Source organism: Cyclobacterium xiamenense, from assembly GCF_009467825.1.
Classification (GTDB): domain Bacteria; phylum Bacteroidota; class Bacteroidia; order Cytophagales; family Cyclobacteriaceae; genus Cyclobacterium; species Cyclobacterium xiamenense.
The window spans coordinates 57,672-115,342 of the sequence record NZ_WIOK01000015.1 but is presented as its reverse complement, the minus strand read 5'-3'; the positions used below and the strand labels follow the sequence as shown (position 1 = coordinate 115,342).

The following is a 57,671-nucleotide window of genomic DNA, read 5'->3' as shown; positions in this document are numbered from 1 at the left end:
GATCAACGAAAAAACGGAATTGACAGTTTTGGGTGTTGGTGCGATCGATCAATTCGCACTCAATTTTGACGTACCGGATGGAGAGACGACCGAAGACCGGGAAAATCGCTTGTTTTTGTTGGACAACCTGCCCATTTCCACGCAGTGGAATTATGCAACGGGGATAAAGCTAAAGCGGTTTCGGGAGAATGGCTTCTGGACGTTTATCTTAAGCCGTAACATGCTCAACAACCGGTCCTATAAGTACGCGCAAAACGATGCATCACAGGAAGAAAACCTGTTGTTTGACTACCTTTCACAGGAGAGTGAAAATAAATTCCGCGCAGAAAACAGCGTTTTCAAAGATGGTTTCACTCTTCAGTACGGTGTCAATTACGAGTTTAGCCGCTACCTGATCGAAAATTTCGACCGGCAAGTATTGGTACAGGATGGACAGGTATTGGATATTTCTTCCGTTTCCCTGTTTAACAGTTATGGGGCATTTGTGATGGGAAGTAAAAAATACCTGGACGAGCGCTTGCTGGTAAATTTGGGAGTTCGGATGGATGGCAGCGATTTTGGGGCGACTGCCAGTAACCCTTTAAACCAGTTAAGTCCGCGGGTTTCAACCAGCTATCAACTGAAAGATAACCTCTTTTGGAATGCCAATGCCGGGATTTACTACCAAAAGCCGCCCTACACGGTTTTGGGTTTTCAGAACAACGAGGGGGCCTATGTCAATCAGGAAAACGATGTCCGCTTTATCCGTTCCACACACCTGATTACTGGTCTGGAGTGGCAACTGCCGGAGAAAAACCGGCGTTTTTCGGCGGAGGTATTTTATAAAAACTATGCGAACTATCCGAGTTCGATTCGAAACGGAATCGCCTTGGCTAATCTGGGGGCAGATTTTGGGGTAATCGGGAACGAACCGGTGACTTCCGACGCAAGGGGGAGGGCGTATGGGCTCGAATTACTCGCCCAGCAACGCTTGTTTAAGGGGTTTTATGGAATAGCTGCACTTACGCTGGTTCGCAGCGAATTTACCAATCCCAATACCGAGTTTCTTCCCTCTTCCTGGGACAATCGGTTCATTGTAAGTTTAACAGCCGGCAAGCGGCTCCAGAAGGACTGGGAGTTGGGTGCCCGCTGGCGCTTTTTGGGAGGGACCCCGTATACACCTTACGACTTTCAGGCTTCCTCACTTCGATCCAATTGGGATTTATTTAATCAGGGTGTTTTTGATTTTTCCCGAATCAACGGCGAACGCCTCAATAGCTTTCACCAACTGGACCTTCGGGTAGATAAAAAGTACTTTTACGATAAGTGGAACCTAAACTGGTATTTTGACGTGCAAAATGCCTACAATTTTCAGGCAGAGCAGCAGGCAAACCTGGTTCCCCAGCGAGGTGATCAGGGGCAATTGTTGGTGGATCCGGAGGATCCTTCCCGTTACCTGCTCCGGGAGGTTCCCAATCCGGCTGGAACGGTGCTTCCAACAATTGGTCTCATTATAGAATTTTGATGCATTATGTAGTATCTTCGGGCCTACATGGGACGAAGAATTACGTTTTTTTTGGCGGTACAATTTCTTCTGTTTGGCCACCTCCGGGCGCAGGATCTGGAGTCGGTTATTAAGCAGGGGGAAGGGGGATCGTTCGTAGAAAAGCTTTTTGGCCTGGCAGATCGCACGGTGGATCTGTTCAGTACGGATCAATGGACGTTCATTCCCGCACTCACCTATTCTCCAGAGACCAGTTTGGGAATTGGAGCCCGGGCGGTAAGGATTTTTAGGACCGGTAGCGATTCATTGTCGGTTGCAAACAGACCTTCTTCCTTACCACTCACATTTTTGTATACCCTTAATCATCAGGTGATCCTAACGGGAGAATTGGAGCTTTGGATGAATCAAAACAAGTCTTTTTTCAATGGGCGGATGGAATTTTCCGATTATCCGTTTCAGTTTTCAGGAATTGGGAATGCGGTTTTTGAGGCAGAATCCTATGCCAGCAGGTATTTTTACGTACATGTCTACTACGAAAAGGAAGTTGCCCGGGGCATTTACCTGGGACCTAGGTATGAGTTTCGTACGGATGACCTATATCAGAAGGTCCCAGGAGGACTGCTGGATGCAGGCACGATCCCGGGCAGCAATGGGCAGCGCTTGTCCGGTTTGGGACTGGCAGTGACTCTGGATCGCCGGGATGCTATTTTCCAACCTGCCCGAGGAGGGTACCATCAATTGTCCTGGATGAAGTTTCATTCCGTTTTGGGGAGTAATTTTGATTTCACACAATGGGTTTTTGATTTCCGGAAATATTGGCCGATGAGAAACGATCAGGTGTTTGTGGGGCAGGCAATGGTAAGCCTGACTCAGGGGGAAGTTCCGTTTCAGCATTTGTCCATGATGGGTGGGAGTGATTTGATGCGGGGCTATTTTGAGGGCAGGTATCGGGACCGGCATGCCATGGTCTACCAGGCTGAGTGGCGGTTTCCAGTATACCGTAACTTACGAATGGTTGCCTTTGGAAGTGCGGGTCAAATTGGTAGGAACGCCGGCGATTTTGGTTTGAATCGGAACATGCGGCTGGGAGCGGGTATCGGGTTCAGGTATCGGCTAAACGAGGAAGGTCTCCAGTTGAGAATTGACCTGGCCTACGGTGATCGACCGGCCTTTTATTTTGGTCTGAACGAAGTAATCTAACCTTTTGATGGTGTAAACATACAGTGAAAATGGAAATAAAGGCATTGAACAACTTACTGGGCAATATTGATATTTACCTGCTGGATCAGTTGTTAAAGGGGCGTTTTGAAAAGGATATGTTGCTATTGGACGCGGGTTGCGGAGAGGGTAGAAATAGCCATTATTTTATCCGTGGGGGATATCAGATTTTGGGAGTAGACAGTAATCCTACTGCCATTCAGATGGCTCGAATTACCGCCAAAACGCTGGATCCTACGTTTGACGCCCAGCGATTTATCGTGGCGCCTGTGGAGGATCTTCCCTTTCACCGGGGTGCTTTTGATGCCCTTATCAGCAGTGCGGTGATGCATTTTGCCAGAGATAGGGTTCATTTTGACGCAATGTTTGGTGAACAAATGCGGGTGCTGAAGAAAGGAGGTCTTTTCTGGCTGAGGATGTGTTCGGACGCAGGAGGCTGTTTTCCGCTTTCGGGCGATCCAGCAGATCGGCAACAAGCGCTTCCCGACGGTACCGAACGGTTTGTGCTCACGGAGCAGCTCTTATCCGAAGTCATGAAGTGCTACCGGCTTAGCTTATTGGAGCCGGCTAAGTCGGTGGTGGTCCATGGACAGCGTGCCATGGGTGCCTACTTGTTTAAAAAGGAAGGGGAATAGACTGAAAAAGGGAAGTAGATGCCGGTGATACCATTTGATTTACAATATGTGTTGGAGTTGGTAGGAACGTATTTCTTTGCCATATCGGGAGCGCTGACGGTACAAAACCGGGACCACGATCTATTCGGGGCCGGGTTTACCGGTTTTATCACAGCCATCGGTGGGGGTAGTTTGCGGGATATCCTGCTCGGTGCTTATCCGTTGGTCTGGATAGGTAACGTGGATTTCCTCTATGCTATTTTTGCCGGCTTGATCACTACCTTTTTGTTTTTCCCCCTGGTGGCGAGACTCAGAAAAACCTTGTTTTTGTTTGATACACTTGGCATCGCCTTTTTTACGATTCTGGGTGTAGAAAAAACACTGGCGCTAGGTTTCAGACCTGAGGTAGCAGCGATTATGGGTATGTTCAGCGCGGTAATGGGGGGTGTGATCCGAGACACCCTCACCAACGAGATACCGATTTTGTTCAGAAAGGAGATCTATGCGTCTGCCTGCCTCAGCGGAGCCGTGGTCTATTTGATCCTGAATCATTATGGTGCGGAACGAAACAGCAACCTTCTTTTGTCCATCGCATTGATCATTCTGATTCGTTTGGTGGCTGTCCGGTTCAAGCTGAGTTTGCCCACCTTAAAATAAAAAATGCTGCGACAAACGGAGGCAGGGATGGTAGGAAGCCACCGGATCGGCGTAGTATACATAACATTTACCACATAATTAACTATTTATTATCCGAGTCCATGCAAGTTCAAATATTTCAAAACAAGGAAGCCTTACACCGGGCAGTAGCCGAGCGAATTATCGCCGAGGTCAAGCAAAACCCCCAAAGCGTTTTGGGATTGTCTACCGGAAGTTCCCCAATTGACACTTACGCTAATCTGGTTCGGGATCATCAGACGCAGGGCACCGATTACAGTCGGGTCCGTACGTTTAACCTGGACGAATACGTGGGGCTGCCAGGGAGCCATCCCCAGAGTTACCGTTACTTTATGAATGAGCATTTGTTTCATCACCTGAATATTCCCATGGAGAACACGTATGTGCCCTCCGGAATCGGTGATTTGGAAAAGGAATGTGAAGCATATGAAAACGAAATCAAAAGGCAGGGAGGAATTGACCTGCAGTTGCTCGGTATCGGGACTAACGGCCACATCGGATTCAACGAACCCGGAACACCGCTTGATTCCCGAACGCACGTGACCCGGCTTTTACAGGAAACGATAACAGCGAATGCCCGTTTTTTTTCAACTGTGGAGGAAGTTCCTACCGAGGCGGTCACCATGGGTATTCAGACCATAATGGAAGCCAGGCAGATTGTATTATTGGCCTATGGGAGTAAGAAAGCCGCGACGATCCGGGATGCGGTACGCCGGCCGGTAACGGAGAATGTTCCGGCCTCGGTCCTTCAGCATCATCCAGACGTTGCCCTGTACCTGGACGAGGAAGCGGCGGCACTGCTATAGGTCATCTGGGGGAAGGTTTCCGTGCTGTCTGGGAGCGTTGGTTTTTGTCCAGAATCAGGTTTCGCAGGTACACTTTGAAGACCGTACCTTTCCCCAGTTCGCTTTCAATTTCGATCTTTCCGTCGTTTGCGCGAATTTGTTCCCGTACCAGGTAGAGTCCGAGTCCTTTGCCTTCGACGTGGTTGTGAAAGCGCTGATAGAGGCCAAAGATCCGATCGCCATAGCGTTTCAGGTCCAGGCCGATCCCGTTGTCTTCGAAGCGCAGGATGCAATAGTTTTTTTCGGTATAGGTACGGATCCATACTTCTGGCAGCCTGTCGGGATGCCTGTATTTTACAGCATTGGTCATGAAGTTCATAAGGAAATTTTCCAGGTGCGCATACACGTAGTTCATTTCCTCCAATTCCGAAAAATCCCGGTGGATCTGTATGCCCGATTCCCGGAGTTGGTTAAACAAGCTTTTTTCCACGTTGTTTAGGAGTAGCTTGAAATCGATCAATTCTACTTTAGGGATTTTTTGTTTCTTTATGGAAACCACTTCTATCAAATCCTGCAGGGTGGCGTCGAGCAGGTTGGTAGAGATCTTCAGGTTCTCCATGATTTCCTTGTTTTCGGGGTCTTTCGGATCTTCTTCGTTAAAGAGGTCGATCAACAGGGAAATGTTGACAATAGGCGCCCGCAGATTGTGTGATACGATGTAGGCGAAGCGCAATAGCTCTTCGTTATGGGACTTTAAATCTTTGATTAGTTTTTCTCGTTCAGTTTCCAGCTTTTTTGCATTTGTCGTGTTTTGTTTGACGAGCAAAATCCGATCGATGCTGCCTGAATCATTCATGAGTGGCACTCCATGGTTTAAAAATCGCTGCTGATTTGCTTCGATTTCATACGATACCCGATGCCCTGTCAGAATTTTCGTTAGGTTGCTGCGCGTCTTTTCCAGGTTTTCCCCGGTATACTGATCCAGATGGGAGGTTCCGATAAGGGTTTTGGGGTCTTTCCCGGCAAGCCGGTATTCCTCTCCATCCGTAAAAATGTAGCGAAAGGACTTGTCCAACACGTCTACGGTACCCCCGGGAAAATTTTCCGCAATGCTACGGTACAGTTGCTCCGAGGCGATTAGCCTTTTTTCCGATAGGGTTCTATCGGTGATGTCGTCGACAAAGACCACGTAGGAGACCCGGTTTTTTTTACCGTATCGGACGCGGGTAAAGGATATTTTTAGTTCTTTGTAATCATCCGGACCGATGGGAAGTAGGAAATAGGCGGTACTTCGCTTCGATCGTGAAAATCGGGTAATGACCTCCCGTAAGCGGTGAGTACTGCCCTGCTGCACCAATACCGTTTCCAGTAATTGCTCCTTTTTTTCCAGGTTGAAAATGGGGAGGGTTTTGTTATTAATCAGCGTGATCTCCAAGTGATGGTTGACGGCAAAAATGGCGTAAGCGGTTCCATTCAGTATGGCATCGTGCATGAAATTTGTTTCCTGAAGAATGGTTTCAAAACGAAATCGATGCAATTCTTTTCCAATCCAATCGCCGAGAATCCGTAGCAGTTCCTGGTAGAAGGCAGGGTTTTGTAAAGGGGTTCGGTGAAGAAAGCACAAGCTGCCAATAATGGCTTTTTCATTGTCCTGCAAATCCAATCGGATCAACGAGCAAATGCCCTTGTTTTTTAAAAGTGGACTATCCTGTAGCTCCGGATATTCCGGGTAAGTAAGCCATAGAAAATTTTGCTGGTCCTGCGGTTTTGGTAATTGATTATTCAGAAATGCCTTCCATATTTTGGAGGAGGAGCTGACCAATTTGTGGGAATGGGTGATGGAAATGGGGTCTAACAAGCGACTGACCGGGTCGCAGTTGGCAATGATGCAGTAGGTACACCCAAGCTTTCTGTCTAATAAGAGGGCTATTTCATCAAAAAGCGGCTTTCCGCTAAACATGCTGGAAATCTCTGAAACGTTTTGAAGGGTTTGCTGGATGAATTCTTTCTCAGAAAGACTTTGAATGATTCCTTCTTGCGCAAGCAGGTTCTGCTTCGCCCGTTCTATTTCCGATGCGTTGCGGAGTATACCGACCAGTACTGTTTTTTTGGAAGGAATATCGTAAAAAACCCTCAAATCGTTCTTTAGGTGCAGGTAGTCTCCTGTTTTGTTTTTTACCCGGTAAGCGATGGTGTAAGAGTCCAACTCGTAGGACGGGGTGAAAAATAGCTCGTAAACCTGGTTATAGTCGTCTGGATGAACCAATTCCAGCCAGTCCCATACAGAGAAGCGCTTGAACCTTTCCTCTTCAAAGCCCAAAAGTTCGGTAATCGCCCCGTTCCAGATCATTTCTTTGTCCTCCCTCAAGTACTCGAAATACAGGATGTCCAGAAAACTGTGGGATAGGTAATTGGGTTTGTCTTCAAGCAGGTTGGGAAAGTCCGGCCGTCGGGGCTGCTTTTTTAATGCCAAAAGCCGGTAGCCGTTTTCCAGCGTACCACTGTGCAGTTTCAGGACGTCTAAATCCAGAACCTGACCCTCCAACTCTCCCTTGCAAAGTTGCTTCAACGTGGGCGGGTCCGAAAACCTGTATTTTTCGTACAAATGCGTGCAAAAATCTTCCAGGTTTTCTGGGAAAAAGCCAGAGGGGTTTGACCTATCGGTTCTAATTCGCTTTGATGCCGGAAGCACGATCCAGGAAGACTGGATTTGAGCCGGGCGATAGGGAATGATAATGGCGTTAATTAGGTAGCTGTTGGCTGCCTGAGCCACGGTAAATCCCTCAATTTTCACCCAAACAAAGGTATTATCAGGCAAAAAGAGGGGTATTTCCAGGACTTCTGATCTGCCCAGGCAATCAAAAAGCGTCTCCAATACCGGCCGTTGAACGGTTGGAAAAACCCGACTAAAAAAGTCCGGCCGGTACACGTTTGAGCCTTCATTAAAAAGCTGAAAAAAGCTATTGGATACAAACAGGACTTCAAAATCCCTTTCACCTGATCTTTTAAAAGTTACAAACAGGTTGTTGAAAATCTTTTCGGGCATCTAATTTATGCATTGAGTTACCAACGTGTCATGATAAAGATTCCCTAAATTTAAGATAAATTATAAAAAATACCCAATAAATTTATATTAGTCAAAATTTTCTATTTGAAATTCATATAAACATCTATATGTTGAAAAAGGGGTTACAATTGTTCTTCGAGAAGAAAGGTAATCTTATGTAAGGTACTGGCCGTTTCGTCTTCCGGGTCCCTGCGAAGGAGCTCCAAAGAAATCACCTTACCTTCCACTGAACGAAGCAAATCTGTGATATCGGATAATTCCCAGAAGGCTGCTGGAATTTTATTGATCGTAATGATTTCGTCGAAGGCCTCTACCCCCTGCCGGTGTGCGGGAGAATTCTCTCGTACCTGACTGATGTAGAAACGTTTGTTTTCCGCCGAATATACCCGTACCATCAGTCCGCTCATGTCGTATTTGAATTCGTTGCTGAATTTGGCTCCTTTTTTAAACAGGATCCGTTCCCGGGGATAGTCAAAAATGATTTTCATCCGGTTTAGCACATCCGATCCCAGGCTTCCATTTCTGCCTGTTCCGATAATCACTTCTGAAAATTCATTTTCTTCCGGATAGGATGTAATGACATTTCTAAACTTAAGTCCGTGAATGCCCAGGCGTTTTACCCGGCCTACGTACCCAAACAAATCGCCGCCCAATGAGCGGCCCAGGTCGCTTTCCAGGGTGGTTTCAGGCAGCACGATGTCCTCGCTGGTTTCCATGTTTAAAAGCAGCCCGTGATTGGCACCGGTATCTATCAGTAACTTGGATTGCAGGTCCGGTCCGTTTGTCTGACGTATGGTAGAGGCGATATAGGGTTTATTGCCGTCGATTTCAATGTCCATTTTTCTAAATCCAAAAGGTCGCCATTTGAGGGCCGTTCGTTTGTAAAAACCGACCGAAGCATTGTCGTAGTCTATTTTTATCGGATTGTTTTTAAAAAACTCATGGCCAATTACCCCATACACCGGTATTCCAATTACTTTCTCCAATTCCAAAAAATCTTCATCCAGAACCAGAATTGCCTGGAATATTCCCTCCACAGGCCCCAAATCAAAATGGTTGTTTGGGGAAACAGAGGCACTTAATACCGTCTTCCCATCTGCCCCGACCAGGTTTAGTTTGCGGGTGTACTGCATGTCCATTTGGTCGGCCAGGGTTTTGCTGAAAAAAATATTGGATTTGACGCCGGTGTCGAAAAGAAAATTCACTTCGGGTCCTCCATTGATGGAAACAGGCATGATAATCAGGCTATTGGAATCGATGAAGGGTAGGTCTACTTTTCGCTTTTCTTTTTTCATGTAAAAGCCGGGTACCTGGCTTTGCAAAGAAAGGGCAAAGAAAAAGACCAAAAAAAACAAGAATAGCTGTTTGATGCCAGGGTGCATAGATGCGTAGTTCGTATTTATTGGTTTAATATAGAAAATTAATTTAAGTACTTTGACATTAACCCCTATTCTTTGGGTATGTTTGGTTTTTACTATCTCTTATTTAGAAAGATTGAAAATAACTATGGTATTGCAGCATTGAAAAGTTTCAGGGTTTGATAAATCTAAAAAAAAACCCATCTTTATTCCTTAGAATACTAAAAATATGGCCGATAAGTCAATTATTGAAAAAGCAAAAAAAATATTCGAAAATTACCTCATCCGGCAAGGAAGCCGAAAAACACCGGAGCGGTTTTCCGTTATTGACGAACTATATGCCCTGCCTCAGGATGAACATATTGATGTAGAGGGTTTATTTTTAAAAATGAGAAATAGCGGATACTCCATCAGCCGGGCCACCATCTACAATACATTGGATTTATTGGTCGAATGTGGCCTTGCCGTAAAACACCAGTTTAAAGACAAAGTAGCCCTGTACGAACAAGCACTTACCTACAAGCACCACGATCATTATGTCTGCAACCAATGCCGGAAAATAAAGGAGTTTTCCGACCAGCGGATCAACCTGATTAAGGAGGCCATGGGAAAAGAGTTTTCTTCCCATATTACCAGTCATTCCCTGGTACTCTACGGCGACTGTCTGATTCCGGAATGTGAAAACCTACAGGTTATCTGATCCAAACGACCCTACTCCTTTTTTTTACGCGCGAAATAACGTTTATAAATGGGTTTTCGGAGCGCAAACTGAAGGTAAAGGACCGGGTACAAAAGAAGACCAAGCAGCGCATTGGGTGCGGTATAGTCGATCTCATCGACGATCAAGGAATGCTTCTCTCCCTGATTCACCACCCGGTGTTTGTGCCGCCACCTACGCAGAAAGAATGGCAATTTTCTTCCTGCGTCGATAAAGAAAAACTCCCTTTCGTCCGTTTGGTCGGCTACGATTTCACTGGTCCAGGTTTGCTTGAAAAAAATAAATTTCAATTCCAGACTTACCAGGTCTCCCTTGGACGAGCCATCAAATCGCAGCAACTTCACTGGAGGAAAAGGCGGATTCAATGACCTGAATAGATCTTCGGTAAACCCTGCTTTTACCTCCAGGTAAGGCCGCGCTACCTGCGTACTTAAGTTAATCCTCATCCTATGCGACGTGTATTCGGCTACTGCATTTTCTTTAGGTATTGTAATAGCTCACTGTCTGAGGAGATGACCAAGTTGGTTTTTTCGTCTAGAGACTTTTCCAAGGCCTCCAGGGAACGGAGAAATTTATACAGATCAATGGATTGCCGGCTTTTGTTATACGCGGAGGCATAGATTTCGGTGGCTTCTGCATCTGCCCTACCCCGGATTTCCTCGGCTTCCCGGGTAGCTTCCGACTGGATTTGAGCCAGGTCCCGCTCCTTGTCACCCTGAATCTTCCGGGCCTCTCCCTGTCCTTCGGACCGAAATTGATCGGCGATACGGTTTCGTTCACTTATCATCCGATCGTAAACCCGATCCCGAACCTCGTCCACATAATTCATTCGCTTGAACCTGAAATCGAGGATCCGCACTCCAAGATCGGACGTTCGTTCATTTGCTTTTTGCAAGACAATTTCCTCGATCGCTTCCCTTCCTACTTTGATGTCTTCCAGCACTTCCAATTCCTCCATGAAATCCTCTGTCACCTCCGGGTCACGGTTGGTAGACCGCACGATGTCCAATAGGTCATTGCTGGCAATGGCATTTCTAGTCTCGCCGTCCAGGATATCATCCAATCTGGATTGGGCAGAACGTTCGTCCCTCAAACGAATAAAAAACTGCAAGGGGTCCGTGATTTGCCAGCGGGCATAGGTATCCACGAAGATGAATTTCTTGTCTTTGGTAGGAACCTGGTTTTTGTCTCCATCCCATTCCAGATAGCGCTTGTCAAAAAATTGCACTTTCTGGATGAAAGGGATGACAAAGTTGACCCCTGGACTGGTTCGAGGTTCGCCTACGGGCTTACCAAATTGGGTGACGATGGCCTGCTGGGTCTCGTCCAGAATAAACACACTCTGACCTACGACTATAAGTCCGACTACCACCAGTATGATGTATACTACGTTACTTTTTTTCATGGCTTGCTAATTAGGAATTTTTCCTTCCTGCTTGATCGTTCAGGGAGCGGGGTTTTGAATGGCCTTATTTAAATTCAAAAGCGGCAGCACGTTGCTTCCGCTTTCATCCGTGATAACGGTGTTGCCGATTTTGGGAAGTACTTTTTCCAATGTTTCCAGGTACAGACGTTGCCGGGTCACTTCGGGCGCCTTGACGTAGGCCTCAAAGACGGAATTAAATCGGTTGGCCTCTCCTTTTGCTCCGTTGACCCGGTTTAGGGCATAGGCCTCTGCCAGTTGTATGGTTTCATCCGCAATACCTCTGGCTCGGGGTATCACCCGATTGTAATCGGCTTCTGCCTGGTTAATCAGCGTTTCACGCTCTTGTTGGGCTTCGTTGACAGCATTGAAACTGGGTTTTACCGGTTCGGGAGGATTAACATCCTGCAACACCACCTGATCGATTCGAATCCCATTTTCGTATTCGTCACACATTTCCTGCAGCAATACTTCCACACTGGTGGCTATTTCCTGTCGTCCTACCGTCAATACCTCATTGACCGTTCGGTCTCCCACGATTTTTCTCATGGCAGCCTCCGACATGTCGTTGAGGGTTTTTTCCGCATTTCTTACGCGAAACAGGTAATTGTAGGAATTGACGATCCGGTACTGGACCACCCATTCTACATCGGTGAGGTTTAAATCCCCGGTAAGCATCATGCTTTCGTCGCCGTATCCGGATTTAACGTAATCCGAACGGACCCCCGCGGCACTGGTTCGAAAACCAAACTCTTGCTTGAGCTGCCGCTGCACCGGTATTTTATACATGGTCTCAACAAATGGAATGATAAAATTCAGGCCGGGCAAGACGGTACGGTTGTACTCTCCCAATTGAATCACTACCCCTTCTTCTTCTGGACCCACGGTCTTAACGGCCGAAAATACCACAATGATCACTGCTATCGCCAGAATGATTTTGGATAGGTATTTCTTTATCCAATCCGGATTGACGTTGATTTCAAATTGATTGTCTGACATAAATACGTGTTTTTTGCAATTTACGATTATTTGATCGATTTCACCCTCCGGGAGGAGATCATTTCTAACCGGAATGATTTCATCTTTCCTAAAACATCCAGAGAAATAAAACAAAAAGAATTAACCACACTGCGTCCATGAATTTCCAATACACGGCGAATAAATCCAGCTTCATGTGTTCATAGGGGTTTGTTAAAAGTATCAGGGATTTTACCGGGTCTTTACCGGATTTTTCCACCTGTATTACCAATACAAGTGCATAAATCAGTGCCCCGCCCAGGTGAAACAGGTGAATGCCGCTCAGTACGTAAAGAAAACTACCCGAAGGAATGCCCCGAAAGTCAATTCCCATGGTGGAGAGCTCTTTCCATCCCAGAAACTGAAAACCGGAAAACAATAGCCCCAGAAGAAAGGTAAAAAGCAGAAAATTTTTCGTTTTGTCCAGTTCGTGTAGCCGAAAGCTGGGCAGTATTTTGCCAGAGGTGTAGCTACTTACCACAATCAACAGGCTACTCATGATGAAGGATTTGGGAAAGGTAGAGCGCTCAAACACACCGGATTCCGGTTGAGACAATACAAAAGCGGTCGTGAGGAAGAAAAATAGCAATCCACTCCCAAACATACCCAAATACATCAACGTGCGGTAAGGGTGCATGTTCTCAATTTTCCGAAACCAATGGGTCTTTTTCTCTTTTTGCATAGGCCGTATTCGAATAACAAAACAAATTTACAGTTTGTTGGCAAAAGGGCGTAAATAGGCGAAGGGATTTGGGTTTTTACGAATATGCCCGGTTGGAATCCGGAGCAGAGGCACCTTATTACCGGGGAAATTGATAAATTGCGCCAATTATTATCCGATCATTAAACCAAAAAATACTTGGATAGATCTTCATTTTTGTCGCTTTACGAAGAGGATCCCTTCGTCCGGAACCTGGCCTTGACTCTGGGAAAAGGCGATCAGTCCCGCATGCAGGTGCGAGGCCTGTCCGGCAGTATGGACATGGTTTTGCTTCAGGCGATTACCAAACTGGCAGGCGGATTTCACGTCATTTTGGCTCACGATCGAGAGGAAGCAGCATACCTGGCCGGGGATTGGCAGGCGCTGACCGGCACACAGCCTTACCTGTTTCCCGCCAGTTACAAAAAGCCCTACCACCACGAGGACATTGAAAATGCCAACGTGCTCATGCGCGCCGAAATTCTGAATCAGCTATCCCAATCGCCCACGGATGGAAAGGTGCTGGTCACTTCTCCGGAGGCCATCTACGAAAAAGTAGTCAACAAGAAAAGCCTTAAGGAAAGTACATTTACCGTTCGGAAAGGCGAAATGGTGGATTTGGCCTTCGTGGAAGAGCTGTTTACCACCTATGGTTTTGAAAAATCCGATTTCGTTTACGAAGCAGGGCAATTTGCAGTTAGGGGTGGGATCATTGATGTGTTTTCGTATGCCAACGACCTGCCTTACCGACTCGAGTTGTTTGGACAAGAAATTGACAGCATTCGGGTATTTGACCCCGAAACTCAGTTGTCCACCGTTCCGATAGACCAAATCAATATCATTCCCAACATCCAAACCACCATGCAGGATGCAATCAGGCAACCGATCGTGGATTTTTTTCCGCCGGACACCTGCTTTTGGATCAAGGATTATGCCCACTGCATGGGCGTCTTGGAAAGCCTGTACGAGAAGGCCGATACCTACTTTCGGGAGGGAGGAACGGCCGCTAAGTCCTTATTGATGGCGCCCGACACGCTCTTTTTATCTGGAAAGGCCTTTGAAGAAGCCATCTCTCCGTTTAGACAAATCGCCTTTGGACACGTGTTTACCTGGAAGGATGTGCCGGAGTTCCGGTTTCAGGGGCAGCCGCAGCCGTCCTTCAACAAGCACTTTGATCTGTTGGTCCATGATTTAAATGAAAACGCCGCCAGGGGAATACGGAATATCATTTGTTCGGAAAGTGACAAGCAGATAGGCCGCTTGTTGAATATTTTCTCGGAGTTGGACCCAAGTTTGGACGTACAGACCCTGCCGATTAGCCTTAGGGAGGGCTTTATCGATACCTCGCTAAAACTGGCGTGTTACACGGACCACCAAATTTTTGAGCGGTTTCACCGGTACAAAACCAACCGTACCAGCAGCAAGTCAAAAGCCCTTACCCTCAAGGAAATCAAGAATTTGCATCCAGGAGATTTTATCGTACACGTGGATTACGGTATCGGCAGGTTTGCCGGGTTGGAAAAGGTAGAGGTCAATGGGAAGTTGCAGGAGGCGATCCGATTGGTTTTTCGGGACGATGACCTGCTGTACGTCAATATCCATTCCCTGCATAAAATTTCCAAATACAGCAGCCAGGAAGGGACGCTTCCCACCATGTCGAAACTCGGTTCTCAGGAATGGGAAAACAAGAAAAGTAAGGTAAAGAAAAAGGTCAAAGACATTGCCAAGGACCTCATTCGCCTGTATTCAAAAAGAAAGGCGGCCCCAGGACACCGTTTCTCTGAGGATAGCGTTCTCCAGGTAGAACTCGAAAGCTCGTTTATCTATGAAGATACGCCCGACCAGGCTGTGGCTACTGCGGATGTCAAAGAGGATATGGAAAAGCCCTATCCTATGGACCGCCTGGTTTGTGGGGATGTGGGCTTTGGGAAAACCGAGGTAGCGGTTCGTGCGGTATTTAAAGCGGTAAATGACCGCAAGCAGGTGGCGGTGCTGGTTCCTACCACCATTCTTGCCATGCAGCACTACCAGACGTTTAAGGAAAGACTAGCCGATTTTCCGGTGGAAGTCGCGTACATCAACCGGTTTCGTACGGCAAAGGAAATAAAGGAAATCATTAGAAAAACGGAAAATGGGGAAATTGATGTACTGATCGGGACCCATCGAATTGTAAATAAAGACATCAAATTTAAAGACTTGGGCTTATTGGTCATTGACGAAGAACAAAAATTTGGGGTCAAGGTAAAGGACCAACTCAAGCAACTTCGTGTAAACGTTGACGTGCTTACGTTGACCGCTACTCCCATCCCGCGTACACTGCATTTTTCGCTGATGGGTGCCCGTGACCTGTCGGTAATTGCTACGCCTCCACCAAATCGGCAGCCGGTGACCACCGAAATCTATACCTTTCGGGAAGATATCATCCGGGATGCGATTGCCAACGAGTTGAGTCGTGGGGGGCAGGTGTTTTTCGTCCATAATCGGGTGGGAGAAATCGACGCCATTGCCAATCTAATCCTCCGGCTGGTGCCGGATGCACGGGTGATTGGTGCTCACGGTCAGATGGATGGGAAAAAACTCGAAAAGGTCATGGTGGACTTTATTGAAGGTGTCTACGACGTACTGGTATCCACCAATATCATCGAATCGGGCCTGGATATTCCCAATGCCAACACCATCATTATTAACCGGGCCCACATGTTTGGCATGAGCGATCTGCATCAAATGCGGGGAAGGGTCGGTCGAAGCAATAAGAAGGCCTATTGCTACCTCTTGACGCCGCCCACTTCAACCCTAAGTGCAGAATCGAGAAAACGGCTGCAGGCACTGGAAGAGTTTTCCGATTTGGGAGATGGTTTTAAAGTAGCCATGCGGGACCTGGACATTCGTGGGGCAGGTAACCTCCTGGGAGCCGAACAAAGCGGGTTTATTTCTGATTTGGGTTTTGAAATGTACCACAAGATCCTGGACGAAGCAGTACAAGAGTTGAAACAAACCGAATTTGCAGCGCTGTTTGAAACCGATCTGAAGGAAAAAACAGCCGTGCTCGTTCAGGATTGTGTGATCGAAACGGATCTTGAGCTCTTGATTCCCGATAGCTATGTCAGCAATATTTCGGAAAGATTGAGTCTGTATTCCAAATTGGACGCGATCAAGGAGGATACCGAGCTTGCTGCCTTTAAAAACGAAATCCGGGATCGGTTTGGACCCGTTCCGGATAGGGTAGAATCCTTGTTTGAAACGGTGGAACTGCGGTGGATGGCCGAGCGCCTGGGCTTTGAGAAACTGGCTTTGAAAAACGAACAAATGAAATGCTACTTCGTTTCATCAAAGAACGACGATTACTTTAGCTCTGACGTTTTTCGAAACATCATCGCCTTCATTCAGTCCCACGGACGGTTTTGCAAAATAAAAGAGACAAAAGATCGTTTATTATTGGTAATCAAGGGTGTCGACACCATCGGTAAGGCCAAAAAATGGCTCCACGACTTGCTACGTAAGGTATAATTTGATGGCTCTACCCACTGGTCAAGAGTGGGTTAGGATGCGTCCCGGTTGCGTACCGGTAAAAAAAATCAAAAAAATGGAAAAAATTTCATGCGAACATTACTAACAATGGTATGAAATTTTTTGTAGTATTTCACAAAATCGGCCAGTTCCTTGCTTTTCGACTCGTCAGCAGGGAAAAAAGATTATTGGTATAATATATTATTGATCCTATATTAGCGTTTTAATAGGGCAAAACCAAAACGTTGTCACATGAAACTGGGTAACAGAGAATTTAATTTTAGTTTTTTTGCCGGGCTGGCAGTACTGGGTTTTTTATTTGCTTCCTGTGGGAATCAATCTAGCCGCCGAACAGCTAGCGATCCGGGGGGTATCAGTGCTTCCACCGGAGCCAGGTATAGTTTCGACGAAGAAGATTCCGTGTCTTTTCAGGTGTTTCGATTGCCGCGAGAGGTGGTAGGACCCAGGCTGGTGTTTATCCAGGGGGGAAGGGCCGTTTTGGGTTCGCAGGAACAAGACATCATGGGCTTTCGGGACAACGTAGAGCGGACCGTAACCATCGCATCGTTTTACATGGACGAAACGGAGGTCACCAATGTAGATTACAAAGAGTTTTTGTTTAACATGGCCAAAAGAGACGGTGTTAGCGCTGACTCCATTCAAAAGTTGGAGCCAAACGAGAAAGTCTGGGATGGGACCATGTCCTATAACGATGTTTATGCCACGTACTATTTTAGGTATCCCGGATTTAACTTTTACCCGGTAGCAGGCGTCAGTTGGGTACAGGCCAATGCGTACAGCAAGTGGCGCACGGCTTATGTCAATGAATTGGAACGCGAGAAAAACGAATTGGATTCTGCGCTAACACAGGACCAGTTGATTGAAAGGGGTTCTGTATTTCCCGATTACCGCCTTCCAAACGAGGCAGAATGGGAGTTTGCCGCCAAAGCCATGATCGGAACACAGTACATGGACGAGAACCAGGAAAATGGAAGGATTTATCCCTGGGATGGCAGAGGTCCACGAAACCCCTATAATATTAAGAGAAAGTCCCGACAGGGAGACTTTCTGGCTAACTTCAAGCGAGGTCGGGGTGATTACGCGGGTATCCCCGGAAGTGTATCGAATGACGGTGAGATTATTCCCACCAACGTGTACGACTTTCCGGCCAATGATTTCGGTTTGTATAACATGGCTGGTAATATGAACGAGTGGGTTCAGGACGTATACCGACCCTTGTCTTTCCAGGACTTTGACGATTTGAATCCCCTGCGAAAGGACGGGGTATACGATGAGGAAAATACATACAATACCACACTTATAGACGATAACTACCGGGTATACAAAGGGGGTTCTTGGAGAGACGTAGCTTATTGGCTTGCTCCGGGTACCAGGCGGTTTATGCATCAGGATTCGGCTTCTAACCACATTGGGTTCCGATGTGCCATGATTGCCGTGGGAGGAAAAGACCGGTAAGTAGTGTGGTCCGGCAGCGATTTGAAAAAAGGGGAAACAGCCCCTTTTTTTTATGCCTTCTTTTTTTTCTTTTGCATTCATAAAAAAGCCGTTGGGATGTCCTGCTGGCAATAAATGTACTTTTTCTGTTTAATACTGATTTAAATGGTATTTTTGTAGGTATAATTTATTTAACCTTAGGCATTTGTATGAAGCGGGCTTTATTTTTAGTTTTCGTGCTGCTGTTGTTGGTTCAGGAGGGGTTTGGCCAAAGTTGGAGGCGCGTAGGGCATTGGGGAAACGACTATACGGCCATCCAATGGGTCAACGAAAATGTGGGATATATTGCTGGAGAAAATATTTTTCTTAAGTCCATTGACGGAGGACTTAGCTGGGTAGAACTCAAATCCCCCACTTCCGGAACATTGCTCGACCTGGCATTTTTTGACGAGCAAAAAGGGCTGGCACTCGGAGAAGACGGAACGATTTACCGAACTCAGAATGCAGGAGTCGATTGGAGCAGCTATTCCCATGGTTCGGGCCAGGTGTATCATGGTCTTCATTTTATAAGCGAGCAGCTGGTACTAGCCGTAGGAACCGGTGGGTCAATCATCCGTTCGGAAAACGGTGGATTGAGTTGGGCAGATGTTCCCATGAGTAGCCATGCGGATATACATGGACTTACCTTCGCAAACGATACCCTCGGATTTGCAGTGACTGCCGACTCCGAAATTCTAAAAACCGTCAACTCAGGAGTGAATTGGGTAACCATACCTTCTGGCTTTCAGGCGCCTTTAAATGGTGTTTATTTTACCAGCGACTCGGTAGGATATGCCGTGGGTAATTTAGGAACCATCATCAAAACCCAGGATGGCGGTAACCACTGGCAGTTTATCAATAGTGGGATTGATACCGACCTTCGGGAGGTGACCTTTAACCCGGCCTTTCCTCAAATTGGTGTGATCAACGGAGATAATGGAACCATCCTAAGAACCGATAACGGTGGACTGACCTTTCTTGCAAGCAACTCCCGCACCCAACAAAACTTAATGAAATTGGCGTTCCGACCGGATACCAATAACGTGTTAGGGGTAGGTTCCAGTGGTACCCTGATTACCTCCAACAATTCTGGAATAACCTGGGCTGTGCGGCTCACAGGAAGGTCCACAGATTTTACAGCCGTACAGTTTATCACCGACATAAGGGGATTTCTGACCGGCGAGCAGGGACTGATTTTGCTTACCGGCAATGGGGGTAATTCCTTCGTGGACCGTTCGCGACCCATTTCGCTCCCGTTTAATGCCTTGTATTTTGTCAGTGCGGTCGCAGGCTTTGTAGCCGGAAACAATGGTAACATTATTAGCACGACCAATTCGGGAGGCAACTGGACTACGCTGAATCCCGGCACTAACCGAAACGTGAACGGGTTGCATTTTTTTGATTTTAACCGCGGCTTTGCTGTCGGAGAGCGCGGGCTGATAGCCAAAACAGAAAACCGCGGCATCAACTGGGAGATCATTCCATCGGGCGCAGGAGATGTTTCGTTTAGCGATATCGTGTTTTTTGACGAAAATATGGGGCTGATTGTCGGAGACCAAGGGCAGCTTCTTCGTTCGGACAACGGGGGAGCAAACTGGAGCCGTGTCGTGCCGGGCACCACCGCCGACTTTCGTGCCCTGACTTTGCTCGACGATACAAGGGCCATCCTGGTTGGCGATGGAGGGACTGTTTTCAAGACCGTAGATCGGGGTATTTCCTGGCAGCGCTTGCAAACAGGCTTCGATGTGGCATTTAGTGACGTAGAATTTCTGGATGAGTCGGTAGGATTTATCACCGGTGAAGAGGGAATCATTTTGCGTACGTTTGATGCGGGAGAGACCTGGGAAAAACTTCCGACGAACACCTATCAGGATTTTACCGGGCTGAGCTTCGGCGATTTGAACGTGGGTTATGCAGTTGGAGAAAATGGGATCTTTTACCAATATACCTGTCAGGTTCCGCAGGACATTGCCACGATTTTTGGCGAAGATGATATCTGCCTTAGTCAGCAAATCTACACCATCCAGGATCTGGAAGAGGAAGGCACCCGTTACGAATGGCGAGTAGATGGAGGTACGATACTGGAGGGGCAGGGAACGACCCGGGTAGTGGTGCGTTGGGATAGGCCCGGCAGAAATGCCGTAATGGTCCGTGGTCAGAATAAGTGCGGAAACGGAAATACCCGGGCACTGGAGGTGGTCGTTTCGGATCAGCCCCGGCAGACAACCTCCATACAGGGCGAAGGGGTGGTTTGCGTAAATACCCTGGAAGAATATTTTGTAGACTCCATTCCAGGGACACAGTATTTCTGGTCAGCCACCGGAGGGGTGGTGCGAGCCGGACAGGGTACTGCGCACATTACCCTCGAATGGACAAACCTGGACGAACAGTCGGTTTCTGTTTCCACAACGAACCCTTGTGGACAAGGACCCAGTACGGAAAAGTTGATTCGGGTGATTACCATTCCGGACCAGCCGGCGGCCATTGAGGGTCCTAATCGGGTGGGTTTTCAGGAGGCAGATTACGAAGTGCCAGCGGAACAGGACATCAACTACCAATGGTCCGTGGGTAGTGGTGGAGAAATCATCAGCGGGCAGGGAAGCCCGCTTGTACGAATCCGATGGGAAGGAGAAGGAGACCACGAACTGGAAGTCACGCCCATGAACGCCTGTAATCAGGGTCCAAGTCAGGTCTTGTCTGTCAACGTGAATCTGATTACCTCACTGCCGGAACGGGAAGATGACGCGCGGTTACGCGTATATCCGAGTCCCTCGTTTGGCGATCTGTACGTGCATCTGGAGGGGCTACCCTCCCTCAGTAGTCTGGAAGTTATCAATGCCATGGGCCAAAAAATCAGGGAAATTCCGACCCGGGAAGGCCAGTCGGTGTACCCCATTACCGGACTTCCCAAAGGCATGCACCTGCTAGTCTTCCGCACGCGAACGGCTACCTATCAGCGAAAAATTGTCGTTTTCTAGGCCTCGATGCCCCCATCTTTCATTTTCTCGGCATTTTCGGCAAAGCGCAGGGCACTGATAAATTCCTCAATATTTCCCTCCATCACTTCCGGTAGGTTGTAAACCGTCTTGTTGATGCGGTGATCGGTCACCCGGCTTTGGGGGTAATTGTAGGTGCGGATTTTATCGGAACGGTCTCCACTCCCGACCATCGATTTTCGTTGCGCACCCACCGTTTCGTTGTGCTTCGCCAATTCAATTTCGTAAATCCGTGACCGCAATACCTTCAGGGCTTTCTCGAAGTTTTTGATTTGGGACTTCTGGTCCTGGCAGGTTACTACCAGCCCGGTGGGTTCGTGGGTGAGGCGCACGGCAGAATAGGTGGTGTTCACCGACTGGCCACCGGGCCCGGAAGAGCAATAGGTATCCTTCCGAACGTCGTTCATGTCGATCTGAACGTCCACTTCCTCCATTTCAGGGAGTACGGCCACGGTGGCTGCCGAGGTATGTACCCTGCCCTGGGTTTCGGTAGCCGGTACCCGTTGCACCCGGTGCACGCCGGATTCATACTTCAGCATGCCGTAGACATCCGCCCCGGAGACCGAGCTGATGATTTCCTTGTAGCCTCCCGAGGTACCAAAGGTCAGGTCGAGAATCGTTAGGTTCCAGTTTTGTTTTTCGCAGAATTTTTGGTACATGCGGAAAAGGTCTCCGGCAAAAAGTGCCGCTTCATCTCCACCAGTACCGCTTCGTATTTCCAGAATGCAGTCTTTTGAGTCGTTGGGGTCTTTCGGAATCAGCATTTTTTTCAGCTCTTCCTCCAGTTCTTCTTTCGTATCTTTTAGCTCCTCCCACTCCAGTTTCGCCATTTCTCTGAATTCCGGGTCTTTTTCCTTTTCCAAAAGCGCCTTGGTACTGCGGATGTTCTCCAGCGTGAGGCGGTAGGTTTCGTACACGGCTACCACTTTCTCCAGGTCTTTGTATTCTTTGGAAAGTTTCGTGTACTTCCCCATATCCGACATGGCATCTGGCTGAATGATCAGTTGGGATACTTCTTCAAATCGTTCTTTTATGGCTTCCAGTTTATCCAGCATGGTTCCTTTTGGTTTGGAGGTCAAAATTAAACAATATTGTTGACGAATCCCCTCCCGGCAGCCCAGAAAGCTGTGACCCTGCTTCGGCGGTCATGGATTCGTGATTTTTATCAGCAAGTGAACAATTTTGCCGGTAACTGTGTATCTTTAACTAACGGACATCAATGATTGGTCTTATGAAAAATTTAAAAACACTTCTTTCTTTTGGCGTAATTTCATTGTCGCTTCTTTCCTGCAGCGAAAACAAAACGATCGACCGGGATGTCGTGGAACAGGTGAATCAGGCAAATGAAGTAAAAAAAGTTTCTGAATCGGATATCATCGCGTACGCCATGCAGTGGGGAGACGAAATTAGCCAGGATGCCCAGAGCGAACTGATTGGTTCCCTCCAAAAAGCCATCGGAGAAAAAGGCGTACCGGAAGCGATCGATTTTTGCCAGGTGGAGGCTTTGCCCATCACCAAAAAAGTATCCGATAAGTACAAGGTGGAAATACGAAGGGTTTCCTTAAAAAACCGAAATCCGGAGAATAAACCCACCGAATTGGAAAAAACCCTGCTAGATGCGTACCAGTACAATGTGGAAAACAATGTCGACAGCCGTTCCAATATTCAGAAGGTAGAAGATGGCCAGGTACTGTTGTATACCAAAGCCATTACCATCCCGGGAGGCCTTTGCCTGAATTGCCATGGAGAACCCGGCAAAGAAATCAACGAGGCAACGCTGGAAAAAATTACCAGCCTGTACCCAGAGGATAAAGCAGTCGATTTTAAGGTGGGTGACCTGCGCGGCATGTGGAGCATTTCCATCCCCAAAAGTGAGGTAGTAAAAAAGATGTAAGCCATCCAAACGGACTATTTCCTTCTTTTTTACCGGTTCCTGCGTATATTCGCACCGAAAACCTGTTCCCACGTTGGCACAGGTGTTCATCGTGTTTACATAAAATCCTCCCATGAAGAAATTATACCTGCTAGCCGGGCTGCTACTGCTACTGTTACATACCAGCCTGTTTGCACAAGTCAAAAGTCCCGCTGAATTTTTGGGGTACGCACTCGGCGAGCGATTTACGCCGCACCACAAAGTCATCGACTACTACCGCCATGTGGCCAGCGAAAGTCCGACCGTACACCTGCTGGACTACGGACAGACCAATGAATTACGTCCCTTGCTGGTAGCTTTCGTTTCCTCCGAAGAAAATATAAACCGTCTGGAAACCATCCGCACGGATAACCTCAAACGAGCAGGTGTGCTGGAAGGATCTCCGAAGCTTTCCGTTCCGGTACATTGGATGAGTTACAATGTACATGGCAACGAGGCCGTCTCCTCCGAAGCCAGCATGATGACGCTTTTCTCCCTGGTAGATCCCAATACGTCCCAATACAGCGACTGGCTCCATGAGGTGTTGGTCGTATTGGACCCCTGTGTAAACCCCGACGGGCAGGAGCGGTACGTCAATTGGTACCAGCAAAAAATGAATCAGGTGCTGCAACCGGATTTGCAATCCATCGAACACCGGGAACCCTGGCCCGGGGGGCGCCCCAACCATTACCTCTTTGACCTAAACAGAGATTGGGCCTGGCAGACCCAGGTGGAATCGCAGCAACGGTTGGCCTTGTATAACGACTGGCTGCCTCAGGTGCACTTGGATTTTCATGAACAGGGAATCAATTCTCCCTATTATTTTGCCCCGGCAGCAGAGCCCCTTCACGTACAATTGACCGACTTTCAGCACGAATACCAGGAACGCTTCGGGCGGAATACGGCGCGCTATTTCGACGCAAACGACTGGTTTTATTTTACCAAGGAACGTTTTGACTTACTTTACCCTAGTTACGGCGATACCTACCCCATGTACAACGGGGCGATTGGGATGACCATCGAGCAGGGAGGCTCCGGAAGAGCCGGAATCGGAGGACTTACCGCAACCGGTGATACCGTTACACTTTCGGATCGGATTATTCATCACCATACCACTGGTATTTCAGCTATTGAGACCACATATGACCTAAAGGACCAAGTTTTGCAAGCCTTTACCGAATACTATTCGGAGAGTAGCACCAATCCGTTGGGTCCCTACAGAAGCTTTGTAATCAAGGGCAGTAATCCAGCGGCCAAGACGCAAGCTTTTTTGGCCTTATTGGATAAAAATCGCATCCGCTACGGTCTTAGTGGCAAATCCGCTAACCTAACCGGTTTTTCCTATCAAAACGGTCAGACCGAGCGCCTAAGATTGGAAGAAAACGACATCGTTATCAATGCCTACCAGCCCAAGTCCGTATTGACCCAGGTGCTATTTGAACCCGAACCGGTATTGAATGACAGCATCACCTACGATATCACCTCCTGGGCCCTTCCCTATGCCTATGGGCTAGATGCTTATGCGCTGGAAGGTCGCCTGGATGCGGAACAACCCTACGTAATACCCGACTTCGTACCGAATCAACCCGATGTGGAAACGCTGGCCTATGTGGCTCCATGGCAGGCTACCGTTCACGTGAAGTTTCTCGCTAGCCTGCTGCAGGAAGGAATTCGCGTTCGCTACAACGAGTACCCCTTTGAGGTGGGTGGCAACAGCTACCCCACCGGTTCGCTGATCATCACCCGGGGAGGAAATGAATACATTTCCAATTTCCACCAAAAAGTTACCGATTTGGCCAATTCTTTCCGGATCTCGTTGGGGCAATCGAAAACGGGATTTGTAGACAGTGGAAAGGATTTTGGCTCTTCCTATGTGCGCGTTATCCAGAAGCCCTCCATAGCACTGGTCGGTGGTGAAGGGGTGTCTTCGTTGAATTTTGGTGAAATCTGGCACTTTCTGGACAGCGAATTAGAGTATCCCGTGGTAGTCCTGGAACGGGATCAATTATCCAGGGCTGATCTGAGCAAATACGATGTACTGGTACTGCCTTCCGGAAACTATCCAGAGGAGCTTTACGAAACCTTGATCAACTGGGCCGCTGCTGGCGGTAGGCTGGTGGCTCTGGACCAGGCGCTAACGCTTTTTGCAGACAAAGAGGGGAGCATGCTTCAGACCTATGCAGACGAAGGAGAAAAAGCCCGACGGGACAGTGCCGCAGCGGCGTTGCAGGAGGCAGAAAAGACGGCGCCCTATTTGGAACGCGAGCGACTTGCTATTTCCGGCAATGCGGCAGGAGCCATTTTCGAGGTAGAGCTGGATGCTACCCATCCGCTGGGATATGGGAAAATGGGGAAATTTTACACGTTAAAGAACAGTTCTGACCGCTACGCGCTAATGGATCAGGGGATCAATGCCGGCTATATTGCCAGCACCGATAGCCACCGTACCGGGTTTATCGGGTATAAAATCAAACCCGGGATGGCCCGTTCGCTGGTATTCGGTGTGGCACCCAAAGGAGCGGGACAGTTGATTTACCTGGCCGACAATCCCGTCTTTCGAAGTTTCTGGGAAGACGGGAAGTTGATTCTGGCAAATGCACTTTTTCTTTCCGGTAATTAAAAAATTGCTCCTTGACCCATTTTGGGAACGTTTTTTCCCTGGTTTTTGCGTATATTTCTAAGAAACTTACCCAGCAGGTATGAGCGAGTTAGTTCCCAATCAGGCGGACACCTTCCGTTGTCCCTGGTGCCTTGGATTTGAAAAGTACATCCGGTATCACGACGAGGAATGGGGGGTCCCGGTCTATACCGACCGCAAACATTTTGAGTTTCTGGTGCTGGAAAGTGCGCAGGCTGGCCTGAGTTGGGCGACCATTTTAAAGAAACGAGAAGGCTACGCCCGCGTTTTTCACGACTTTGATTACCAGAAAGTAGCTGGATTTAGTCAGAAGGACATTGAAAGCTGCATGGTCAATCCAGCCATTGTAAGAAATCGTCTTAAAATAGAAGCTGCCGTAACGAACGCCCGTAAGCTAATTGAGCTGCAGTTGAATTACGGAACCTTCACCGATTATATCTGGGGCTTTGTGGACGGGAAACCTATTCAAAATGAATGGAAGGACCTTTCCATGGTTCCGGCAGCGACCCAACTTTCCAACCAAATAGCCCGTGATTTGAAACAAAAAGGATTCAAATTTCTGGGTAGCACGATCGTTTATTCGCATTTGCAGGCTACCGGAATCGTAAACGACCACCTCGTGCAATGTTTTCGGCACCAGGAAGTCAAAAGATTGACCCGTTGATATACCATGAACGACATGATTTTACGCCATTCTCTAATTAGTTGCCTGCTGGTAGCGGCCGTTTTGCTGCCAGGCTGGGTACAAGGGCAGGATTTTTTCCCCGAAAAGGGACATTGGGAGGAAAGGAACCCCGAAGCGCTTGGCGTGCAGGGCGCACGGCTTCAGGAAGCCATAGCCCTCGCCATCCGAGAGGAAAGTGATGCAGATCCCAATTTAAAAATAGCCCACTACCTCAGTGGGTTTGGCAGGGAGCCTTTTGGATATCCTATCGGCCCCATGAAGTTCAGGGGCCCTGCTACCGGCTTGATTATTTACAAGGGATACGTAATTGGCAAGTGGGGAGAACCCGAGCGGGTAGACCTGACATTTAGTGTGGCTAAGAGTTTTTTGTCCACCGTGGTAGGGTTAGCGGTGGATCAAGGGTTGATCGCCAATGAAAAAGATTTGGTCCATCCGTACATGGCGCCCATTATCCCCTACAATCCGGATTTGGCCCACCGAGACAAAGCAGCGCATCTAAATGAAGAAGACGTTATTGACCTGTTTTCTGGTATCCACAACCGAAAGATCACCTGGGAGCACCTGCTTCGGCAAACGTCGGACTGGGAAGGTACTTTATGGGGAAAGCCCGATTGGGCCGACCGACCCCGGGGTGCTAGTGAAACCTGGCTGGGCCGGGAACGGAACGAGCCGGGAACGGTATTTACGTACAACGATACCCGGGTGAATGTGCTTGCCCTGGCAGCGATGAACGTGTGGCGAAAGCCGCTTCCCGTCGTGCTGAGGGAACGCGTGATGGATAAAATCGGTGCGAGTCCCACCTGGCGATGGACGGGGTACGAGAATTCCTTTGTTGTACTCGACGGGCAAATCATGCAATCCGTGAGTGGAGGATCGCATTGGGGTGGTGGAATGATGATCAATGCCTATGACCTGGCCCGATTTGGCTACCTAACCCTTCGAAAGGGGCAGTGGAAGGGCGAACAGCTCATTTCTTCCGATTGGATGGCTAAATCCCGTGTGCCGGGTACCGCCCAGGATAATTACGGCTTTATGAATTATTTTTTAAATACGGGCCGTCGGGAAATACCCGCAGCACCCGAATCGGCCTTCTTTCACCTGGGCGCGGGTACCAATATGGTGTACGTAGACGAGGACCACGACTTGGTGATCGTCAGCCGTTGGATAAAGAATGCGTCAAAAGCTGAGCTGGTTGCACTGGTTCTGGAAAGTTTGCCGAAATAGCCTCATACACTCCAGTTTTCAGCAGAAACAAGTGGCATGGGGTAATCCGTTCCGAGCTTTAATCGGTTTTTTTTCAGGATTTCGGAAGAAAGATGGAAGGGCACATGCCGGTCAAAGCCGCTCAGTTTAGCCAATTCCGGGATCCAGCGGCCAATGTAATCCCCTCGAGGGTCGTATTTTTTGGCTTGCAATAAAATATTGAAATACCGATCCGATCTTGGGTCGTTTCCTACACCGGCAATGTACATCCAATTGCCCCAGTTGCTGCATGGATCGTAGTCGATGAGTTGCTGCTCAAAATAGGCTGCTCCCCAGCGCCAATCGATTTCCAAGTCATTCACCAGAAAACTGGCAACCAATTGCCTGCCCCGATTGGACATAAAGCCGGTTTCGTTCAATTCCCGCATGTTGGCATCGATAAATGGGATCCCCGTCTCACCTGCGGTCCAGCTGAAAAATAGGTCCCGATCCTCCTTCCAATACCCCGCGTTGTTGCGAATCCCAGCTAGCTGGAAAATTCTGGATCCGTGTTTTTTAGCAATGAACCGGAAAAAATCCCTCCAGATCAGTTCGAAAATCAGCCAGTAGGTAGATTGGTTCTTGGTCCGTTCGGTTTCATAGCGTTTGATTTCCCAGTAAACTTGCCGGGGAGAAACCGCACCCAGGGCTAGCCAGGGAGACAACTTGCTGGAATAATCCGGCCCAAGCAAGCCGTTGCGGGTGTTTTTATAGTCAGCCAGTGCATCCGTTTCCCAGAGGTAGTGGTGTATTCGTTCCCTGGCAGCGGTAGCGCCTCCCCGGAAAATCATGTCTCCTGCAGATTCCAGAACAGCTGGGGCATAACCCAACCCTTCTAAATCGGGAAACCCTTCGCTTGAATTTTCCGGAAAGGGAGCGAAATGAACCGGATCGGAAATGGTTTCCAGCGGGCGAACCTGTACCAATTTTTCGCATTCTTTTCGAAAGCGGGTGAATACTTCCGGGAGTTGCGTCACTGGAAATGGTAGGTCGTCAACGTGAAAAAGGGTAGATTGCCAAAAGCTTTCGGTGGCAATTCCCAACTGCCAGGCAGCTTTTTCCAGGGCTTGTTCCACACCGACCTCCTCGGGAGTGACCTCCTGGGAAAAACAAATCACCCCGGCTCCCAGGGTTTTGGCGAGGCCGGGAATTTCCTTTTCCGGATGGCCTTGGATAAGTAGTAGTTTTCCTCCTTTCGCAGCGATTTGTTGCTGCAAGTCCCGGAGGGTTTCCAGAAGGAAACGGGCCCGGTGAGGCCCGGTTTTCTTTAGTCCAAAATCACCCGGCCCAAACTGTCGGGCATCCAGGCAGTAAACCGGAAACATGCTTTCTGCAAGTTCCGTTGCTTTTTTCAATGTGAGGTTGTCTTCCCACCTCAAGTCGTTTCTCAGCCAGACAAGTGCTCGTTCATACTTCATACACCAGATAAACGCCTTGTTTAGGGAAAGTGTTTTTTACAAAAACCCGGTTTTGGCGGATATTTTGGTTGGGTTGGTCACCCGGAAACCAGGATTTCTTTTGGTCGTTTGTCCACTGCTTTAGCCGTGGGCAAAAAAGGACCCGTCCACCATATTGGCTTTAGCCAAATCTTTTATCCGGTAAAGCGTTTATTTCATAATCTCTTCCCAATTTTGGCGAAAGCCCAGGATCTATGGAATCATATTCTACGGAATGGGCTAAAGCCGCATTCCTGTTGAAAGATGTTTGCCATTGATTTTTCAGGCGATTATTCCATCCAAAATTTACTCCTCACCAAGAATTGTTGGCTTGCTTTGGGCTTTGGATTGCTTAATCCGGTAGTTGAGCGTCAGGTTAATTTGTCGCTTTCGCGGCAGGATATCCCCAACCGTCAGAAAGCCCGGGCCTTCAAATATATACCGATTTCTACGGGAATTAAAGACATCCATCACATTTAGAATGAGCGTTCCGCGGCCATTCAGGATGTCCTTACTGGCAGAAATGTCCAGGTAAGTAATGGCCTTTTGTACACCTTGAGCCACCCTTCTGCGCCCTTCGTAATTCCCTCGTAGTTGCAGATCCAGACCATTGTTCAGGGTAAAGCGGGAGGTCAGGCGGGTAAACCAGGAATACGTGTCTGCGGTGTACGTGTCAAGGATATTGCTACCATCTACCCGCGCATAAAAAAAGTTGAAATTTGCATCCAGTTTCCACCAATCCACAGGGTAATAGTCGGTGGTGAATTCAAAACCCATGGATTGCTCCCCTATCAGGTTTTCCGGGAAGGTGGTGGAATTCCCATCCTCGTCCACGCGTCGGATGCGTTCGATTTTGTCTTTCGTATTTCTGTAATAAACCGTTGAAAACAGCGAGCCATGGTCCATGTATTTGATATGCCCGAATTCAAATGCATCGGTGTATTCTGGATTCAGGTCGGGGTTTCCTGCAAAGAAATTCCGGGCATCGGAAAAGGTCATGAAGGGGCTTAGGTCGTTGTACACGGGCCTTCGAATCCTGCGGCTATAGCTCAGTTGCATAGCATCGTCGGGGCTGATGTTGTAGGTAAAATGGGCGGAAGGAAAGAGGTTGACGTAGTCCCGGGGATTGACTTCGTTGCTGCGGACCAGGGTGGTCTTTACATCGGTGTATTCCAGCCGAAGGCCTCCCTGATACGAGAGTTTGTTGCTTTTGTTGCCCAAAATGGCGTAGGCCGCGTGGATGTTTTCATCATACAGGAAAATATCATCCAGTCCAGGCAATGGCTCCATCGCTCCTGATTCGGTACGCTCGCTGACGATAAAATCGTTTTCCATGTTCCGGATGCTGCTACGTATTCCGGTTTCGAAGCTGCCTTCACCTCCGATGGGTTGGGTATAGTCCAGCTGCAGCAACCACTGCCGGTCAAATTCGTCGTTGATGGAGGTCTGCAGCAGCGATCCTCCCGGAATAGCCGTTCCATCCGGAAAAAAGGCATCCTGTGTGTACACCTGGTCCGAGTTTTCCCAATAATCCAGGTACGTAACCGCTACACTTAGTACATGACCGTTTTCGTCAAAACTTCGCTTGTATGTCAGGTTAAACTCAGAATTGGGTTCTTTTTCGTCTTCGTCCTGCGTTCGCAGGGTATAGCTATCGAGGGGTCCCCCTTCCCGGGTATAATCGTCGTACCGGATATTGGTCAGGCGCCGGGCATCGCTTCTCCTCCAAAGATAGGACCCGGTGAGAACGCTTTTTTCACTGAAAAAATAATCCAGGCCTGCCCGTATGTTATTGTTCAATCCGTTGACGGTACCGCGGGTGGTCTGGTAGGAATAAAAACTGGTGTCTGCATTGCTTACTTCTTGTCGGATGGTTCCTTCCCGGGGCACCCGTCGGTAGGCTACTCCGTAGTTGACAAACCAGTTGATGTTCTTACGCCGGTAGTTCAGGTTGGCAGCCATGCCAAAATTGTGCGGATTTCCCGTAATTCCTTCCAGCGAGGCGTTGAAGCCCTGGTTATTTTCTTTTTTGAGGACGATGTTGATGACGCCGGCCATTCCCTCGGCTTCGTAGCGCGCGGAGGGATTGGTGATGACTTCTACGGTCTCAATCATGCTAGCGGGGAGTTGTTGCAGGCCACTGCTGCCTTTGAAACTAACCAAACCAGAAGGTTTGCCGTCTACCAGAATGCGGACATTGCTGGATCCGCGCAGACTTACGCCCCCTTCGGGATCCACGGTGATGGAAGGCAGGTTCATCAGAATGTCGGAGGCCGTTCCTCCGGCATTGGCCAGGTCCTTGCCCACGTTAAAGATTCGTTTGTCCAGGGAAAGCTCCATCATCGTTTTTTCCCCCTGTACCACCACCTCATCCAGATTTTCGGTATCCGCTTCCATTTCGATGCTGCCCAAATCCACGTTTCGGTTGTCCCGGTTGATGCGCAGTTCGCTTAATTCAAAAGCCCGGTAACCCATGAATTCCACCAATACCGCGAACGCTCCCTGGGGAAGGTTTAGGGAAAAGGTACCGTCTTCGGACGTTATTCCTCCGTTTACCAGTTTTTTTTCAGCACTTGTTGCATCAAATACGCTCACAGTGGCGAAACCCAGGGGGCTCTTCCCCTGACTGTCCAGGACTTTTCCCCGAATTTCTCCGAAATTAGTGGATTGGGCAAAAAGCGAGGTACTGATTAGAAAAAATAAGATTATTCCGGGCAGGTAGATTTTTTTCATAGGTATGAATTATTTTTCTGGGTATCCGCAAAGATAGAAATACAATAGGTAGGAAAGTTGAATTTTTACAGGAAAGCCGAAAGAAGCGCACCGGAAGGGTGCATTTTTTGATTAAATAGGGAGCATTGGAAAGCAAGGTTACGATTTTTTAAAGACGATTACGTGAGCTATATTTTTTTCAGACGGGGATAATGGTCAGTTTACCGTTGAAAATCTTTCCTTCTGAAAAGAGCTGGGATTGCCGGGTCCAAGGCATTAGATGAGGCGGGTGCAGTTTCTTCATCGAATTATCAAAAGCTACCCTACAGCAAATTGGGAAAAAAGTTAGGTAAACTGCAGAGATTCTACCGGCCAACAAGTTGCAGCCCCCAATTGAAATAACACACGATTATTTCTTTGATCAACCTGTATTCGTCAGTTCCGATGTCCTGTCCCGAAATTAGTCAAAAGGAGTTGGCCCAATTTCAATACAGTGAACGGTATGTTCCAAACGATGCTTGTATCTACCGATTCCAATCGGTCACATTCGTTTTTTTATTTTGGTAGAATAGAGTAGATTAGTCGGGTCAATTAGAAAAAAGATCATCGGCAATCGCCTGACTATACCCTTTATGAATAACCGATTTTACGGATACCTGCTGTTTGCAGCCACTGCCATTTCCTGGTCCTGTTCCCCGGGAGATCAAAAACTTGAGGAGCTGATTCCCATGGACGAAGCAGCTCTGGCGAACGGAGAGGACCTGTTTGGTACCCACTGCAGCAGCTGCCATGGTTTCGAACAGGACGGGATCGGTCCCCAGCTCGGAGGCATTACCCGAGAGCAGCCTCTGGAATGGCTGCGCCGCTTTATCAAAAACCCCACTGAAGTGATCGATAGTGGAGACGAGCGAGCTGGGGCCGTCTTTGCGCGCTATAAAAGCTACATGCCGGGTTTTGCCTACCTGGAGGAAAAGCAAATCGACGCCATCATAGCGTACATGCACCAATACCCGGCACCTCAGGTAGCCGAAGGTGCCCGCGGTGATTCCATTCTAAACCCCATACCCGAACCCATTCCCCTTTCCGACCTGGTCGTGGAGCTTGAGTGGATCAGTACAATTCCGGCCTCTGCCGAAAACAAACCCCTCACCCGCATCGCTAAAATGGATTACCATCCCGTGACGGGCGACTTGTATATCATGGACCTAAGGGGTAAAATGTACCGCATGCAAGGGGAGGAAACACAACTGTATCTGGACATGCAGCAGGAGATGCCCGCCTTTATTAACCAACCGGGCCTGGCTACTGGCTTTGGTAGTTTTGCCTTTCATCCGGACTTTGGCAACAACGGTCTGCTGTATACCTCGCACACCGAAAAACCGGGGACCGCAGCCGCAGATTTTGCCTACGGGGATAGTATCAAATCCACCCTGCAATGGGTGGTGACCGAATGGCAAACCGGGCAACCGCTGGAAGTTCCCCTGCAAGCCAACAGCCGCGAACTCTTCCGTATCGACATGGTCACGGGTATCCATGGTATGCAGGAATTGACCTTCAATCCTCTGGTCCAAAAAGGAGACCCGGATTATGGTTTGTTGTACATAGGCATTGGAGACGGCGGAAGTGTAGGTGCCGGCCATCCCTGGGTTCCCCATGGAGCAAGTCAGGCCTGGGGTTCTATCTTTCGCATCGACCCCTCCGGAAGTAACAGCGCCAATGGTAACTATGGAATCCCCCCAAACAATCCTTTCGTGGGTCGGGAAGGAGCCCTGCCGGAAATTTATGCGCATGGCTTTCGAAATGCCCACCGGATTACCTGGACTGCAGACGGTAAAATGTTGGCCACTAATATTGGACAGGGGCAAATCGAATCCCTGTATATCGTGCATGCCGGGGACGACTACGGGTGGCCAGTCCGGGAAGGCACCTTTGTGATCGACTCCGAAGTGGCGATCAATCAGGTGTTTCCGCTTCCCGAAAACGATGCGGAATTCGGCTATACCTATCCGGTGGCCATGTACGATCACGACGAGGGAAACGCCATCTCCGGAGGGTACGAATACCAAGGGTCTCAAATCCCCGCGCTGCAAGGCAAATACCTGTTTGGCGACATCGTTCGTGGCCGCTTGTTTTTTGTGGAAACCGATGATTTGGTCCGGGGCCGGCAAGCCCCGATATACGAATGGCAGGTAAGCTACGAGGGGACCTCCAAACCCCTGTCCGAACTGTCGGGCAGCAACCGCGTGGATTTGCGGCTGGCGAGAGACCGGCAGGGGGAAATGTACCTCTTCACCAAAGCCGATGGGAAGGTATACCGAATAGCAGGTACCAAACAACCGAACCCATGATCGACATTCAACGAAGAAAACTTGTAAAAAAGCTGGGCCTCTTGGCAGCCACCGCAGTATGGCATCCGGTATTCGGCGGGGATGACGCGCATAGGGCCGACCGTTCCATCGGCGCCTGTGATTGGTCCATCGGCAAGACCGCGGATCCCAGCGCCTTTTCCCGGGCGAAGGAAATCGGCCTTGACGGCGTGCAGGTCAGTCTGGGTACCGCCCAAAACGACATGCACCTGCGCCAGCCGCCTATGCAGCAGGCCTATTTACAGGCTTCCAGCGAGCAGGGGGTGCGCATTGCCAGCCTCGCCATCGGGGAACTAAACCGGGTGCCCTACAAATCGGCCCCCGAAACCGAGGCGTGGGTTCGCGACAGCATCGACGTGGCCAGTGCCCTGTCCTGTACCAATGTATTGCTGGCTTTCTTTGGCAAGGGCGACTTGCGGGACGATCCGGAGGGGAAAGCGGAAGTAGTGCGCCGGCTTCGAAAGGTGGCTCCCAAAGCAGAAGAAATGGGGGTCAACCTGGCCATCGAATCCTGGCTTTCGGCGGAAGAACACCTGGAGCTCATCGAAGCCATCGGTTCTCCTAACGTCAAAGTGTATTACGACGTGGCGAATGCTACCGAAATGGGCTACGATATTTTTCGGGAAATGGAACTGCTGGGAACCGAACATATATGCGAAATCCATTTCAAGGAAAACGGAAACCTGCTGGGGCAGGGCAAAGTCGATTTTGCCCGAGTGAAAGGCACCTTGGATAAAATAGGGTATACGAACTGGATAATTATGGAGGGTGCGCTTCCCAATGGAGCGGAGATCGTGCCGGCTTACCAGCAAAACTTGAAATTCGTTCGAAAACTCATTCGCAGTTAGCCCATGAAAACCTACCGCCTACTATCCCTGTCTCTTTTTTTCGCCCTGCTCTCCTGCGGGACTGGCAACCGGAATCAGGAGGCGCCACTTTTGTATGTACCGGAGGAACTGGAAGTGAGTCTGTGGGCCAGTAGCCCGCTCTTTCACAATCCCACCAACATGGATGTTGACGCAAAAGGAAGGGTATGGCTTACCGAGGCTGTCAATTACCGCGATTTTCGCAATGCCGACGGTCACCTGGTGCGGGAAGCGGGCGACCGGGTTGTCATCCTGGAAGACCGGGATGGAGATGGAAAGGCAGACACTTCGCAGGTATTTGTACAAGACGAAGATTTACGCAGTCCGCTAGGCATCGCTGTGGTGGGCAATCAGGTGGTGGTATCTTGTTCGCCGCATGTAATCGTATACACCGATACCGATGGGGACGACCTGCCGGACAGCAAAGAGGTGTTTTTAACGGGTTTTGGGGGAAAGGACCACGACCACGGCTTGCATGCCGGGCAATTGGGACCGGATGGCAAATGGTATTTTATTGCCGGCAATGCCGGACCACACCGGGTGGAAGACAAAGAAGGCTGGACCTTGCGCTCCGGAAGCGTGTACAACGAATACACCCCCTACAGTACAGAGAATGTGCCGGCCCAGGTAAGTGACGACGGGAAGGTTTATACCGGTGGGTTGATCATTCGAATTAATCCCGACGGTACCGGAATGGAAGTGATGGCCCATAATTTCCGCAATGCCTACGAAGTATTTGTGGACTCCTACGGCAACATGTGGCAAAGCGATAACGACGATCAGACCGCCTCCTGCCGCACCACCTGGCTGATGGAGGGGGGGAATGCCGGTTTTTTCAGCGAAAAGGGAGACCGTACCTGGCAAGCCGACCGCCGGCCCGGTCAGACCATCGCCGAAGCACACTGGCACCAACACGACCCAGGAGTCTTGCCCTCGGGAAATGTGTATGGGGCAGGCTCTCCAACCGGAATGCTGCGCATCGAAGGAGATGAATTGGGAGAAGCATACCGGGGTTTGTTGCTCGCTGCCGATGCGGGAAGAAACATTATTTTTGGCTACCATCCCAGGCCGGAGGGCTCCGGCTATTCCCTGGCCAATAGGCAGAACTTCATTGCTTCTGTTGACACAGACAATGAGGGATATATTTGGCATCAGGTGGAGGCGGATACCAGCAAGTGGTTTCGTCCCAGCGATGCCAGTCTGGGAACGGATGGGTCCCTTTTTGTGGCCGACTGGTACGACCCCATTGTCGGAGGGCATCAGATGCGCGACAAGGGAGGGGAGGGAAAGATTTACCGCATAACCAAAAAAGGCCGGAACTATGCCAGCCCTTCGATTGATTTTGGCACCATTTCCGGTCAGGTGGCGGCCCTTTGCAATCCAGCGGTGCATGTACGGGCCCGTGCTGCTCAGCTTTTACGGGAGCAAGGCGCTGCGGTAATTCCCCAGCTGGAGCCCCTGCTGGATCATGTCAATCCCTTTTACCAGGCCCGGGCAATTTGGCTACTTGCGGAAATGGGTGCGCCTGGCCTGGAAAAAGTGCGGCCTTTGCTTCGGGACAAGAATCCGGAATTGGCTTTGACAAGCCTTCGGGCCATGGCGGCGGTTGCTCCCGAGGCCTTGCTGGGAGAAGCGTCGACGCTTATCTCCGAAGCCCATCCCCTGGTGAGGCGGGAATGGGCGTTACTTTTGCGGAAACTGGATTACGAGAAAACAGCCCCGCTGTATAGCCAGTTGATTGAGGGATTTGACGGAACCGATCCTTGGTACCGCTATGCCCTGGGGATTGCCCTTAGCGATCAGGCAAATGAGGTGTTTGAGCGGGAATGGAAGAATACCGACCCGCTGGCATGGAGCGCGGCTCAGGCCTCGCTGATTTGGGAGCTGCATCCCGAAGCCGCCATTCCGGCGTTGATACACCGGGTACACAGCGAATCGCTAAGCCCGGAGGAACGCCTTCAGGCGCTGGAGACGCTGGCCTTTATTCCACATAACGAAGCGGTAGAAACCTTTTTGAGGCTAGCGAAAGGAGAGGGGATCCTTGCCGAACAAGCAGATTGGTGGTTGCAGTTTAGGAAATACAACGAATGGCAGGACTTTTTGGTGGATTGGGAACCACCTTTGGATAACTTACCTGCCCCTCAGCCCGAGCTCCTCGTTGCACTAGACCAGCTAAGTGATAGCCTGGGGACTATGGCAGCGCAGCAGGATGCCCTGAACAGGCTGGTAGAAAGCCCGGAGGGGCGATTGCACCTGGCATTTTTAGCCGTCAAAGGCAGTTTAGCGGATTCCCTGAAGACGCAATTACCCGAGGAATGGTCCACGGAAGGCCGTCTGGCTGTAAGGAGCCTATTGACCAGGCTGTTTGGAACCGAACAGCATTTGGACGAGGCAGGTATCAACCAGCTAGCGGGCGATGTGACAAATGGAAAGGTCCTGGCTGCCAGAAACTGTCTGGCCTGTCACCGAATTGGTGATTCCGGGAATGAAATAGGTCCTTATCTAAGCGGCATTCGCCAAAAAATGGATGCACCCACCCTGGTGAACGCCATCGTACAGCCCGATGCAGCCATTGGGTTTGGTTCCGAATCCTGGTTGATTCGCCTGAAAAATGGCGCTGCGCTGTACGGGCTGCTGCAGTCCAACGGTCCGGTGGTCACGGTACTTGACAGCCAGGGGCAGCGTTTCGTAATCCCCGCCTCCGAGGTAGCCGAAAAGCGGCAGGTGCCGGTGAGTCTGATGCCCAAACCGGCAGAAATGGGACTGATGGCGCAGGACATTGCCGATATCCGTGCCTACCTGATGCAGGGAGATCTGTAAAAACCTTGTACACTATGGGTTTTTGCTTAATTTTGCGCCCATGGCAAAATCAGCACAACCTCAGGAAAGCAATCTGCTCAAAGATATCATCGCCCATGCCAAAGAGTATGGGTTTGTGTACCCATCTTCCGAAATTTACGATGGACTTCAGGCGGTATACGATTACGGCCCCTATGGCGTAGAATTGAAAAACAATCTCAAACGCCTGTGGTGGGAGTCCATGACCCGCCTGCACGATAATATTGTAGGGTTGGATGCGGCTATTTTTATGCATCCCACCACCTGGAAAGCCTCCGGTCACGTGGATAGCTTTAACGATCCCATGGTGGACAACAAGGACAGCAAAAAGCGGTACCGTGCGGATGTGTTGATCGAAGAAAAAGCGGCCCAGTACGAGCAGGCTGGAGAAGTAGAGCGAGCCAGAGAATTGCTTGCTGCCATGGGGAAATTGCTGGATGCGGCCGATTTTTCCGCGTTGCGTGAGCTGATGATCAACGAGGGCATTACCTGTCCGATGAGTGGTACGGCCAACTGGACCGAAATTCGTCAGTTTAACCTGATGTTTTCTACCCAGGTGGGGTCTGTTGCCGAGGATGCATCCACGATTTACCTTAGGCCGGAGACGGCTCAGGGCATTTTTGTCAATTTCCTAAACGTGCAGAAGACTGCCCGCATGAAAGTGCCTTTTGGGATCGCACAGATTGGAAAGGCTTTCCGAAACGAAATTGTAGCCCGGCAGTTTATATTCCGCATGCGGGAGTTTGAGCAAATGGAAATGCAGTATTTTGTACGGCCCGGTACAGAACTGGACTGGTACAAGCAGTGGGCAGATACCCGGGTAAAATGGCACCTGGCGCTGGGGATACCAGAAGAAAAAATCCGTCGGCACGACCACGACAAGCTGGCCCATTATGCCAACGCCGCCCTGGACATCGAATACCAATTTCCCTTTGGCTTTAAGGAAGTGGAGGGTATTCATTCCCGTACCGACTTTGACCTAAAAGCACACCAGGAATACAGCAAAAAGAAGCAGCAATACTTTGATCCCGAGGTGAACCAGAACTATATTCCCTACGTGATTGAGACTTCTATTGGGGCAGACCGCTTGTTTTTAATGACGCTCTGCAATGCCTATACGGAAGAGCAAATTGGAGATAAAAGCAGGGTATACCTCAAGTTTCACCCAGCCCTGGCACCGGTCAAAGCGGCCATCCTACCCTTGACCAAAAAAGACGGCTTACCGGAAAAGGGCAAGGCCATCTTCGAGCAATTGAAGTACGATTTCAACATTATTTACGAGGAGGCGGCCTCTATAGGCAAGCGGTACGCGCGGCAGGATTTGATCGGAACGCCCTTCTGCATCGCCGTAGACCATCAGACCCTGGAGGACGATACCGTCACCATTAGGCACCGTGATACCACGGAACAGGAGCGGGTAGCGATTGGTGAGCTGCATGGTAGGTTGTCGGAAGCCTGTAGTTTTCGGACGGTGTTTGAGAAGATTTGATTTTGCCTCCCCGGTCCTTCCGGTCCCTGAGCGGAGTTGGTACTGACCGTCATTGCGAGCGCCATTGGTCCCTGAGCCTGCGGGCTTCGGCAGGCTCAGCCTGAAAAGGGAGCAATCTGAACCGGAGCGAGCTCATAAGGAGTTCGGAAGAGGGCAGTTAGATACGCCTGCTGTGCACTCCTTCCTACAGACTGCCGCGGGTGCTTAGGAGGTCAGTGAAATACGATTGGGGTCAGATTAGCCCCCTCGCGGTGACGGACTGCGTTTCCAGTGCGCATACCGCGTCATTGCGAGCGCAGCGGGCATCGGCAGGCTCAGCCTAAAAAGCAATCTGAACCGGAGCGTTGATGTAAGAATCACGAAGAAGGTCAATCAAATACGCCTGCTGTGTACGTTTTCCTACAGACTGCCGCGGGTGCTTGGGAGGTCAGTGAAATACGATTGGGGTCAGGTCAGCACCCTTGCAGTGACGGAAACGTGTCGCAGCGATGCCAACGTCGTCATCGGTAGCGGAGCGGGCTTCGGTATGCTCAGCTTAAAAAACAATTTGAATCGGAGCGAGAGCACAAGGAAATCAGAAAAGGAGAGTTAGGTAAGGCTGATCCGCAAGTCTCTCTTTGAGAATATTTATCGTGATACTTGAAGACGTGTATTTCTGAAACCTGTCAAAAACAAAAGATCACCAATTTTTTACCTCCTCGTACAGGTCTTTCCAAGATGGATTAAAGGCATTGATTAAGTCATTTTTCTTTTTTCTACTCCCGGATTTAAGTTGCTTCTCTCTGCAAATAGCCTCTTCTATTGAGTGAAATAATTCAAAATAGACCAATTTTTTTATTTTATATCGTGATGTAAAAGAGGAGGGGGTTAAACGAGATTTATGCTCCATTACTCTTTTTAAAAGGTTTTCTGTTACCCCAACATATAATGTAGTATTATTTTGGTTGGTCATTATATAGACAGCACCACCTTTTTTCATTTTTTTGGATTTGATGAGGGTTTTGCGGTTAACTAAAATTACATATTTTTAGAAAATTCTACTCGAATACAGTTAAGTATTTCTATACCATTGGATTAATGTGATTTTTTGAAAAAGGCACTCAAGATTCTCTTCTCGATTGCATATCTTAACAGACTTCCGAAGGAACATACCAAGTGCTCAATTGATTATTCTATCCAAATGAGTACTCCAACGTCGTCATTGCGAGCGCAGCGGGCATCGGCAGGCTCAACCTAAAAAGCAATCTGATTCGGGGCGTTCGCGTAAGTATTACGAAAAAGGGCATTTAAATACGCCTGCTCTGTACGTTTTCCTACAGACTGCCGCGGGTGCTGGGGCGGTTAATGAAATACGATTGGGGTCAGATTAGCCCCCTCGCAGTGACGGACTGCGTTTCCAGTGCGCATACCGCGTCATTGCGAGCGCAGCGGGCATCGGCAGGCTCAGCCTAAAAAGCAATCTGATTCGGAGCGTAGACATAAGTATTACGAAAAAGTGCAGTTAAAAACGCCTGCTGTGCACATCTTCCGACAGACTGCCGCGCGTGCTGGGGCGATTGATGCAATAGGATTGGGATCGTTTCAGGACCGATGACGTGTTTTTACCACCCCCTGTCTCCCCCTCCTGAAAACAGGAGGGGCCTTGGGGGAGGTGATTAGAAGTCACTCTTTATTTTTTTAATAGGTTGATTTTTAGATAGGTAAAATTAAGCACTGTTACCCCGATTTCTGCGTTTAAAAAAATTAATTCCCGCAGTGACGGAAACGGGTCGCATTGGTGCCAATGTCGTCAATGGTAGCAACGCAGCACATCAAATCATCGCTTTACGGACTACAGGTATCGTTCTAAAAAACGGTCGATGTAAAACTGACAGTAGTCATTTACCTCCCGCGCCCTATCCATGGTATGCTGCCAGCCTTTTAGCCGGTGGTACTCGTTTGGTACCCCGGCTTGCTGCAGCCAACGCTGCAGGGAATCCGACTGGCTTACCGGTACCAGGGAGTCAATCGTGCCCTGAAAAATAAGCGTAGGTGGATCATCGGCGGTGATAAAGGTACGAGGCGATGCCAGCCGATACATTTCCGGATCCTGCTCGTAGCTGCTGCCCATAAAACGTTGCACCTGTTCGGTGGAAATAGCGTAGGGAGTTGTCAGATCTACCGGGCCGTATAAATCCACAATCGCTTTCACCCTGCTGTCCGGGCCCTGCTCGCAATCCCGGTTAAACAATGGCTCCTCACCTCCGTAGCCAAGCAAAAGGGACAGATGCCCGCCTGCAGATCCGCCAATGAGTGCCAACCGATCGGGATCAATGCCGTACGCGTCCGCATGTTGTTTGATCCACTTAATGCCGCAGTTCACATCCTGTGCGGCGGCAGGAAACGTTGCTACGCCAGAAAGTCGGTAGGAGAGGGTGGCGGTAACGTAGCCCTTTTCAGCATAATCGATCAGGTAAGGGAGGTAATCCTGCCGCTTGCCCTTTTTCCAGGCACCGCCGTGCACAAAAATCAGGGTGGGCGCCGGTTCCTGCAAGTCGTTTTTCCGGTAGATATCAAGCTGCAGCGCCAGCCCGTCGATGGTTTTGTAGGGAATGTCCGTGAACGCTTCCAGGTTCTCCGGCACTGCCGGAGTGGACTCGATCAAGTCTAAGCTACCCAATCCATACGCGATATTCAGAAGGGTTTCATTCAGGTATCCCCGGGGAGCTTGTATCGGCCGGTCCGGGTCGGTGGTTGCCGTTTGGCAGGCGCAAGCGAGACAGCCGGCAACGAGTGCAAGGAATATCGTTCTCATGCAGGAAATTTACTCCATTCGAACCGTTTCTCCAAAAGCCGAAGGGATGTGAAAATCGGGCGTTGGGCTGTTTGGTTTTTTCCAGGAAAACCAGGTAACCGTTTCGTCGGGCGCAGGTTTGAAGTCGGCTCGAAAGATTCCAAGGTAAAAGGGGAAGGAAATCCCCAGTTCGCTCAGTTCGTCCAGGGAGATTTTCCCCTCAACAAGGTATCCGGTATCGGTGATCCTGGCAGCCAGCTCTTTGCTGGTAAAATCCCAGGTCGGGTCAAACTCGCGGTAATAAGCCGCAGAATAATCGAGCACGTTTCCATTCGGGTCGATTTCGATGCAATAGTACCTTGCGAGGGTCGTATCGCTGGAAAAAAACAGTTCCACCCGATCTTCCTTTTCTACGGATGCTTCGTTTTGAAAGGCTACCGTTGTCAGGGAATTGTCCCGGACCTCAAAGGAAAAATTGAAATGGGTTGGAGAGACAAAGGCTCTGAATGTGGTTTGGTCATTATTTTTTTCCTCGGGCCAGGGGGAAATCAATCCCTCGAGAATCCAGGCGCGTTCCCAGGTTTTTTCGTCTATTCGCCCGTCAACCTGTATTTCTCCCGACAGGGCTGGCAGGCTGAGTCGGGAGGAAGCCGGGTCTCCACAGGCAAAAAACAGCAAAGCCAGGGGAGAAACCAGCAGGTACCGCTTAAAAAGCGAGCGTATTTTTTTTGGCTTTTTCCGTGAATGGAGTGCTTTTATCATTGTTTTTTTCGTTTATGGATTGTCCTTCCTGCGGACGCTGTCAAGCGGTTACGGGTCCGTTTCCGTCTCGGTTATTGCTTTTTCCATACCTGGCTTTGTTCCGTTATCGGTACATCCCAGGCCTGGGGAGGATTTGGGGTATATTTTGGGTCGCTATCCTTTTCTGGGAAGGCAGGAATGATTTCACGGAGCTGCTTGAAATGCCGCTTTCTTTCTTCGGTATGCAGGCTGTCGAGTAAGTTGGTGGTTTCCATCGGGTCGGCTAGTAAATCGATAAATTTTTCAGGTTCCCGTTCCGAATTGATGTACAACTTGTACTGTTTGTTTCGAACCACGCGGTCGCGAAACAGGTATTGATTTTCCACGCCGTTTTCTGTAAGCGCGGCATTGTTTCCACCTCCCATGGCTAAAATCCAGTTTCGCTGGGAAGATTGGTCCCCGTGGATCAAAACATCCCGAAAGGAGAAGCCATCGATCTCAAATCGCTCATTCTCCGAATCCCGCTGTTTCTTTTCGGGAATGCCTGCCAGTTCCAGGCAGGTAGGGAAAATATCCGTAAAGTCAATCAGCGCGTCTGAAACCCTATTTGCGGAAATTTTTTTGGGCCAGCTTACCAGAAAAGGCACATTGATGCCGGATTCGATGGTTTTCGACTTACCACCTTTTACGGAAAACCCATTTCGAGTTCCGGTAATTGCGCCGGTAGTACCATTGTCTGTTGTCCAGATAATGAGGGTGTTGTCCCGGATCCCCGCATCTTCCAGCGCTTTTACCAGTTCGCCTGTAATCCGATCGGTATAGGCTACCATGGCTTTGTGCTTCCCCAGATTGTCTGCTTCATTGCTATCGGGAGTGTTCACGAAGGGCGTGTGGGTGAGAACCATGGGATAGTAAATGAACATGGGGTTGTCTTTGTTTTTGTGGATAAAATCGATAATGAATCGTTTAAACACATCGGGTCCAAACGCTCCGGTATGGGTTTTACTGCCTGCTTTTGTGTACAGGTAGGGGTCCTGGTACCTATTGGCACTTGCGGCTACTCCCGTTTCGTAGCCCGTCCACATGCAATAGGCATCAAACCCGTTTTTTGTGAGCGCATCGGGTTCCACCCGGAAATCATCGATTTGCCACTTGCCGGCAATGCAGGTAGCGTAGCCTGCTTTTTTCATTTCCTTTCCCAGCGAGGGATAGCGTGTTTCGTCAAAATGGGCTCCTCCACCCCAGCGAGGAACGTCCCAATGATTTACCCAACCGTGCCTGAAGGGATACTGACCGGTCAATAAGCTGACCCGGGTTGGCGTGCATTGGGGCATGGCATACGCATTACTAAAGGTAATGCCGCTTTTGGCCAGGGCATCAATGGCCGGCGTGGAAATATCCGCTGCACCATACTGGCTGACCCATTCCTTACCAAGGTCATCGACCAGGATGATCAGAATATTGGGCCGGGAAGGGAGCGACGTTGCCGGATTCGTTTGCCAGCAACCGGAAAATACGATCAGTAATGCAATACAAGTCGATTTATTCATGTCGGGTACGGCAGATCTATAGTTAGTCAATCGCGGGTATTTCACCCGGTATTATTCGATAATGATACACGATTCATTTGAATTTTTCATACGTATAGGATATTTATTTGGTAAACAAGGAGTTTTTCTGAAATTCAAATGCAGGGTCGATGTTGCAGTTGCTGGCCCGATTTTTTTTAACCGAAAGCAATCAAATGGTGCGCAAAATCTGTTTCCTCGGAATTTCAAATGACATAACCTAAGTTGTTCCATTTTAGATTTGCCGCGCTCCTAGAAAAGCAACTTCTCGTGTTCTTAGTTAGGAACGATAAAAGATGATAACGTAAACAAAGGACATCAGGAATTATTGAAAGCGAACTGTGATGGTTTCATCGATGCCGCAAGGTACAAAAACCTTATCACCCGGATTAACGGAACGCTGGAAGCCATCCTCTCTCAGAGGTAAGCTTCCCTTTAGGTTCAAGATGCGTCGGTTGGCTTCAATTACCACGGTGGTATCGATGTTCCGTGCATGTTCGTATTTTTCAATTGCAGCGAGAACTGCCAGGCGTTCCTGCCAGCTCTCCCCACAATTCCTGCTCATTTTTAAATAAATATCCCCCAGGAGTAAGTACGTTTTGCCAAAGTCGCTTGCCAATTCAGCAGCCCGCCGGGCATTGTTGCGCGCCTGCTCGAAAAGTCCCAATTCCTTGTATTGGATAGAAGCGATCTGGAAAGAATACATTCCCTTTTTAAACCCATCCGTTTCCCCATCCATAGCCACGTTCAAGAGACGAATAGCTTCGTGATAGTTGCCTTCCTGTATTGCCTGATCCACCTCGCTGTTCGATAGCGGATCTCGTTCAGCCTCGGGTTTGATGGCCGCTTGTAGCAAGTCGTACTGCGCCTGGATCATTTTCAACATCGGGTCCGTTTCCAAACAGCCTAGCGATTTAAGTTGCTCCAGGATGTAGGCGACGGTCTCGAAATCGTCGATATTGGTCGTGTACAGCTCTTCAAGCTCCTGCGTATAGTATTCGCAGTCGAAAGAACGCAATTTTACGTCGTAAAAAGCTGACTTCGACTTGTGTCCCAAATGATGGCCCGGCCCACAGCGTTGGCTGTCCAAATACTCGGTCAACGGAGTGCGTATACCTTCGACGGGAGAGGGAACATACGCGATCCCGATCACCGGGTACAACGGGGCTATTCCCAATCCAAGAAACACGAAAAGAAGTAGGAACAATTCAAGGTATTTCATGGCGAGGGAGGAAATGAACGATTCCTTGTAACTAACGGGTCTTGTTAAAAATCGGTATTTCTAATGAATAATACAATTTCTTGCAAAAGATAATGCAGGCTTCAAAGGAATCGATGGTTCACAATTAATTACTAAAATTTTCATTTTATGTGCTTTTTCGTTTCGGGAGCAAAGCCGGAATACAAACACGAAGATCAATACGCGGGTTTTGAGAAGCCAGCTCCGTTGGATGGTGTGAAGAACGCAAAAAAAATGAACATGCGCTGACGACCGGAAAATAAAACTTTCTAAAAAACAAAAAGAAGTAGTAAATTGTGGTATTACCACCGGGGTACTTGCATCGGTTCCGTAAAACCGATTTTGGAAGTCAACATGCAACTCTCTGAAGATTAAAAAAATATCCATACAGAACACGTAATCCTACATCCATGACGACTGTAAAAGCTGGCCTGTCCGTTTTTTTTCTATTCTGCACACTAAATGTATTTTCACAAGCTGGCAACACCCCAGATGCCAGCCGATTGGCCGAATTAGACGCATTCTGGAACGAAGTGTCTCGAACCATCGAAGAGGGTGACTTTGAAGGCTACGCAGCTACGTTTCATGAAAAGGCGGTCTTGGTGTCCGACCCGAGAGGACTCGCGTACCCGATCACGAAGGCCCTTGCCGGCTGGAAAAAAGACATTGAGGATACCCGTGCCGGATTACGCAAATCGTCCGTGGCCTTTCGATTTAGCAAACGAATGGGCGATCCCACTACTGCCTTTGAGAGCGGAATTTTCTACTATTCCTTCGAAGCGAATGGCGAAAAGGGTGGGTATTACATCCATTTTGATGGGCTCTTGGTAAAAGAGGGGACCTGGAAAATGATGCTGGAGCACCAAAAAGGCCCCGCGACAAAAGAAGAATGGGAGGCGTTGGAATAGGTTAAAGAATGTACTGGTCCCATTTAAATTCTCTCGAATGAAAATACATCTTGTTTCTCCTCACCGATTACTTTTTTGAATTTTTTGCGTATTGTTTCCGTACTCGTGATAATTTTGGTTTTTCAGCGGAGTAAATTGATCGTACATTCCCTTACCAAATATTCAGACTAACAACCATGCTATTTAACTGGAAAACCTACCTCTTGCTTTTATTAGTTGGCTGCTCGCAAGAGTCAGACCAACAATCTGCTACAAATGCCGATGTCACTCCCAACGCTCCAGTGGTGATGGCCTACTACGTGCCAGAGCGTGATTACAAACCAGAGGAGCTGCCCGTCGAAAAGCTCACCCATATTATTTACTCCTTCACCCATGTGATAGATGGAGAAATGAAGTTTAGCAATCCCGAGGAAGCGGGTCCAAAATTAGAAGCGCTGGTCCGACAAAAGGAGCGGAACCCCGATCTGAAGGTAATGATTGCCTGTGGAGGCTGGGGTGCAGATGGATTTTCGGACATGGCCCTGACGGAGGCGAGTCGGTCAAAATTCATTGCAAGTGCGGCCGCGTTTATTGATGCCTATCAACTGGACGGAATGGATATGGACTGGGAGTATCCGGGCATATCGGGTGCCGGTACCAAGGCACGGGAAGAAGACACGCAAAATTTCACCGCTTTGATGAAAGGCCTGCGCGAGATGCTGGACAAATTCGATGAACCAAAATTGCTAACCTTCGCCTCGGCGGGTTGGAAGCGCTACTACGACCACATCGAGGTAAACGAGGTCATGGACTATGCAGATTACACCAACGTGATGACTTATGACCAGGTATCCGGTGTCTCCAGGTACACCGGGCATCATACCCCCTTGGGGGATGTGAAAAGTGAAGCCATTGCGGGCACACCGTTTCATGCCCGGTTGGATAGCTTGTACCAATCGGGGGCAAGCAAAGACCCCGATCCGCGTTCGGCCGAAAAAATTGTAAATTTCCTCCTAGATGAAGGGGTTGATCCCAAGCAGATCGTCATCGGAAGTGCGTTCTACGGAAGGGTGTGGAAAGGTGTTCCGCCGGAAAACAACGGGCTGTATCAGCTGGCTGGCGGAATCCATATCGGCTGGTTGGCCTACAATCAGATTCGGGAACAGTACGAACCGGACAGCCGCTTTCAACGGTATTGGGATGAGCGCGCCAAAGCACCTTTTATGTACAATGCGGACGATAGCCTGATGGTCTCCTACGACGATACCGTTTCTGTGCGGCTCAAGACCGAATACGTGCGGGAAAAGGGACTGGGCGGTATCATGTTCTGGGAATTGGGCAACGACACCAAGGAGGAAGGAAGCTTACTGGATGCGATTCATAAAGCCGCAGAGGACTGAGGGCGGATTGCCCGGGTGCTGTACCCCACTTCCCTGGCGATCAGTTTTGCCTGTTTCATCGCAACGATCGCTGCCTTTGTCTGGAGCAAAAACCCCCATTTTCATGCCGTTGGGTTAGCCCTGTCGGTTTTTGGCCTTTCGTAACTTATCATCGACTACTTCTCCAAAGAGCGGGCATCGATGTAGTATGCAGTGATTCTTCAGCACCTACTTTAATGCCATTACGCGTAAACCAACCCCATCCACTAACCTATGAAAAATACAACTCAATTTCTCCTTTGTTCCTACCTGAGCGCCACACTATGGTCCTGCGGCAGCAAGGAATCAGTAGATGTTGCCCCGCTGCAGGCGGAATCCACTTATTCCGAATCGTACCAGCCACCCGTATTCATTGGCGACGAGCGCAAGGAAAAGATCCGAAGCATTGCGCCCAGGCTGCAGCAGCTTATCGAAGACCATGCCCGGGAACGAAACATTCCGGGAGTAGCCTACGGTCTGGTGGTGGATGAGGAGTTGCTGATTTCAGGGAGTACCGGGTTGATCAATATTGAGCAGAACGTTCCCGCATCGACTTCCGCTGCTTTCCGGATTGCCTCCATGACCAAGAGTTTTACGGCCATGGCTATTTTAAAACTAATGGAGGAAGGCCGCTTGTCCTTGTCCGACCCGGCATCCCGGTACATTCCCGAAATGGCCTCCATGCGCTACCTCAGCAAGGATGCGCCGGCAATTACCATCGAAAACCTGTTGACCATGACGGCCGGCTTTCCGGAGGACAATCCATGGGGAGACCGGCAGCTGGACGAGCCGGACCAATACTTGCAAGACCTGGTTAGCGAAGGCATTTCCTTTTCCAATGTTCCCGCCTATACCTATGAATACAGCAACACGGGCTATGCAATGTTGGGAAAAATCGTCTCTCAGGTATCGGGGATGTCTTACCAGGAGTATATTCGACAACATATTTTTGTACCGCTGGGTATGGAGCACACCTACTGGGAATACGACCGGGTTCCTGCCGGGCAACTGGTCATCGGTTACCGCTGGGAAGACGAAAGCTGGAAGCAGGAACCCATGTTACATGATGGCTCCTACGGAGCGATGGGGGGATTGATTACTTCTATCGAAGACTTTAGTAAGTATATCGGTTTCCACCTATCCGCCTGGCCTCCCCGAAATGATGCGGAAAACGGACCCATACGTAGAAGCTCAGTTCGGGCGATGCAAACGCCCCAATTTGCTCGTTTGAATGCAAACGGGACGGATTTTAGCGGGAAGCCCTGTCCACAGCTTTCCGGCTATGGGTATGGCCTGCGAAGTACCGAATTTTGCAATGGTTTACGACAGGTCGGTCACGGAGGGGCATTGCCGGGTTTTGGTAGCAATTACCAGTTTTTTCCCGAATACGGGGTGGGGCTAATGGCATTTGGCAATCTCACGTATACCAGCCCCTGGCCCTATGCAGCAATCGGGGAATTGCTTTTCGAAACCCTTGCCCTGCAACCCCGACAACTCCCCGTTTCTGCCATTCTAGCCCATCGGCAGGCCCAGTTGGTCGAATGGATACAGCAGGGAGGGCAGGAGTTGGAGAGCGAAATTTTTGCGGAAAATTTCTTCCTGGATCGCTCCCGTGAAAACCGCAGGAAGGAGATCGAAGCCATGCTGGAAGAAGCGGGTACGATTCGGGAAATCGGGACCATGGAGCCGGAAAACCAACTCAGAGGTAGTTTTCCAATGGAAGGAGATCAAGAAACGGTCGAGGTGTTTTTTACCCTCAGCCCCGAAAGCGATCCAAAGATACAGCAACTGGTGCTTTCCTTGCTTCCCAGCGAATGATCCGGTAAACTACCGGAAGCCGGGAACGGATTTTCTGCGTTGGGTGAAAGCAGGCTTTGGGTCGGGTCCATAATTCCCCGATGCGGGTAGGGTAAAAAGCTGACAAACGGTTTTTTGGCTACGTTCCTGAGAAGGGCATAGTGGAGCTTCCGTCACCGGGCAGCCCGTTTTGGGTGATCGTTGAGCGGCCGAAACTAGACTTGCTGTACAGCGCGCGGTAACTTGTCCATCCAGGCCTAAGCCGTCGAGGTCCCAAATTAGGGCTTTCGCGCGGTCCCCGTCGGCCATACTGGTGACACCAAAAACCTGGTTCCGACCCGTTGAGGCTTCGGCCATGAAGTTGGCGAATTCACCAAACGTTCCGAAACGTATCCGTACCGTCATCTTGGTGATCCTCCAGTGTACGTTTCCAACAAATGTTTCGTTGTTGGTGGTTGTTTTCTAAAACCCGAGCTAATGCATGAATTCGCAGAGAAGATGTGGGAATTAGGTACGATGCGGGATAGTATTGGCTGTTAGGGATTTTTTCTCAACTCGTCCATTGCTTGTAATGGTCTGACAAGGAGCAATCGACAAACCCCTCACCACCAACGCAAGCTACGAGACGACCTCAGGCCCAGCTCACCGGATTTTTGGGATCGGGCTGGAATGAAAAAGTAACTACCAGGACGGTAGGTATTCTTCCCACCGTTCGGTTTCATACCTTCCAGTCGATCAGATGGGCTTTTCTCCGGATACCAATTCAAAGGACCTTCCAGAGGAAAACCCCGCGACATTTATTAAAATAATTTATGTATTTCATACTAAATCGAAATGAAAACTTATGGATTATTTTTTTCAAATTTGCATCGTGGAAAATTTTGCAGGAATGCAATTATTCCATCTAAGGATCAATTTGACTGGTAAAAAACGAAAAGTTCCATGATTGAAAATTTACTGCCCCTGATTGCACTTCTCTCACCTCTGGTATTTGTAGCGACAGCCGTCGCTTCCTGGTTTCAGCCGGGATGCAGGCCCAATCAAGTCATCCTTTTGAGTGGCGTGGCGTCTGTCGCCAGCCTCTTGATCGCAGGATTCTGTGGCATTTTCGTTGCAAAGCATGGGCTGTTGGAATCCGGATTGTTGGGCATCGGTGGCGTTGGGTTCAGCATTCGGCTGGATGCGCTCAGCTTGCTGATGCTGGGAATGATCGCTCTTTTAGGTTTTATCATTATTAAGTTTAGTAAGAATTACCTGGACGGGGATTCCCGACAGGGAGCATTTATGGGGAAACTGGCTGCCACGATCGCTTCCGTGCAATTGCTGGTGCTTTCGGGCAATATCGGCTTGCTGTTTATTGCCTGGGTATTGACCAGTATTTCCCTGCACCGTCTGCTGGTCTTTTATCCCGAACGACCGGGTGCGCAAATTGCCGCCAAAAAGAAATTTATTCTGGCAAGACTGGGGGATGCCAGCCTGTTGGTTGCAGGGGTCTTGCTGTATACCCAATACGGGTCAGGGAATCTAGAGCAGCTGTTTTTGGGTGTGCAAGCGGCCGTTTCTTCTGGAGATGTCCCCCATACGGTAGAGCTTGCGGCCCTGTTTTTAGCCGTTGCTGCGATTCTTAAGTCCGCCCAATTTCCTACACACGGATGGTTGATAGAAGTGATGGAGACCCCTACTCCGGTATCCGCTCTGTTGCATGCAGGCCTGTTAAATGCGGGTCCGTTCCTAATTATCCGCATGGCTTTTGTGATGGATGCCGGTACGATCGCTCCCCTGTTACTCATGGGGTTGGGTGGATTTACAGCACTTTTTGCCTCGGTTGCTTACCTGACCCAACCGTCCATTAAGACGGCCCTGGGCTACTCCAGTGTAGGACACATGGGATTTAGTTTGATGGTTTGTGGAATGGGCGTTTATCCAGCTGCCTTATTGCATCTGGTAGCCCATTCTTTTTACAAAGCGCACGCATTTCTCTCTTCCGGAAGCCAGATTGACCTGGTCCGTGCAGCGAAAGTTGCCGACCAAACCAGTCCGCTCAGTCCACTGAAGGTGGTTTCGGGTATCGTGTCGGCATTGCTTTTGTACGCCGGGTTTGCATTTGTTTGGGGAATTGATCCGCAAAACGACCTGGCGCTTGTGTTAATTGGTGCAGTCATCGTCATGGGCCTGGCCCGCCTCTTCACAGCTGCCATTGCCCGCGCCTGGGATACGCGGTTATTGGCACAAGCGTTCCTTATGGCGCTTACGGTTACCACGGCATTTTTTGCATTGGAATCTGCTACGCATTACCTCCTTGGAACGCAGGTTCCGGAAACGGCCGTGTTGGGATACGGCAAGCTACTGGTTGCCGGTCTGGTGCTGTCGGGCTTTGCTTTGGTCGTCTTTTTTCAGATGATAGCGCCCCAACTTTCCAATAAGCCCTCATACCAGGCCATGGCCGTTCACGTCCGAAACGGATTTTACGCCAATGCATGGTTTGACCGAATGATTCATGCCTTGCATTTACTTTCCCCGCAAAGCAGGCAAGTTCTCGCTGCACCTGCCACGGCAAATGCCCAATCGGTAACCGCCAACAAAAAAAACAATAACTAACCCCTCCCAAATAGCCTTAGACATTTTCAGGAACAACCAATCGCTGATTAAAAAAATGGAAGATCAAGTATTACTACTACCCAAGGAAAGAAAAAAGATCACGCTTACAACCACGCTGCAGACGGCCTGCAAGAAAATTGCACCGGTATGGCCTCTGGAGAATTTTGTTGCGGTGAACCCTTACCTGGGACTTACCGATAAAAATTTTGAAACGGTGGCTCAGCAGTTGGCTACCGTTGGTGGCATTCAAACGACCCTTCCCGTTTCGTTTTATCGGAACAAAATTCGGGAGGGAATCATTTCCCGGAAGGACCTGGGAGAGGCACTGATGAAAAAGGCCGGTAACGGCAGGGATGTAGATGCCTTTATTCAGTCCCTGGAGACAAAGGAGGATGCAGGCGTAGGTACGGCCACCATTGCCACGTATAGCGATGTAGCTACCCAGGTTACAAAGCAAGATTGGAACCGTTTTGTGACGGGCAGAATTTCTACCTGGGCTGCTTCCTATTTTGATAAAGGACAGGCGCTGTGGAAGGCTTCCAACCCCCAAATCGGGCTCTTTAAAGCCTGGAGAGAAGAAGCCACAGTGGATTTAACAACTGAAATTACCGGTTTAAAAGGATTTCGAAAAGCGGTCGAAGCCTTGCCAGCGGACCGCCTGCAGGCAGCCCAAAAGGCATTGGAGGTACTCGATGTGCCGGAGTCCGCTCTTCCCCTTTACCTGCATCGACTGCTGCTTCGGGTAGGCGGCTGGTCGGCCTATGCGGCGCGGCTGGATTGGGACAAGGAATTGTACGGTAAAAAAGGAGCCGTATCCCTGGAATTTTTATCGGTGCTCCTTTGCTGGGAAGCCTGCTTGCTCGAATGCCTGGATGGACCGCAACTCCGCTTTTCGTGGCTGACGGCAAAGAAACGGCTTGTCGAGGCAAACCAAGATACCGAGCTAAGTGAGGAGCTTTCTGACCTGCTTGTTTTGCAGGAAGCCTTTGATCTGGCTGCCCAACGGGCACTCATCGAAAAATTTCAGCGGGCACCGGCGAACGAAATGGCAAAACCAACCCGTCCGAAAGCGCAGGCCATATTTTGTATTGACGTACGTTCGGAAGTATATCGGCGCAATCTGGAGCAGACAGATTCGGAGGTAGAAACGATTGGATTTGCAGGGTTTTTTGCGTTTCCGATCCAATTTGTGCCGCTCGCTCACAGCACAGGTGAAGCGCAATGTCCGGTACTGATTCCCACAGGGCCGACTATTTTGGAAGAAATTCCGGATGCAGCTACGAACAAGCGGGCCCACAGCAATCGGGTGCTACGCCATCAGTTAAAGCAGGTATGGAAATCCTTTAAATCCGGCGCTATTACCTGTTTTAGCTTTGTCAGCCCCATGGGTCTGTCCTACCTGCCCAAGCTATTTACCGACTCCTTCGGTATTACCCGACCCGTTCCCCACCCCGATGGGGCCGGATTGGACCGGAAGGAAGCGAAGCAAAAGAGCATTTCCCTGGAGGTAGGCAATCATGCCGACCTATCGGTCGGAATACCGCTGGAACAACGCACTCAACTGGCGAAAAACGCGCTGAACGCCATGTCGCTCACCGAAAATTTTGCCCCTTTCGTGCTGATTGTTGGGCATGGGTCGACATCCGTGAATAATCCCCATGCCACCGGGCTTGACTGCGGCGCCTGTGGAGGGCATTCCGGAGAAGCAAATGCCAAGGTGGCTGCTGCCGTGCTAAACGATAAAGAAGTTCGCAAGCAGCTAGTCGAGGCGAACCTATCCATCCCGGAGGATACGGTATTTCTGGCCTGCCTGCACGATACCACCACCGATGAGGTTCGCATATTCAATGAGCAGGAGGTACCCCTCTCTCATATCGGAGAATTTGGGGACCTCAAGCGTTCACTGGCAAAAGCTGCTCGGGGAGCGCGTGCAGAGCGAGCACTGAGAATGGCCATTACGGAAAACCAGGATCAGGCCCTTATTTCGCGCAGTAAGGACTGGTCCCAGGTTCGCCCGGAATGGGGACTTGCGGGCTGTTCGGCCTTTGTGGTAGCACCCCGCGAGCGGACTAAAAAGCTGAATTTTGGTGGACAATCGTTCCTGCATTCGTACGATTGGAAAAAAGATGCTGATTTTTCGATACTTGAATTGATCATGACAGCGCCCATGGTGGTTACCAGCTGGATAAACCTGCAATATTACGGCTCAACGGTCGACAACCTGAATTTCGGGTCCGGAAACAAAACCCTGCACAACGTCACTGCTGGATTGGGTGTGCTGGAAGGGTATTCCGGCGATTTGCGGGTGGGACTGCCCATGCAGTCGGTACACGATGGCACCCGGTACCAGCACGAACCGCTACGCCTCAATGTGGTGATCGAGGCTCCGATTGAGGCCATGAATGCCATTCTGGAAAAACACCGCGCCGTACGAGATCTTTGTGACAACACTTGGATATTCCTGTTGGCCCTGGACAATGGAGGTAAGGTTACCCACCGGTATCGGGGCAACCTACAATGGGAAGCCCTGTGATTGCGGTAGCTATACTGAAAAATGAATGCCAGGGATTTTTTTGCGGGTAGACGGCTGGTCATTGCTACGAAGCACGGGAAAGAAACCCTGATTGGGCCAAAGGTAGCCTCCCAACTGGGGGTGCTACCTTTTGTTTGTTTGGAATTAGACACCGACTTGCTGGGAACGTTTTCCGGAGAAGTGGAGCGAAAGGAAGGCCCCCTCGCGACCGCACGAAAGAAATGTGAGTTGGCCATGAGTTACTCGGGTGTAGATCTTGCGATCGCCAGTGAGGGTTCATTTGGAGCGCACCCGACTTATTATTTTCTACCGGGCAACGAGGAGCTTATTATGTTGCTCGACAAACGACAGGGGCTTGAGATCGTGGGTAGGAAATTGAGTGCGGAAACGAATTTCGGTTCCCGATACTGTAAAACGGAGGCGGAACTCCTTGAATTTGCCCGGGAGGCGCATTTCCCCTCTCATGGGCTGATCCTGCGGGAGCGTCGGGGAGCGATCGATACGGTTTGCAAGGGGATTTGCGAGCAGCAGGAATTGCTGGCAACATTCCGGATGTTTTTGGCTCGCTCTGGACAGGCCTTTGTGGAAACCGATATGCGCGCCTTGTACAACCCCATGCGCATGAAGGTTATCGGCGAAGCCACGGACGAGCTGTTAAAAAGAGTCCTGGTGCAATGCGAAAAATGCAACAGCCCGGGGTTTGGAATCAGGGGGGTGCAACCGGGGATGCCCTGTTCCCTCTGCGGTAGACCCACCCGCTCGCCACAGGCAAGGGTTTACGGCTGCGTCAAATGTGGCTTTAGCAAAACGGAAAAAATATGCGACAAGGATGCAGAGGACCCCATGTATTGTGATTATTGCAATCCGTAAACCTGCGGGGTACAGTACCTCTCGCGCTCACTTGCAATGGAGCAGTGGTGGAGTGCGATCGAATCCGTTCTGCTTGCCGGCAGGTGGTGGCGCTACCGCTAACGCAGAGGGATGATGGGAAGGCACCGGGCATTTGAACCCATTTGCAATCACTTTCTGCGGTTGAGAAAACAAAGTTCTCGCTGGAAAATGGATCAGGCACACGACGATGCAATAAAACCGGGTGATTTCTCCATTTAAACAAAATTTGATACCTTTATTCCTTAGGTGCAGCCCATAGCCCTGTGGCCTGGCCGGTATGCGAGGTTTTCATACGTTTACTCTTTTTCCTGGGAAAGGTGGGGGATTGAATTAACACGGCTTTAAGCGGAAGTACCTGATTAAACTTTTACCCTAGCTAGAAATGATGTGCAGGAATGAGCATGGAAGAAGAAAGGTTGGCTGAATTACAAGCGTACGAGATTCTTGATACTCCACCAGAGAAAGAGTTAGACGAATTGGCAGAAATCGCATCCCTGGTTTGCGACACACCGATTTCGCTGATTACTCTGATCGATCAGAAACGTCAGTGGTTTAAAGCAAACAAAGGACTTGAAGAGCGGGAGTCCGCCCGGGAAGATTCGTTTTGCCAGCATGCGCTTCACAAGCCAAAAGAAATCTTGGTTGTAAACGATTCGCTAAAGGACGCCCGTTTCAGGGACAACCCGTACGTAACAGGAGATCCAAATATCCGGTTTTATGCAGGCGCTCCGCTGGAAACGCCAAGTGGCAATGTATTGGGAACCTTATGTGTATTGGATAGTAAACCCAGAAAGCTTACAAGTAATCAGGAAAAGGCACTGCAACTTCTCGCGAAGAAAGCGATGGATTTTTTGAATACGCGGAAAAAAATGTTGCAGCAACGAAGTAAAATTGCCTTGAGCGCGGAAAAGCTAAAAAAAATAACAGACAACATCCCTGGAGGGATTTTTCAGTTGATTCGAAAACCTTCTGGCAAAAAAAAATTTGAGTTTATCAGTGAAGGTATCCAACGGCTCTATCCCTCCATCGATCCGGAAGAATGGTTGAAAGATCCCAATGCAGGTTACCGCGTCATTCATCCGGATGATGTTCGATCGTTTAAAGAAAGCCACGAGAAATCCTATGAATCCCTTTCACTGTGGTACCATGAATTCCGTGTGGCTGCGGCGGATGGTCACCGGTGGCACATGGTAAAAGGAAGACCTGAAAAAAAGGCTGATGGAACCGTGGTATGGTATGGCAGCTTCCAGGATATCACCAGTCATATCGAGTACGAGTTGGCAATGGAGCAAATTCTGTTCGATATTTCGCATATTTTGCGAAGGCCGGTCACCAACCTGCTGGGACTTACAAAGCTTATCAGCAATGAAGAAAAAATTGACGAAATCAATTTAAGAGAGTACTCTGGATACATTCAAACCGTTGCAGAGGAGATGGAGGAATTCACCAAGCAATTGAACGAGATTTACCAAAAGAAAAAAGAAAAAATCACCGGTCAAAAAAATTGGCAGGTCTAGACGAAACGAGGTTAAGAGACTGCTTTTTTGCATTTTCCCGCCATACTACCGCAAAAAAAACGTGTATACAAGTATTACCTTAGTCGGATTGGTGCAAGCCCTTTTTGGGATGCTTCTTTTTATCAGCAAGCGCCCCAGGCACGTAAGTTTTGTTTTTTTAGTAGTTTGGTTCGGTATCATTGCCGTGTTTCTGGGGGCACTTTTACTTCCTTTTGAGGTGGTAACCCATTTTAAACCGGGTATTTTCCCGGTATTATTACTGTTTGGTCCGCTACTTTATTTTTACTTGCAATCATTGACCATAGAAGATTTTCGACTTAAACCCCGGCAACTGCTTCACCTGCTGCCGCTTTTACTGGTATCCCTTCACCGGTCGGTAACCCCAGCCGTACCCATTACCAGTTCATCGGAAAACCCGCTTTACGTCTACAATAAGGTATACTATGCGATCTTAATTCTCTCCCTGTTC

The 57,671-nt window shown here is 49.3% G+C and carries 39 protein-coding genes and 1 pseudogene (2 of these 40 cut by a window edge); 25 read left to right on the top strand and 15 right to left on the bottom strand.

Annotated features, from left to right (window positions below; genetic code table 11):
• The 5 genes from GCU44_RS12970 to nagB all read left to right on the top strand — a co-directional run.
• On the top strand, positions 1 to 1,504 hold the 3' portion of the coding sequence (locus GCU44_RS12970) for a TonB-dependent receptor (protein ID WP_154856779.1). The gene continues 899 nt to the left of window position 1, outside the view; only the last 1,504 of its 2,403 coding nucleotides appear in the window; its start codon lies beyond the left edge, outside the window; its stop codon occupies positions 1,502 to 1,504.
• Positions 1,505 to 1,531: 27 nt separating this feature from the next.
• A complete protein-coding gene (locus GCU44_RS12965) occupies positions 1,532 to 2,683 on the top strand; it encodes a BamA/TamA family outer membrane protein (RefSeq protein WP_154856778.1) in 1,152 nt (383 codons plus the stop codon).
• A gap of 29 nt (positions 2,684 to 2,712) precedes the next feature.
• The gene (locus GCU44_RS12960; protein WP_092171668.1) at positions 2,713 to 3,336 is read left to right on the top strand and encodes a class I SAM-dependent methyltransferase; all 624 of its coding nucleotides are present in this window, start codon (positions 2,713 to 2,715) and stop codon (positions 3,334 to 3,336) included.
• Positions 3,337 to 3,354: 18 nt separating this feature from the next.
• A complete protein-coding gene (locus GCU44_RS12955) occupies positions 3,355 to 3,972 on the top strand; it encodes a trimeric intracellular cation channel family protein (protein WP_154856777.1) in 618 nt (205 codons plus the stop codon).
• A gap of 101 nt (positions 3,973 to 4,073) precedes the next feature.
• Entirely contained in the window at positions 4,074 to 4,796 is a 723-nt protein-coding gene (gene nagB, locus GCU44_RS12950; protein ID WP_154856776.1) for a glucosamine-6-phosphate deaminase, read from the top strand.
• 1 nt (position 4,797) lies between these two features.
• On the opposite strand, the gene GCU44_RS12945 is transcribed toward nagB, so the two are convergent.
• Positions 4,798 to 7,821 (bottom strand): PAS domain-containing sensor histidine kinase, encoded by a 3,024-nt coding sequence (locus GCU44_RS12945; RefSeq protein WP_154856775.1) that lies wholly within the window; start codon positions 7,819 to 7,821, stop codon positions 4,798 to 4,800.
• 143 nt (positions 7,822 to 7,964) lie between these two features.
• Positions 7,965 to 9,137, bottom strand: coding sequence for an aspartyl protease family protein (locus GCU44_RS12940; protein WP_241684942.1), 1,173 nt, complete (start codon positions 9,135 to 9,137; stop codon positions 7,965 to 7,967).
• Between the two features lie 292 nt (positions 9,138 to 9,429).
• Between GCU44_RS12940 and GCU44_RS12935 the strand changes: the two genes are divergently transcribed.
• Entirely contained in the window at positions 9,430 to 9,900 is a 471-nt protein-coding gene (locus GCU44_RS12935) for a Fur family transcriptional regulator (protein ID WP_092171681.1), read from the top strand.
• Positions 9,901 to 9,911: 11 nt separating this feature from the next.
• Here GCU44_RS12935 and GCU44_RS12930 read toward each other — a convergent pair whose 3' ends face one another.
• The 4 genes from GCU44_RS12930 to GCU44_RS12915 all read right to left on the bottom strand — a co-directional run bounded on the left by GCU44_RS12930 (position 9,912) and on the right by GCU44_RS12915 (position 13,040).
• Complete coding sequence (locus GCU44_RS12930) at positions 9,912 to 10,364, bottom strand: SRPBCC family protein (RefSeq protein WP_154856774.1); 453 nt, start codon at positions 10,362 to 10,364, stop codon at positions 9,912 to 9,914.
• Between the two features lie 20 nt (positions 10,365 to 10,384).
• Positions 10,385 to 11,323, bottom strand: a complete 939-nt coding sequence (gene hflC, locus GCU44_RS12925; protein ID WP_154856773.1) for a protease modulator HflC — start codon at positions 11,321 to 11,323, stop codon at positions 10,385 to 10,387.
• A gap of 39 nt (positions 11,324 to 11,362) precedes the next feature.
• The gene (gene hflK / locus GCU44_RS12920; protein WP_154856772.1) at positions 11,363 to 12,340 is read right to left on the bottom strand and encodes an FtsH protease activity modulator HflK; all 978 of its coding nucleotides are present in this window, start codon (positions 12,338 to 12,340) and stop codon (positions 11,363 to 11,365) included.
• A gap of 88 nt (positions 12,341 to 12,428) precedes the next feature.
• Positions 12,429 to 13,040: a cytochrome c oxidase subunit 3 gene (locus GCU44_RS12915; protein WP_092171689.1), complete on the bottom strand. Its 612-nt coding sequence runs from the start codon at positions 13,038 to 13,040 to the stop codon at positions 12,429 to 12,431.
• A gap of 177 nt (positions 13,041 to 13,217) precedes the next feature.
• Here GCU44_RS12915 and mfd point away from each other — a divergent pair, with 177 nt between their 5' ends.
• From mfd to GCU44_RS12900, 3 genes are all read left to right on the top strand, one after another.
• The gene (mfd, locus tag GCU44_RS12910; RefSeq protein ID WP_154856771.1) at positions 13,218 to 16,565 is read left to right on the top strand and encodes a transcription-repair coupling factor; all 3,348 of its coding nucleotides are present in this window, start codon (positions 13,218 to 13,220) and stop codon (positions 16,563 to 16,565) included.
• A 252-nt stretch (positions 16,566 to 16,817) separates the two neighbouring features.
• On the top strand, positions 16,818 to 18,041 hold the full coding sequence (gene gldJ, locus GCU44_RS12905) for a gliding motility lipoprotein GldJ (RefSeq protein ID WP_154856770.1): 1,224 nt from the start codon (positions 16,818 to 16,820) through the stop codon (positions 18,039 to 18,041).
• A 188-nt stretch (positions 18,042 to 18,229) separates the two neighbouring features.
• Positions 18,230 to 21,037 carry a YCF48-related protein gene (locus GCU44_RS12900; protein ID WP_154856769.1) on the top strand — a complete coding sequence of 936 codons (2,808 nt, stop codon included), beginning with the start codon at positions 18,230 to 18,232 and terminating at the stop codon, positions 21,035 to 21,037.
• Here the strand turns inward: GCU44_RS12900 and prfA are convergent.
• Positions 21,034 to 22,110 carry a peptide chain release factor 1 gene (prfA, locus tag GCU44_RS12895; protein WP_092171700.1) on the bottom strand — a complete coding sequence of 359 codons (1,077 nt, stop codon included), beginning with the start codon at positions 22,108 to 22,110 and terminating at the stop codon, positions 21,034 to 21,036. The two genes, GCU44_RS12900 and prfA, sit on opposite strands and share 4 nt — an antisense overlap.
• A 176-nt stretch (positions 22,111 to 22,286) precedes the next feature.
• Between prfA and GCU44_RS12890 the strand changes: the two genes are divergently transcribed.
• The 4 genes from GCU44_RS12890 (at position 22,287) to GCU44_RS12875 (ending at position 27,514) form a co-directional block, all read left to right on the top strand.
• Positions 22,287 to 22,949, top strand: coding sequence for a Tll0287-like domain-containing protein (locus tag GCU44_RS12890; protein ID WP_154856768.1), 663 nt, complete (start codon positions 22,287 to 22,289; stop codon positions 22,947 to 22,949).
• Positions 22,950 to 23,061: 112 nt separating this feature from the next.
• Positions 23,062 to 25,587, top strand: a complete 2,526-nt coding sequence (locus GCU44_RS12885) for a M14 family metallopeptidase (RefSeq protein WP_154856767.1) — start codon at positions 23,062 to 23,064, stop codon at positions 25,585 to 25,587.
• Positions 25,588 to 25,666: 79 nt separating this feature from the next.
• Positions 25,667 to 26,269, top strand: coding sequence for a DNA-3-methyladenine glycosylase I (locus tag GCU44_RS12880; RefSeq protein ID WP_154856766.1), 603 nt, complete (start codon positions 25,667 to 25,669; stop codon positions 26,267 to 26,269).
• A 6-nt stretch (positions 26,270 to 26,275) separates the two neighbouring features.
• Entirely contained in the window at positions 26,276 to 27,514 is a 1,239-nt protein-coding gene (locus tag GCU44_RS12875; protein ID WP_394366492.1) for a serine hydrolase domain-containing protein, read from the top strand.
• A gap of 2 nt (positions 27,515 to 27,516) precedes the next feature.
• Here GCU44_RS12875 and GCU44_RS12870 read toward each other — a convergent pair whose 3' ends face one another.
• Both GCU44_RS12870 and GCU44_RS12865 read right to left on the bottom strand, forming a co-directional pair.
• Positions 27,517 to 28,950, bottom strand: coding sequence for a DASH family cryptochrome (locus tag GCU44_RS12870; protein WP_154856765.1), 1,434 nt, complete (start codon positions 28,948 to 28,950; stop codon positions 27,517 to 27,519).
• A 324-nt stretch (positions 28,951 to 29,274) separates the two neighbouring features.
• Complete coding sequence (locus tag GCU44_RS12865) at positions 29,275 to 31,701, bottom strand: TonB-dependent receptor domain-containing protein (RefSeq protein ID WP_154856764.1); 2,427 nt, start codon at positions 31,699 to 31,701, stop codon at positions 29,275 to 29,277.
• A gap of 611 nt (positions 31,702 to 32,312) precedes the next feature.
• On the opposite strand from GCU44_RS12865, the gene GCU44_RS12860 reads away from it, so the two are divergent.
• Genes GCU44_RS12860 through GCU44_RS12845 form a run of 4 tightly spaced genes read left to right on the top strand, consistent with a single transcriptional unit; the run spans position 32,313 to position 39,239 of the window.
• Positions 32,313 to 34,028 carry a PQQ-dependent sugar dehydrogenase gene (locus tag GCU44_RS12860; RefSeq protein ID WP_154856763.1) on the top strand — a complete coding sequence of 572 codons (1,716 nt, stop codon included), beginning with the start codon at positions 32,313 to 32,315 and terminating at the stop codon, positions 34,026 to 34,028.
• Complete coding sequence (locus GCU44_RS12855; RefSeq protein ID WP_154856762.1) at positions 34,025 to 34,894, top strand: sugar phosphate isomerase/epimerase family protein; 870 nt, start codon at positions 34,025 to 34,027, stop codon at positions 34,892 to 34,894. Before GCU44_RS12860 ends, GCU44_RS12855 begins: the two co-directional genes overlap by 4 nt.
• A 3-nt stretch (positions 34,895 to 34,897) precedes the next feature.
• Positions 34,898 to 37,732: a PVC-type heme-binding CxxCH protein gene (locus GCU44_RS12850; RefSeq protein ID WP_154856761.1), complete on the top strand. Its 2,835-nt coding sequence runs from the start codon at positions 34,898 to 34,900 to the stop codon at positions 37,730 to 37,732.
• Between the two features lie 40 nt (positions 37,733 to 37,772).
• Positions 37,773 to 39,239, top strand: coding sequence for a glycine--tRNA ligase (locus tag GCU44_RS12845; RefSeq protein ID WP_154856760.1), 1,467 nt, complete (start codon positions 37,773 to 37,775; stop codon positions 39,237 to 39,239).
• Between the two features lie 679 nt (positions 39,240 to 39,918).
• Here GCU44_RS12845 and GCU44_RS12840 read toward each other — a convergent pair.
• The 5 genes from GCU44_RS12840 to GCU44_RS12820 all read right to left on the bottom strand — a co-directional run bounded on the left by GCU44_RS12840 (position 39,919) and on the right by GCU44_RS12820 (position 45,543).
• On the bottom strand, positions 39,919 to 40,218 hold the full coding sequence (locus GCU44_RS12840) for a GIY-YIG nuclease family protein (RefSeq protein ID WP_154856759.1): 300 nt from the start codon (positions 40,216 to 40,218) through the stop codon (positions 39,919 to 39,921).
• An 852-nt stretch (positions 40,219 to 41,070) separates the two neighbouring features.
• Entirely contained in the window at positions 41,071 to 42,033 is a 963-nt protein-coding gene (locus tag GCU44_RS12835) for an alpha/beta hydrolase (protein WP_154856758.1), read from the bottom strand.
• Between the two features lie 9 nt (positions 42,034 to 42,042).
• A complete protein-coding gene (locus GCU44_RS12830) occupies positions 42,043 to 42,774 on the bottom strand; it encodes a sugar-binding protein (RefSeq protein WP_154856757.1) in 732 nt (243 codons plus the stop codon).
• Between the two features lie 71 nt (positions 42,775 to 42,845).
• Positions 42,846 to 44,333, bottom strand: coding sequence for a sulfatase-like hydrolase/transferase (locus tag GCU44_RS12825; RefSeq protein ID WP_241684941.1), 1,488 nt, complete (start codon positions 44,331 to 44,333; stop codon positions 42,846 to 42,848).
• A 313-nt stretch (positions 44,334 to 44,646) separates the two neighbouring features.
• Entirely contained in the window at positions 44,647 to 45,543 is an 897-nt protein-coding gene (locus tag GCU44_RS12820) for a hypothetical protein (protein ID WP_154856756.1), read from the bottom strand.
• A gap of 428 nt (positions 45,544 to 45,971) precedes the next feature.
• Between GCU44_RS12820 and GCU44_RS12815 the strand changes: the two genes are divergently transcribed.
• From GCU44_RS12815 to GCU44_RS12805, 3 genes are all read left to right on the top strand, one after another.
• Positions 45,972 to 46,469, top strand: a complete 498-nt coding sequence (locus GCU44_RS12815) for a hypothetical protein (RefSeq protein WP_154856755.1) — start codon at positions 45,972 to 45,974, stop codon at positions 46,467 to 46,469.
• 203 nt (positions 46,470 to 46,672) lie between these two features.
• The gene (locus GCU44_RS12810) at positions 46,673 to 47,848 is read left to right on the top strand and encodes a glycoside hydrolase family 18 protein (protein WP_241684940.1); all 1,176 of its coding nucleotides are present in this window, start codon (positions 46,673 to 46,675) and stop codon (positions 47,846 to 47,848) included.
• A gap of 252 nt (positions 47,849 to 48,100) precedes the next feature.
• Complete coding sequence (locus tag GCU44_RS12805; RefSeq protein WP_154856753.1) at positions 48,101 to 49,684, top strand: serine hydrolase domain-containing protein; 1,584 nt, start codon at positions 48,101 to 48,103, stop codon at positions 49,682 to 49,684.
• Between the two features lie 9 nt (positions 49,685 to 49,693).
• Here GCU44_RS12805 and GCU44_RS23480 read toward each other — a convergent pair.
• A pseudogene (locus tag GCU44_RS23480) lies at positions 49,694 to 50,089 on the bottom strand (hypothetical protein); the annotation flags it as partial.
• 516 nt (positions 50,090 to 50,605) lie between these two features.
• Here GCU44_RS23480 and GCU44_RS12795 point away from each other — a divergent pair.
• The 5 genes from GCU44_RS12795 to GCU44_RS12775 all read left to right on the top strand — a co-directional run.
• Positions 50,606 to 52,261: a proton-conducting transporter transmembrane domain-containing protein gene (locus GCU44_RS12795; RefSeq protein ID WP_154856751.1), complete on the top strand. Its 1,656-nt coding sequence runs from the start codon at positions 50,606 to 50,608 to the stop codon at positions 52,259 to 52,261.
• 55 nt (positions 52,262 to 52,316) lie between these two features.
• A complete protein-coding gene (locus GCU44_RS12790) occupies positions 52,317 to 54,794 on the top strand; it encodes a YbcC family protein (RefSeq protein ID WP_154856750.1) in 2,478 nt (825 codons plus the stop codon).
• Between the two features lie 21 nt (positions 54,795 to 54,815).
• Positions 54,816 to 55,664: a DUF6671 family protein gene (locus tag GCU44_RS12785; protein WP_154856749.1), complete on the top strand. Its 849-nt coding sequence runs from the start codon at positions 54,816 to 54,818 to the stop codon at positions 55,662 to 55,664.
• A 416-nt stretch (positions 55,665 to 56,080) separates the two neighbouring features.
• Positions 56,081 to 57,202 carry a GAF domain-containing protein gene (locus GCU44_RS12780; RefSeq protein ID WP_154856748.1) on the top strand — a complete coding sequence of 374 codons (1,122 nt, stop codon included), beginning with the start codon at positions 56,081 to 56,083 and terminating at the stop codon, positions 57,200 to 57,202.
• Positions 57,203 to 57,263: 61 nt separating this feature from the next.
• Positions 57,264 to 57,671: the start of a helix-turn-helix domain-containing protein gene (locus GCU44_RS12775; protein ID WP_241684939.1), read on the top strand. 699 nt of this gene lie beyond the right edge of the window; 408 of the gene's 1,107 nt are visible here — the first part of the coding sequence; its start codon is at positions 57,264 to 57,266; the stop codon falls past the right edge of the window.

Bases quoted from the DNA above. Each gene is read 5' to 3' on its own strand.
- GCU44_RS12965 (WP_154856778.1), top strand. From the start codon at position 1,532: ATGGGACGAAGAATTACGTTTTTTTTGGCGGTACAATTTCTTCTGTTT.
- GCU44_RS12960 (WP_092171668.1), top strand. From the start codon at position 2,713: ATGGAAATAAAGGCATTGAACAACTTACTGGGCAATATTGATATTTAC.
- GCU44_RS12955 (WP_154856777.1), top strand. From the start codon at position 3,355: ATGCCGGTGATACCATTTGATTTACAATATGTGTTGGAGTTGGTAGGA.
- nagB (WP_154856776.1), top strand. From the start codon at position 4,074: ATGCAAGTTCAAATATTTCAAAACAAGGAAGCCTTACACCGGGCAGTA.
- GCU44_RS12945 (WP_154856775.1), bottom strand. From the start codon at position 7,821: ATGCCCGAAAAGATTTTCAACAACCTGTTTGTAACTTTTAAAAGATCA.
- GCU44_RS12940 (WP_241684942.1), bottom strand. From the start codon at position 9,137: ATGAAAAAAGAAAAGCGAAAAGTAGACCTACCCTTCATCGATTCCAAT.
- GCU44_RS12935 (WP_092171681.1), top strand. From the start codon at position 9,430: ATGGCCGATAAGTCAATTATTGAAAAAGCAAAAAAAATATTCGAAAAT.
- GCU44_RS12930 (WP_154856774.1), bottom strand. From the start codon at position 10,364: ATGAGGATTAACTTAAGTACGCAGGTAGCGCGGCCTTACCTGGAGGTA.
- hflC (WP_154856773.1), bottom strand. From the start codon at position 11,323: ATGAAAAAAAGTAACGTAGTATACATCATACTGGTGGTAGTCGGACTT.
- hflK (WP_154856772.1), bottom strand. From the start codon at position 12,340: ATGTCAGACAATCAATTTGAAATCAACGTCAATCCGGATTGGATAAAG.
- GCU44_RS12915 (WP_092171689.1), bottom strand. From the start codon at position 13,040: ATGCAAAAAGAGAAAAAGACCCATTGGTTTCGGAAAATTGAGAACATG.
- gldJ (WP_154856770.1), top strand. From the start codon at position 16,818: ATGAAACTGGGTAACAGAGAATTTAATTTTAGTTTTTTTGCCGGGCTG.
- GCU44_RS12900 (WP_154856769.1), top strand. From the start codon at position 18,230: ATGAAGCGGGCTTTATTTTTAGTTTTCGTGCTGCTGTTGTTGGTTCAG.
- prfA (WP_092171700.1), bottom strand. From the start codon at position 22,110: ATGCTGGATAAACTGGAAGCCATAAAAGAACGATTTGAAGAAGTATCC.
- GCU44_RS12890 (WP_154856768.1), top strand. From the start codon at position 22,287: ATGAAAAATTTAAAAACACTTCTTTCTTTTGGCGTAATTTCATTGTCG.
- GCU44_RS12885 (WP_154856767.1), top strand. From the start codon at position 23,062: ATGAAGAAATTATACCTGCTAGCCGGGCTGCTACTGCTACTGTTACAT.
- GCU44_RS12880 (WP_154856766.1), top strand. From the start codon at position 25,667: ATGAGCGAGTTAGTTCCCAATCAGGCGGACACCTTCCGTTGTCCCTGG.
- GCU44_RS12875 (WP_394366492.1), top strand. From the start codon at position 26,276: ATGAACGACATGATTTTACGCCATTCTCTAATTAGTTGCCTGCTGGTA.
- GCU44_RS12870 (WP_154856765.1), bottom strand. From the start codon at position 28,950: ATGAAGTATGAACGAGCACTTGTCTGGCTGAGAAACGACTTGAGGTGG.
- GCU44_RS12865 (WP_154856764.1), bottom strand. From the start codon at position 31,701: ATGAAAAAAATCTACCTGCCCGGAATAATCTTATTTTTTCTAATCAGT.
- GCU44_RS12860 (WP_154856763.1), top strand. From the start codon at position 32,313: ATGAATAACCGATTTTACGGATACCTGCTGTTTGCAGCCACTGCCATT.
- GCU44_RS12855 (WP_154856762.1), top strand. From the start codon at position 34,025: ATGATCGACATTCAACGAAGAAAACTTGTAAAAAAGCTGGGCCTCTTG.
- GCU44_RS12850 (WP_154856761.1), top strand. From the start codon at position 34,898: ATGAAAACCTACCGCCTACTATCCCTGTCTCTTTTTTTCGCCCTGCTC.
- GCU44_RS12845 (WP_154856760.1), top strand. From the start codon at position 37,773: ATGGCAAAATCAGCACAACCTCAGGAAAGCAATCTGCTCAAAGATATC.
- GCU44_RS12840 (WP_154856759.1), bottom strand. From the start codon at position 40,218: ATGAAAAAAGGTGGTGCTGTCTATATAATGACCAACCAAAATAATACT.
- GCU44_RS12835 (WP_154856758.1), bottom strand. From the start codon at position 42,033: ATGAGAACGATATTCCTTGCACTCGTTGCCGGCTGTCTCGCTTGCGCC.
- GCU44_RS12830 (WP_154856757.1), bottom strand. From the start codon at position 42,774: ATGATAAAAGCACTCCATTCACGGAAAAAGCCAAAAAAAATACGCTCG.
- GCU44_RS12820 (WP_154856756.1), bottom strand. From the start codon at position 45,543: ATGAAATACCTTGAATTGTTCCTACTTCTTTTCGTGTTTCTTGGATTG.
- GCU44_RS12815 (WP_154856755.1), top strand. From the start codon at position 45,972: ATGACGACTGTAAAAGCTGGCCTGTCCGTTTTTTTTCTATTCTGCACA.
- GCU44_RS12805 (WP_154856753.1), top strand. From the start codon at position 48,101: ATGAAAAATACAACTCAATTTCTCCTTTGTTCCTACCTGAGCGCCACA.
- GCU44_RS12795 (WP_154856751.1), top strand. From the start codon at position 50,606: ATGATTGAAAATTTACTGCCCCTGATTGCACTTCTCTCACCTCTGGTA.
- GCU44_RS12790 (WP_154856750.1), top strand. From the start codon at position 52,317: ATGGAAGATCAAGTATTACTACTACCCAAGGAAAGAAAAAAGATCACG.
- GCU44_RS12785 (WP_154856749.1), top strand. From the start codon at position 54,816: ATGAATGCCAGGGATTTTTTTGCGGGTAGACGGCTGGTCATTGCTACG.
- GCU44_RS12780 (WP_154856748.1), top strand. From the start codon at position 56,081: ATGAGCATGGAAGAAGAAAGGTTGGCTGAATTACAAGCGTACGAGATT.